This is a genomic window from Streptomyces sp. NPDC001604, assembly GCF_042893475.1.
Lineage (GTDB): Bacteria > Actinomycetota > Actinomycetes > Streptomycetales > Streptomycetaceae > Streptomyces.
This window is the reverse complement of the sequence record NZ_JBIAUY010000001.1, coordinates 731,834-788,556: the sequence shown is the minus strand read 5'-3', so window position 1 is coordinate 788,556 and position 56,723 is coordinate 731,834. Positions and strand designations below refer to the sequence as shown.

Below are 56,723 nucleotides of genomic sequence, written 5' to 3'. Positions count from 1 at the left end.
TAGCTGCACCTCCCGCCGCACACCTTCGACGACGAACCCGACTTTCTCGTAGACGTGCAGGGCGCGTCGGTTGTGGCTGTAGGCCTCCAACTGGACCCGGTGGAGGCCCAGTTGCTCGAAGCCGTACCCGACGATGAGCCTGGTGGCCTCGGTGCCGATGCCGCGGCCACGACCCCGGGGCCCGATGAGGGTGCGGAACGTGCAACTGCGCGCCACCGGATCCCAGTCGTACAGGACGACCTCGCCGAGGAGTTCACCGCTGTCCGGGTCGGTGACGGCGAGGTCGAGCCGGTCGGGGGCGGTGGCCCGGGAGCCGTACCAGGACCGCAGGCGCTCCGGAGTGAGCTCGGTCGACGGCTCATAGGTGAAGCGGATGACCTCGGGGTCCTCGATGATCTCCCCCATCACCTCGGCGTCGGCCGCGGTGAAGGGCCGCAGGACGGTCCTCTCGCCGGTCAGTACGGGTTTCACCGAGAAGTCGCTCATGGGACGACTGTGCCCCACTGGTCAGGTGGGGCACAGGTCGTTTTTCGGCAGGTCAGGGGGTCAGGAGAACGGCTGGTCGGGGGCCTCGTCGTCTCTGCGGCCGCGGTTTCCGGGCCGGGAGGCGACCCAGGCCCGGACGGTGTCCGCGTACCAGAAGGGCTTGCCGCCCTCGACGTGGTCGGGCGGCGGCAGCAGCCCGTGTTTGCGGTAGGACCGCACGGTGTCCGGCTGCACCCTGATGTGCGCCGCGATCTCCTTGTACGACCAGAGCCTTCGGTCGGTCATGGGTAGCACCTCCCCGCGCGCACCGCGGGGGCGGCCGGGGGCGGCCGTCGGGGGAACCGGGCGCTGCGCTGGCGATCACAGATCTGTGCCCGGTCAACGACGGAGCGTGAGGGGAGGGCAGGGCCTGTGGGGCGGGTGTGACACAAGCCTCGCTCACATGCGACACCCGTGACAGGAAAGGGGTGTTTGTGACACGGGCGCAGCAAACGCACCGGCGGGCTCAGGGGCGCGGGGCGTTGACATCGGCGAGGTGGCCCGGACCCACTGCCGGGTCCGGCCCACCGGGCACCCGCACCGAACCCGGCGCTTCAGCAGGCGACCGCTACGCCCCGCACGACCGCAGAAACGCCCGAGTCCGCTGAGCGATCGGCAACGGCTTGTCCGGCTCACACGGATACATGTCCTGCTCGACGATGGCGAAGAGATCCACGTCCAGCTTCTGCGCAGCCTCCAGCACCGGCCCCAACGCCGGAACCCCCGCCGGCGGCTCACACATCACACCCCGCGCCACCGCAGGCCCGAACGGCACCTGGTTGGCCCGGACGTCGGCAAGGATCTCCGGGTCCACCTGCTTGAGGTGCAGATACCCGATCCGCTCCCCATACGTCTCGATCAGCTTGACGCTGTCCCCGCCGCAGTACGCGTAGTGCCCCGTGTCCAGGCACAGCGACACCAGAGAGGAGTCCGTCCCGTCCAGGAACCGGACGACGTTCTCCTCACTGTCGATATGCGTGTCGGCATGCGGATGGACGACGATCTGCAGCCCGTACCGCTCCCGCACCTCCCGCCCGAGCCGTTCGGTCAGCGAGGTCAGATTCCGCCACTGCTCGGCCGTCAGCGTGTCCGGCTCCAGCACCTCACCGGTCTTGTCGTCCCGCCAGAAGGACGGGATGACCACCAGGTGGGAGGCGCCCATGGCCTGCGCGAGCACCGCGTTGTCCGCGACATGCGCCCAGGTCTTCTCCCACACCGCCTCACCGTGGTGCAGGCCCGTGAACACGGTCCCCGCCGACACCTTCAGGCCACGCCGGGAGGTCTCCTCGGTGAGAACGGCCGGATCGGTCGGCAGGTAGCCGTACGGGCCCAGCTCGATCCACTCGTAGCCGGACTGCGCGACCTCGTCGAGGAAGCGCTGCCAGGGGACCTGCTGCGGGTCGTCGGGGAACCACACACCCCAGGAGTCGGGAGCCGACCCGATCCGGATGCGGGACAGTGAGGAGGAAGAGGGTGACAACGACGTCATGCCGGTCAGCTTCGGTGCGACGGTAAGCGCTGTCAAGGTCTCGTCCGAATGTCTGGACAAAACATTGACAGGGCTCCGCGTGCGGGGCTAGAAACGCGGGGAGAGCCGTAACGAAGGGAAGCCGATGGCGTACGACCTGATCACCATGGGGCGGATCGGAGTGGACCTGTATCCGCTCCAGACCGGTGTCCCGCTGCCGCAGGTGACGAGCTTCGGCAAGTTCCTCGGCGGCTCGGCGACGAACGTCGCGGTCGCCGCGGCCCGCCTCGGACGCCGTACGGCGGTGATCACGCGCACTGGCGACGACCCCTTCGGCACCTATCTGCACGAGGCCCTGCAGGGCTTCGGTGTCGACGACCGCTGGGTCACCCCGGTCCCCGGCCTGCCCACCCCGGTCACCTTCTGCGAGATCTTCCCGCCGGACGACTTCCCGCTGTACTTCTACCGGCAGCCCAAGGCCCCCGACCTGGAGATAGACGCCCACGAGCTCGACCTCGACGCCATCCGCGACGCCCGGATCTTCTGGGTCACCGGCACCGGTCTGAGCGAGGAGCCCAGCCGTACGGCGACCCTGGCGGCCCTCGCCCACCGGGCCAAGGCCGGGACGACGGTGTTCGACCTCGACTGGCGCCCCATGTTCTGGCGGGACCCCGAAGCAGCCCGCCCCTTCTACAAGGAGGCCCTGCGCCACACCACCGTCGCGGTGGGCAACCTCGACGAGGTGGAGGTCGCCACCGGGGTGCGTGAACCGCAGGCCGCCGCCCAGGCGTTGCTGGACGCGGGCGTCGAACTCGCCGTCGTCAAGCAGGGCCCCAAGGGTGTCCTCGCCGTCAACAGCAAGGGCGAGTCCGCCGAGGTCCCGCCGCTCCCGGTGAACGTCCTCAACGGCCTCGGTGCCGGCGACGCGTTCGGCGGTTCCCTCTGTCACGGTCTGCTGGAGGGCCGGGACCTGGAGACGATCATGCGGCACGCCAACGCGGCCGGCGCGATCGTCGCCTCCCGCCTGGAGTGCTCCTCCGCCATGCCGACCACCGACGAGATCGAGGCCGCCCTCAAGGCAGGGGCGGTGCTGTGAGTACCCGCAAGCGCCGCAAGGGCGTGGACGAGACGGACGACACCGGCTGCCTGGGCATGACGGTGGTTCCGAGGAGCGAGCCCGCTCCCGCACCCCCGACCGTGGACGTCGGCGAACTCGTCCGCATCCGTGCCCACCGCCCCGAGGCGATAGCGGAGGCCGCCGCGCGCCGCACCCGCAGGCCGCTGCTCGGTGACTCCGGCCGGCTGATGATCGTCGCCGCCGACCACCCGGCCCGTGGCGCGCTCGGGGTCGGTGACCGCAGGTTCGCCATGGCCAACCGCGCCGACCTGCTGGAACGCCTCTGCCTCGCGCTCTCCCGGCCCGGCGTCGACGGCGTCCTCGCCACCGCCGACATCCTCGACGACCTGCTGCTCCTCGGCGCCCTCGACGGCAAGGTCGTCATGGGCTCGATGAACCGCGGCGGCCTCCAGGGCGCCAGCTTCGAGCTCGACGACCGTTTCACCGGCCACCGCGCCGAGGACATCGAGCGCCTCGGCTTCGACGCCGGCAAGCTGCTCCTGCGCATCGACTACGACGACCCGGGCTCCCTCACCACCCTGGAGTCCACCGCTCGCGCCATCGACGACATGGCCGCGCGCGGACTGCCCGTCTTCGTCGAGCCGTTCCTCAGCCGCCGCACTGACGAGGGCCGGCTGAAGAACGACCTGTCCGCCGAGGCCGTCACCAAGTCCATCGCCATCGCCTCGGGCCTGGGCGGCACCTCGGCCTACACCTGGCTGAAGCTGCCGGTCACCGAGAACCCGGACGACATGGCCGAGGTCATGGAGACTTCCACGCTGCCCGCCGTGCTGCTGGGCGGCGAGGTGGGGGACGACCAGGACGGCGCGTACGAGAAGTGGCGCGGCGCCCTCCAGCTCCCCACCGTGCGCGGCCTGGTGGTCGGCCGTTCGCTGCTGTACCCGGCGGACGGCGATGTGGCCGCCGCCGTGGACACCGCCGTAGGACTGCTGTGAGGGCCGCATGAGCAGCGAGGAACTGTACGTCGCGCGGGGCACCACCGCGGACGCCGATCACGCGCTCGACATCGACCCGAAGCGGGCCGGCTGGGCGTACTGCAGCCTGCGGATCGTCGAGCTGGAGCCGGGTGGTGCACACACCTTCACCACCGGCGACAGTGAGTGGATCGTGCTTCCGCTGCAGGGCGGATGTACCGTGCGCACAGCCGACGGCACAACGGACGAAGAGTTCCAACTCCTGGGCAGGGAAAGCGTGTTCGCGTCGGTCTCCGACTTCGCGTACGCACCCCGTGACGCCCGGGTCCAGATCGCCTCCGGCGCGGGAGGCCGCTTCGCCCTGGCAGGAGCGAAGTGCGAGCGACAACTCCCCGCCCGCTACGGCCCCGCGCCGGAGGTCCCCGTCGAAGAGCGCGGCAGCGGCAACCGGCTGCGGCACGTCCGCAACTTCGCCTCCGCCGACGCCTTCGACTGCGACAAGCTCATCGCCGTCGAGGTCGTCACCCCCGGCGGCAACTGGTCCTCGTACCCGCCGCACAAGCACGACGAGCACCGGCCGGGCGTGGAGGCGGAGCTGGAGGAGATCTACTACTTCGAGATCGACGGCCCGAACGGTTTCGGCTATCAGCGCGTATCTCCCTCCCGTGAGGGCGGATCGGACGTCCTCGCGGAGGTCCGCTCCGGTGACGCCGTCCTCGTCCCCGACGGCTGGCACGGCCCGTCCATCGCCCAGCCCGGCCACGACATGTACTACCTCAATGTCATGGCGGGCCCGGGCGAGACCCGGGAGTGGCGGATCTGCTTCCATCCGGAACATACGGAGGGTTACCGATGACGTCCTCAACGACGAGGCTCACGGTCGCGCAGGCACTCGTCCGCTTCCTGTCGGCCCAGTACACCGAGCGCGACGGCGTCCGGCAGCGGCTGATCGGCGCCACCTGGGGCATCTTCGGCCACGGCAACGTGGCGGGGATCGGACAGGCGCTCGTCGAGTACGCCGACGACATGCCGTTCCACCAGGGCCGCAACGAACAGGCCATGGTGCACGCGGCGGTCGGTTACGCGAGGCAGTCGGGCCGCCTGTCCACCCACGCGGTGACGACCTCCATCGGCCCGGGCGCCACCAACCTCGTCACGGGCGCCGCCCTCGCGACCGTCAACCACCTCCCGGTGCTGCTCCTGCCCGGCGACGTCTTCGCCACCCGCCCCGCCGACCCGGTCCTGCAGCAGCTCGAAGTCCCGTACGCCGGTGATGTGTCGGTCAACGACAGCCTGCGCCCGGTGTCGAGGTACTTCGACCGCATCACCCGGCCGGAAGCCCTGATCCCCTCGGCCCTGAACGCCATGCGTGTGCTGACCGACCCCGTCGAGACCGGCGCCGTGACCCTGGCCCTCCCGCAGGACGTCCAGGCGGAGGCCTACGACTGGCCGGAGGAGTTCTTCGCCGAGCGCACCTGGGTCGTACGGCGTCCGGGCGCCGACCCGGCCGAACTCGCCGAGGCCGTACGGGCGATCAGGTCCGCGCGCAGGCCGCTCGTCATCGCGGGCGGCGGTGTCCACCACAGCCGCGCGGAGGAGGCCCTCGCCGAGTTCGCCGAGGCCACCGGCATCCCGGTCGCCTCCACCCAGGCCGGTAAGGGCTCCCTGCGCCACGACCACCCGCAGGACGTCGGCGGCATCGGCCACACCGGCACGGCGACCGCGAACGAGCTCGCCCGCACCGCCGACCTGGTGATCGGCGTGGGGACCAGGTACACCGACTTCACCACGGCCTCCGGCACCCTCTTCACCGGCGAGGGCGTGCGCTTCCTCAACCTCAACATCGCGCCCTTCGACGGCCACAAGCTGGCCGGTCTGCCCCTGATCGCGGACGCCCGCAGCGGCCTCCAGGAGCTGACCGCGGCCCTCGACCTGCATGCGTACGAGGTCCCGGCCTCCTATGTCACCGAGTACACGGAGGACAAGGAGCGCTGGGAACAGCGCGTCGACGCCTGCTACGAGGCCGACGAGCCGGACGTACGCCCGACGCAGCCGCAGGTCCTCGGCGCCCTGGACGCGCTGGTGGACGAGTCGGACGTGATCATCAACGCGGCCGGCTCCCTCCCCGGCGACCTGCACAAACTGTGGCGGGCGCGCTCACGGGACCAGTACCACCTGGAGTACGGCTACTCCTGCATGGGCTACGAGATACCCGCCGCGATCGGTGTGAAGCTGGCCGCCCCGGAGCGGCCCGTGTGGGCGCTGGTCGGCGACGGAACGTATCTGATGATGCCGACGGAGATCGTGACCGCCGTCCAGGAGGGCATCGCGATCAAGGTCCTGCTGATCCAGAACCACGGGTACGCGTCCATCGGCGGCCTGTCCGAGTCGGTGGGCGGCGAGCGGTTCGGCACCGCCTACCGCTTCCCGTCCGACGACGGTACGTACACGGGGGCGCCGCTGCCCGTGGATCTCGCCGCCAACGCCGCCAGCCTGGGCATGCGCGTGCTGCGCGCGAAGACCGTGGCGGACCTGCGGACGGCGCTCGCGGAGGCGCGCGCCGCCGACACACCCACATGTGTCTACGTCGAGACCGAAACGGCCGACACTGTGTCGGGCCCGCCGCCGGCGCAGGCCTGGTGGGATGTACCTGTGGCCGAGACCGCGACCCGACCGTCGGCGGTGAAGGCCCGCGAGCTGTACGAACGGCACGTCTCGACCCGACGCCGCCATCTGTGAAGGAGAAACCGGTCATGACGAAGATCGTCAACCACTGGATCGGCGGCAAGACCGTCGAGGGCGCGTCGGGCACGTACGGGCCGGTCACCGACCCGGCGACCGGCGCGGTCACCACGAAGGTCGCGTTCGCCTCGGTCGACGAGGTGGACGCGGCGGTCGCCGCCGCGAAGGACGCCTTCGCCACCTGGGGCACCTCTTCGCTCGCGAAGCGGACCTCGATCCTGTTCAGGTTCCGGGCGCTGCTGGAGGCGAACCGCGACGCGATCGCCGAGCTGATCACCGCCGAGCACGGCAAGGTGCACTCCGACGCGCTGGGCGAGGTCGCGCGCGGCCTGGAGATCGTGGACCTGGCGTGCGGGATCACCGTGCAGCTGAAGGGCGAGCTGTCCACCGAGGTGGCCAGCCGGGTGGACGTCTCGTCCATCCGCCAGCCGCTGGGTGTGGTCGCGGGCATCACGCCGTTCAACTTCCCGGCGATGGTCCCGATGTGGATGTTCCCGATCGCCATCGCGACCGGCAACACCTTCGTCCTCAAGCCCTCCGAGAAGGACCCGTCGGCGTCCATCAAGCTCGCCGAGCTGCTCGCGGAGGCCGGTCTGCCGGACGGCGTCTTCAACGTGGTGCACGGCGACAAGGTGGCCGTCGACCGCCTCCTGGAGCACCCGGACGTCAAGGCGGTGTCGTTCGTCGGCTCCACCCCCATCGCCCGCTACATCCACACCACCGCCGCCGCGAACCACAAGCGGGTGCAGGCGCTGGGCGGCGCCAAGAACCACATGCTGGTCCTGCCGGACGCCGACCTGGACGCGGCCGCCGACGCCGCCGTGTCGGCCGCCTACGGCTCCGCGGGCGAGCGCTGCATGGCCATCTCCGCGGTCGTCGCGGTCGGCTCCATCGGCGACGAGCTGGTGGAGAAGATCCGCGAGCGCGCCGAGAAGATCAAGATCGGCCCCGGCAACGACCCGACCTCCGAGATGGGCCCGCTGATCACCAAGGTCCACCGGGACAAGGTGGCGTCGTATGTCTCGGGCGCGGCGGCCGAGGGCGCCGAGGTTGTGCTCGACGGCACCGGCTACACGGTCGAGGGCTTCGAGGACGGCCACTGGATCGGCATCTCGCTCCTCGACAAGGTGCCCACGTCGGCGAAGGCCTACCAGGACGAGATCTTCGGCCCGGTCCTCTGTGTCCTCCGCGTCGACACGTACGAGGAGGGCGTGGCCCTCATCAACGCCTCGCCGTTCGGCAACGGCACCGCGATCTTCACCCGGGACGGCGGCGCGGCCCGCCGCTTCCAGCTGGAGATCGAGGCCGGCATGGTCGGCGTGAACGTCCCGATCCCGGTCCCCGTGGGCTACCACAGCTTCGGCGGCTGGAAGGACTCCCTCTTCGGCGACCACCACATCTACGGCAACGACGGCACGCACTTCTACACCCGCGGCAAGGTCGTCACCACCCGCTGGCCCGACCCCGCCGACGCCCCTGCCGGCGTCGACCTGGGCTTCCCGCGCAACCACTGACGAAGGCGTCAGGGGCCGTCCGCCATGCGGACGGCCCCATTTTTTTGCGGGCGCATGCTGCGATTCCCGTAGCGGGACAAGCGCCCACACCGACCGACCCGTTGTGTCGTAATCAACATCCGTAAGGGTGTCTGGCTACGGATTCCGTAGACAGTGAACCATTGACGCGACGGTTTCCGTCGAGGTTCCATGCAGCCACCCAGCCGCCGGAGGCATCCGCACGAGTCGATCGGAATCCGCCGTATGACCGACACGCTCCGCCCTGTCGACACCGCCGTCCCGGAGACGGCGGCAGGCAGCCCCAAGGCCCTCAAACGCTCCATAGGGGTGGTCGGCGGCACTCTCCTCACCCTCTCCTGCGTGACCCCGGCCTCCACGCTCTTCGTGGTCGTCCCGGACCTGTTCGGCTCGCTCGGCACCGCCACCGCCCTGACGATCGCCATCGGCTCCCTGCTCTGTATCGCCGTGGCGTTCTGCTACTCGGAGCTGGGCACCCTGATCCCCAGCGCGGGCGGCGAGTACGCGATGGTCTCGACGATGGCCGGACGGCTCGCGGGCTGGCTCGTCTTCGTCCTCTCGCTGCTGGTCGTCATGATCGTCCCGCCGGTGATCGCGATGGGCACGGCGGACTACCTGGCACCGGTCGTGCACCTTGACCCGGCGATCGCGGGCGCCGGCGTCATGCTCCTGGCGACGCTCGCCGGTCTGCTCGACCTGCGGGCCAACGCCTGGATCACCGGCATCTTCCTGGTCCTGGAGGTCATCGCGGCGGCCGTGGTGGCGGTCCTGGGCTTCGCACACAGCGAGCGGGGCGCCGGGAGCCTGGTCTCCATGCAGGTGGCGGGTTCCGGCCGTCACACGGACACGGTGACGGCGATGATGGTGGTGTCAGGCCTCGCGATCGCCCTGTTCGTCACCCAGGGCTTCTCGACCGCCGTCTACCTCTCCGAGGAACTGGAGCACCCGCGCCGCAACGTCGCCCGTACGGTCCTGGCCACCCTCGCCATCTCGACGGTGATCATCCTGGTCCCGGTGGTGGCGATCACCATGGGTGCCTCGGACCTCTCCACGCTGACCGGCGGCGACATCAGCTCCATGGTCACCGCCTGGTCCAACTCCGCGGTCGGCACCTTCGTCAGCCTCTGCGTGGCCCTCGCGATCATCAACGCGGGCATCGTCATGGTCATCCAGAACTCCCGTGTCCTGTTCGCCTCGGCCCGCGACAAGGCCTGGCCGGAGCCGGTCAACAACGTCTTCGCCAAGCTCGGCCGCTTCGGCTCCCCCTGGGTCGCCACCCTCGCCGTCGGAGTCCCCGGCGCCCTGCTCTGCTTCGTGAACCTGGACACCCTGTACGGCGTCACGGGCGTCTCGGTGACGGGCATGTACCTCCTGGTCGCAGTGGCCGCCCTCCTCTCCCGCCGCGGCTCCCACAAACACACCCCCGCCTGGCGCATGCCCCTGTGGCCCGCCATGCCGATCCTCCTGATCGCGGTCCTCGCCTACATCCTGAGCCAGCAGGAGACGAGCTACCTGCTGTGGACGGGCGGCATCACGGCGGCGGCCACTCTCTACTGGGCCTTCTACCTGCGACCGCGCCGCGAATCCCGGTGGCTTGTCTCGCTTCCGGAGGACCAGCGCCCTTAAGGGGCGCGGGGCTGTATCGATATGCGGCTCCGCCGCGTGGGCGCGACAAGCCACGACGCACCCGCACTCGGCAAACGACAGAAGCAACCGAGCCAGTAGCCGTACAGCACCTGCGGTACAAGCAGATCACCCCGTACTCCCACGGGCTACCCCCGGCTCACCCCCCGGTCTGCCCCAACTGTCAGAGACGCCCCGTACCGTTGAGACATGGATCTTCGACTGCCCCGCCTGGGAGGGCTGCTTCGGAGGCCCCGGCGCCTGCTGGCCGCCGGGGCCGCCGTCGTCGTGCTCGCCGGTGTCGGGACATGGACGGCCGTCGCCTCCGACGATGCGCCCCCGGTGCACCGAGCCGACCGGATGATGTCGATGAACGGCGTCCGCATCGACACGTCGTACTTCACCCCCGGCGGGGCCGGCGGGCGCCACCCCGCCGTCCTGCTCGCCCACGGCTTCGGCGGCAGCAAGCAGGACGTCCGGCAGCAGGCGGAGGACCTGGCGAGAGACGGTTACGCGGTGCTCACCTGGTCGGCCCGCGGCTTCGGGAAGTCCACCGGCAAGATCGGACTGAACGACCCGAAGGGCGAGGTCGCCGACGTCTCCAAGCTGATCGACTGGCTGGCGAAGCAGCCGCAGGTCCAGCTCGACAAGCCCGGCGACCCGCGCGTGGGCGTCGCGGGTGCCTCGTACGGCGGCGCGATCTCCCTGCTGGCAGCGGGGTACGACCCCCGGGTGGACGCCACAGCCCCGGCGATCACCTACTGGAACCTGGCGGACGCCCTGTTCCCGAACGGCGTCTTCAAGAAGCTGTGGGCGGGCATCTTCATCAACTCCGGCGGCGGCTGCGGCAGGTTCCAGCCCGAGCTGTGCCGGATGTACGAGCGGGTCGCGGAGTCCGGCAAGCCGGACGCACAGGCGCGTGAGCTGCTGGCCGCCCGCTCCCCGTCCGCCGTGGCCGACCGCATCAAGGTGCCGACGCTCCTGGTGCAGGGCCAGACGGACTCCCTCTTCCCGCTCGGCCAGGCGGACGCGGCGGCGAAGGCCATCCGAGACAATGGCGCCCCGGTCGACGTCGACTGGATCGCCGGCGGACACGACGGCGGCGACATGGAGACGAGCCGCGTCCAGACACGCGTGCGTGCCTGGTTCGACCAGTACCTCAAGGACGAGAAGGACACGGACACGGGCCCGGCCTTCCGCATCACCCGCACCGGAGGAGTCGACTCCACGGACGGCGCGGCCGTGCTGCGGGGAGCGACCGACGCCACCTACCCGGGCCTGGAGAGCGGACAGCGCTCCGTACGGCTCCGGGGCGCGCAGCAGAGCTTCGCCAACCCTGCGGGTGCCAGCCCGCCCGCCGTCTCCGCCCTGCCGGGCCTCGGCGGCTCCGGCGGCCTCGCCCAGCTGTCCTCGCTCGGCGTCGGGGTGTCGCTGGACTTCCCCGGCCAGTACGCGCAATTCGAGTCGGTACCGGTCAGCAGCGGCCTGCGGATCACCGGATCGCCCACGGTCACCGTCCACGTCAGGTCGACGAGCGACGACGCCGTGCTGTTCGGAAAGGTGTACGACGTCGGTCCCGGCGGCGGCGCACCCGTGCTGCCCTCGCAGCTGGTGGCGCCCGTCCGCGTCGAGGGCGCCAAGTCCGGCAAGGACGTCACGATCACGCTCCCGGCCGTCGATCATGAGGTCGAACAGGGCCACCGGCTGCGCCTGGTCCTCGCCTCCACCGACCTCGGCTACGCCTCCCCTGCCGCCCCGGCGACGTACACCGTCTCCCTCAAGGGCGACCTGAAGGTGCCGACGGCACCCGGCGTGACGACCGCGGCCGCCCCGCTGCCGTCCTGGGTGTGGTGGCTCCCGCTGGCCGGCGCGGTGCTCGCCCTGGCCCTGCTGCTGACGGGCCGCCGCCGCACGATCGCCCCGGCCCCGGCTCCCGAACTGGCGGACGTCCCGCTGCAGATCACGGACCTGAGCAAGCGGTACGCCAAGTCGGCGGACCGTTACGCGGTACGGGACCTGTCCTTCCGCGTGGAGAAGGGCCAGGTGCTCGGCCTCCTCGGTCCCAACGGCGCGGGCAAGACCACGACCCTGCGCATGCTGATGGGCCTGATCAGGCCGGACGGCGGCGAGATCCGCGTCTTCGGCCAGGCGATCCGCCCCGGCGCCCCGGTCCTGTCCCGGGTCGGCGCGTTCGTGGAGGGCGCGGGCTTCCTCCCGCACCTGTCCGGCCGCGAGAACCTGGAGCTGTACTGGCAGGCGACGGGTCGCCCGCCGGAGGACGCCCACCTGGACGAGGCCCTGGAGATCGCGGGTCTCGGCGACGCCCTGGCCCGCGCGGTCCGCACCTACTCCCAGGGCATGCGCCAGCGCCTGGCCATCGCCCAGGCCATGCTCGGCCTCCCGGACCTGCTCATCCTCGACGAACCGACCAACGGCCTCGACCCGCCCCAGATCCGCGAGATGCGCGAGGTGCTGATCCGCTACGCTGCGGCCGGCCGCACGGTGATCGTCTCCAGCCACCTCCTGGCAGAGGTCGAACAGTCCTGCACCCACCTGGTCGTCATGGACCGCGGCCGCCTGATCCAGGCAGGCCCGGTGTCCGACATCATCGGCTCCGGCGACACCCTCCTGGTGGGCCTGGCATCCGACATCCCGGACCCGCTGCTGGAGAAGGTCGCGGCCCTACCGGGCGTCGAGTCGGCGGTACGGACGGACGGGGGCCTCCTGGTCCGGCTCGCTCCCGGCAATGGGTCCCGCCCGACCGGGGTCGGCGAAGTCACCTCCGGCGCGGCAACTCCCCCAAGGGGCGCGGGGAACTGCGCGACCAGCCACGACGGCGCCGCAGACGAACGACGCCAAATCGCGGCACTCACCGAACCGTCCCCAGCAGCCCGCACGGGCACAGCCGCCAACCTCCTCGTAGAGCTGGTGCGCCTGGAAGTCCCGGTGGCTTCACTCGGCCCCCACCGCCGCCTGGAGGACGCCTTCCTCACCTTGATCGGAGGTTCCGCATGAGCACGCTGGCCGAGCACACCGAGCCCCTCCACGCCGCCTCCGGTTACCGGGCCGCCCGCACCCTGCCCCTACGGGTCGAACTGGCCCGGCAGCTGAAGCGGCGCCGGACGCTGATCATGGCGGGGATCCTCGCCGCGCTGCCGTTCGTGCTGCTCATCGCGTTCGCGATCGGCGGCGACCCGAGCGGCCGCAACGGCCAGGTGACCCTGATGGACACGGCCACCGCGTCGGGGGCCAACTTCGCCGCCGTCAACCTCTTCGTCTCCGCGGGCTTCCTGCTCGTCATCCCGGTCGCCCTGTTCTGCGGGGACACGGTGGCGTCCGAGGCGAGCTGGTCCTCCCTGCGCTACCTGCTGGCCGCACCCGTCCCACGCGCCCGCCTCCTCTGGTCCAAGCTGGTCGTCGGACTCGGCCTCAGCCTGGCCGCGATGATCCTTCTCCCGGTGGTGGCACTGGCCGTGGGCACGGCCGCCTACGGCTGGGGCCCGCTCCAGATCCCCACCGGCGGTGCGCTGGACTCGGGGACGGCGGCCCAGCGCCTGCTGGTGGTCGTGGCGTTCATCTTCGTCTCCCAACTGGTCACCGCAGGGCTGGCGTTCTGGCTCTCGACGAAGACGGACGCGCCCCTCGGGGCGGTCGGCGGCGCGGTCGGACTCACCATCGTCGGCAATGTCCTGGACGCCGTGACGGCCCTCGGCCACTGGCGTGACTTCCTGCCCGCGCACTGGCAGTTCGCCTGGGCTGACGCCGTCCAGCCGCACCCCGAGTGGTCCGGCATGATCCAGGGCACGGCGATTTCCATAACGTACGCGCTCGTGCTGTTCGCCCTGGCCTTCCGGGGTTTCGCCCGCAAGGACGTGGTGTCCTAGGTCAACGGAGGATCACCCACCGGTCTCGACCGGCCATGATCGTGGCCGTCTTGAGATTCATCCGCAACACCCCGTGCCGCACATTCCGACCCCCCGCGCCGTCACAGTCACAGAAGTCGGCGTCAACACACCAAGGGGGCACGGAAGATGGAGCGGTACCGAACACCACGCCCGGACACGCCACACGGCCGTACCCGACGGCTGCGCGCGGCTCTTCTCGCCCTCACGGCGACGAGCGGCCTGCTGCTCACGGCCTGCAGTGCGGGCGGCTCCGACAGCAGCAACAAGGCCTCGGACGGCTCGCACGGGGGCTTTCCGGCCCCCGCCGCCCCGACGGCCGGAGGACAGCAGGGCGAGGACAGGTTCGCCGGCCCGTCCCCGACCCCGGACGACCACCTCTCCACCTTCGCCCTGGACGTCGACACGGCCTCCTACGGCTACGCCCGCCGCACCCTCGCCGCGGGACAGCGCCCCGACCCCTCGACCATCCGCCCCGAGGAGTTCGTCAACAGCTTCCGCCAGGACTACCGACGCCCCGACGGCAACGGCTTCACGGTCACCGTCGACGGCGCCCGTACCGACGAGAAGAACTGGTCCCTGGTCCGTGTCGGCCTCGCCACCCGCCCGGCCGCTGACGGCGGCGAACGCCCGCCCGCAGCCCTCACCTTCGTCATCGACATCTCCGGCTCCATGTCCGAGCCCGGCCGGCTCGACCTCGCGCAGAAGTCCCTCGACACGATGACGGACCGGCTGCGCGACGACGACTCGGTCGCCATCGTCACCTTCAGCGAGAAGGCCGAGCAGGTCCTGCCGATGACCCGCCTCGGCGGCCACCGCGGCGAGATCCACCACGCGATCGACGGCCTGGAGCCGACCTACTCCACCAACCTCGGCGCAGGCGTCGAGACCGGCTACGCCACCGCCGTCGAAGGCCGCCGCAAGAACGCCACCAACCGCGTCGTCCTCGTCTCCGACGGCCTCGCCAACGACGGCGACACCGACCCGGACTCGATCCTGAACCGCATCTCCTCGGCCCGCCGCGAGTACGGCATCACCCTCTTCGGCGTCGGCGTCGGCAGCGACTACGGCGACGCCCTCATGGAACGCCTCGCGGACAAGGGCGACGGCCACACCGTGTACGTGTCGGGCCAGGACGAGGCCCGCAAGGTGTTCTGCAATCAGCTCCCGCAGAACATCGACCTGACCGCCCGCGACGCCAAGGCCCAGGTCGCCTTCGACCCCGCCACGGTCACCGAGTTCCGCCTCGTCGGTTACGACGACCGCCGGGTCGCCGACGACGACTTCCGCAACGACCGCGTCGACGGCGGCGAGGTCGGCCCCGGCCACACCGTCACCGCCCTCTACGCCGTCCGCACCAGGCCGGGCGCCGACGGCCACCTCGCCACGGCGACCGTCCGCTGGCTCGACCCCGACACCCGCGACCCGCACGAGCAGTCCGGAGAACTGGAGACCGGCGCCCTGAGCGACTCCCTCGGGGAGGCGAGCCCGCGCTTCCAGGTCACGGCCGTCGCCGCCTACTTCGCCGACGCCCTCCGCCAGGGCGACGACCGCTGGCGCTCCCTCCCCGGCGACCCCGGCCTCAGCGAACTCCACGACCGCGCCGAGCGGTTGGCGAAGAAGACCGAGGACAGGGACGTCCAGCAGCTCGCCGACGCGATAGACCAGGCCGACCGCAACCAGGGCTAGAACGTCAGTCCACTCACCGCCGCACCATTGACCTTTCCTTACTTGTGAGTAAGTTGACCTCCCAGTCAGAGCCGACCGGGAGCCGTCATGGGCGTACGCAAGGACCTGAAAAGGGCAGAACGGCGCACCGACCTCGCGTCCCGCACCAGGGTCGAGGTCGTGAGGGACGAGGACGGAGTCGTGCGCGAGGCCCGCACCCCCGCCCTCGCCCCGCGCCCGACCACCGGCAGCACCGCCGACCTCCCGTTCACCAACGCGGCCGAGGCCCCCGACGCCGTGGTCCTTCGCCGAAAGGGCGACAACGGCGCCTGGCAGCCGGTGACCGCGGCCGCCTTCGCCCGCGAAGTCACCGCCGTGGCCAAGGGGTTGATCGCAGCGGGCCTGGAACCGGGCGGCCGGGTCGCCGTCATGTCCCGCACCCGCTACGAGTGGACGGTCCTGGACTTCGCGATCTGGGCGGCGGGCGGCCAGACCGTCCCGATCTACGCCACCTCCTCGGCCGAGCAGGTGGAGTGGATCGTCCGTGACTCGCAGGCCCGCTTCGTCGTCACCGAGACCGCCGAGAACGCCGCCACGGTGACGACGGGCACGGCCCGCCATGAACGGCAGCCACAGATCTGGCAGTTGACGCCGACATCGGCTGCTGCCGCAGCGGGGAACGCCATGACCGACCTCGCCGCCCTCGGCCGCCACCTTCCCGACGAGGAGATCACCGAGCGCCGCGCCGCCCTCACCCCGGACACGACCGCGACGATCTGCTACACCTCCGGCACCACCGGCAAACCGAAGGGCTGCGTCCTCACCCACGCCAACCTGCACGCCGAGGCGGCCAACACGGTCGAACTGCTCCACCCGATCTTCAAGGAGGTCACCCGCCAGGTCGCCTCCACCCTCCTCTTCCTCCCGCTCGCCCACATCCTCGGCCGCACCCTCCAGATCGCCTGTCTGATGGCCCGCATCGAGATCGGCCACTGCCCGAGCATCAAGCCCGACGAACTGCGCCCGGCCCTCAAGGAGTTCCGCCCGACCTTCCTCGTCGGCGTCCCCTACCTCTTCGAGAAGATCCACGACACGGGCCGGGCGACCGCCGAGAAGATCGGCCGCGGTGCCTCCTTCGACCGCGCAGACCGCATCGGCGTCCGATTCGGCCAGGCGTACCTGGACAAGTTCCTGGGGACGGGCAAGGGCCCGAGCCTCGCCCTCTACGCCGCCTGGGCCCTGTACGACCTGCTGGTCTACCGCCGCATCCGCAAGGAACTCGGCGGCCGTATGCGCTACGCGATCAGCGGCGGCTCCCCGCTCGACCGCAACCTCAACCTGTTCTTCTACGCCGCCGGAATCATCGTCTACGAGGGCTACGGCCTGACGGAGACGAGCGCGGCCGCCACCATCGTCCCGCCCCTGCGGCCCCGCCCGGGCACGGTCGGCGTCCCGGTCCCCGGCACCGCGGTGCGCATCGCCGACGACGGGGAGGTGCTCATCAAGGGCGGCGTCGTCTTCGGCGCCTACTGGAACAACCCGGCCGCCACCGACGCCGTACTGAAGGACGAGTGGTTCGCGACCGGTGATCTCGGCTCCCTCGACGAGGACGGCTACCTCACCATCACCGGCCGCAAGAAGGACATCCTCGTCACCTCCGGCGGCAAGAACGTCTCCCCGGCCGTCCTGGAGGACCGGCTGCGCAGCCGCCCGCCGATCGGCCAGTGCATCGTCGTCGGCGACAACCGTCCCTTCGTGGCCGCCCTGATCACCCTCGACCCAGAGTCGGTCGCCCACTGGCTGACGGTCCGCAAGCTGCCGGCGGACACGCCGATGTCGGAGGTCGTCCGGGATCCGCGGATGCGCGCCGAGGTCCAGAAGGCCGTGGACTACGCCAACGAGGCCGTCTCCCGTGCCGAGTCGGTCCGTGCCTTCACCCTGGTCGAGGGTGAGTTCACGGAGGACAACGGATTGCTCACCCCGTCGTTGAAGATCAAGCGGCACGCCGTGACGGCGGCGTACGCGAAGCAGATCGAGGCGCTGTACGGCGGCTGAGGGTCTGCCCTGATCACTCGTGCGGGTGATCAGCGGGCCAGCCGTCTGACTCAAGTGCCGCAATTAAGTTATATATGACTATGTTTCATTAACGTGCGGAATTGCGGCAAAGGAGGATGAATGAGCCCTCGTCGCCGCCGGTCCGCCCACAGGCGGCTGGCGATTCTCACCGTCGCAGCGCTCGTGTCAGCCGCGCTCGCCTGGGGCCCGGCCTCCCCGGCCGACGCCGCACGGCATCCCGGCCGGCCAGGCCCGCCCCCGAACGATGCGCGCGCCTACTCGGTGGCGGACGTACGGCGCGCCGCATTCGGCGCCTTTCTCGACTCCGAGCCCGAAGGGCTGGTCCGGCTGAGGGAGTTCAGCGGCTGGCTGGGCGGCACCGAACTGCGCGTGGGACACACCTATCTGCCGGGCGACGTGTGGGAGAACATCGAGGGCGGCTACAACTTCCTCGACAGCTGGGCCAAGTGGCGCCTCGCCAAGCCCGACCGGCTGCTCGTGCTCAACGTCCCGCTGATGGAGCACAACGAGGCGCAGGTCTCCGACATCGCCGTCGCCCGGCTGCTGCGGCGCGCCGCGGCCGGAGAGTTCGACGAGCACTTCCGGCTGCTGGCGAAACGCCTGGTCGACCTGGGCGCGACGGACACGGTCCTGGTGCTCGGCTGGGAGATGAACGGCGTCACCTACACCCATCGCTGCGGCCCCGACCCGGAGGACTGGATCCGCTACTGGCGGCGCATCGTCACCGTCATGCGCTCGGTTCCCGGCCAGAAGTTCAGGTTCGACTTCGCCCCGAACCGGGGTGCGGACTCGATTCCGTGGCCGAAGTGCTATCCCGGCGACGACTTCGTCGACATCGTCGGCATGGACTCCTACGACCAGCCGCGTGGCATGTCCTTCGACGAGGAGGTGTCGGAGCCCTACGGCCTGCAGTTCCACGTGGACTTCGCGCGCCGGCACCACAAGCCGATCTCGTACCCGGAGTGGGGCCTGTACCGCAACGGCGACAACATCACGTACATGCTGCGCATGCTCGCCTGGATGGACGAGCACAAGCCGCTGTACAACACGATCACCGACTACTGCCCGCACGGCGTGTGGCTGTGCACCGAGAATCCCCGGGCCGCCGCCACCTACCGTGCGGTGCTGGCCAGCTCCCTGCTGCCGGAGCCGACGCCGTTGCCCGTCGTGCCCGTCCCGCCCGTGCCCGTGGTCCCCGTGCCACCCGTGCCACCGGAGCCGACACCGGTGCCGTTGCCGACGCCGGTGCCCACGCCCCCGGCACCGGCCGTTCCGGAGCCCCCGGCGCCGGCCGCGCCGACCCCGCCGGCGCCCGCCGTGCCCACGCCGCCCGTCACCCCGCAGGTCCCGCCCGCCCCCTCGCCCTGAGGCGGTGCTACCAGTGGTCCTTGGAGTCGGGGACCATGCGCCGGACCGACTTGGCCCCGTACCGGGCGGCGGCCGCGCAGAGGGTGGCCGCCAGCAGCGGCGCCGTGCGCCGCCCGGCCAGCAGGAAACGCTGGTTGTAGACCGTCTCGGGGCACCAGCGGTACTTGTGCGGCTCGTCGCCACGCATCAGGCTCAGCACCCTGCCCTCCTCGGCGGGCGCGACATGCTCGGTGGACGCGCGCAGCAGCATCGTCGCCACGTCCACCTTGCGCTCCCGCAGCCCCGGGTGGAAGCCGTACATGTAGTCGCCCAGCAGCCTCCCCGACAGCAGATGCAGGTTGACGGCCACCACCGCGCCCTCGAGGAGGAACTCCGTCACCGCGGCCTGCCCGGAGCGGGCCATCGGGACCACCGACCGCACCAGGTGCTCCAGGAACTGCGGCCGGGTGTGCTCCGGTGTCATCTTCTTGCCCTGCCACTGCAGTCGGTGCAGCTCCAGCAGCCGCCGCAGCGCGGTCTCCGTCTCGTCGTGGCCGACGACCCGCCACTCGACACCGAGCCGCCCGAGCTTGTTCACCTTGTTGCGCACCCGCTGGGCGCGCGTCGGCGGCAGCCGCTTGACCAGCTCGTTCATCGGTACGGCGGGCAGTTCCAGGCACGTGGAGTCGCGCAGCCGGCGGCGCGGACCGCGCCAGCGGCCGTAGACCTGCTCCACCGCGCTGCCCGGCCGCACCTCCCGGAAGTCGATCAGCGCGGTGCGGGCCGCCTCGGTCAGGGCGTCGGCCAGCGCCCGGCTGCCGGGCTCGGCCTCCTTCTCGTCGAGCAGTACGTCGCAGAAGTCGGAGATGGCGCCGCCGATGGGCACCAGCTTCGGCAGTGGATGCCGTACCCGCATCAGCGGTGCGGCGGCCACCAGTTCACCGCCCCGGCGCACCAGGAACAGCCGCAGCCCGTCGGGTGTGCCGTACGAGAGCCACCAGGAGTGCAGCCAGGCGTGGCTCTGGAACGGTGTCGCCGACGGGCAGGCGTCGTGCAGCCGTCCCCATTCCCCGGCCAGTGCGGCGAACGTGCGCTCGTCGGTGCACAGTTCCACCGAGAGCGTATGGCCGGACGCGGTCATCCGAGGGTCCCGCGGGCGTCCGCGGCATGGGTCGGGGCGGGCACCGTCGGCTGGCCGGGGCTGTCGCCGTCCGCCTGGCGCCGCGGCCGTGCCAGCAGGGCGAGTCCGCCCAGCAGACCTCCGGCGCACGCTCCCACCAGCGAGGTCAGCTTCCAGGACGCGGACGACGGTTCGGCGGGCCGCATCGCACGGGCGAGCGGCTCCAGCCGGATGCCGGTGCCGGCCTTGGTGTGGCCGGCCTGCCTGACCAGCGCACCGGACACGGCGTTGGCGACGTCCGCGGCCTGGGCGGGGCTCGACGAGGTCGCCGAGACCGAGACCATCGGCGCGTCCGGCGAGGTCGCCACCTGCACGCTCTTGCGCAGGAACGCGGCCGGAACACCCGCCTCGACCTGCGCGTCCCCGAGCACCGCGAGCTGCGGGGCCACCCGGCCGTACGCCTGTGCGAAGCCGAGCGCGTCGGCGCAGTCGACGTCGGAGCGGCCGCCGGCCGCCACAGCGACGACGGAGCTCGTCGCCGTGTACTGCGGCGGCTTCACCAGTCCGTACGTGCCGCCGGCCACGGCACCGAGCAGCGCGCCGGCCGGCAGCAGCCACCACGCGGGCAGCCGCTGCACACGGGCGCGCTCACGGCGCGGCTGGCGGGCACGCTGAACGGGGTTGTCGGTCATGGAGCACTCACTTCCAGGGTCGAGCCGGCCAGGGCGGCCGTGTAGACATCCATCAACTGCCGGGCGCTGCACGCGATGTCGTAGCGGTGCACGGCGTCCGGGACGCATCGCTCGCCCGGCCCCGCCGCCCGCAGCCGCAGCAGCTCCCGTACGTACGCCCCGGTGGAGCCGGTGACGCGCCGCGCGCCGGGTGCCGCGTCCGGGGGCAGGTCCTCGACGGCGGGGCAGCTCGCGTAGAGCACGGGCAGGCCGGCCGCCAGTGCCTCCACCACCGCCAGCCCGAAGGCCTCCTGCGTCGACGGTGAGACGAGCACGTCCATCGCCGACAGCAGGTCGACCAGGCCGGGCGCGTCGTCGCGGGGGCCGGGCAGATACGGCCGCTCGCCCGTCAGCACCACCCGGTCCGCGACCCCCAGCGCCCGCGCGGTGCGCCGCAGCACCGTCTCCTCGGGGCCGCCGCCCACCAGCAGCAGCCGTACGTCACCGGGCAGCCGGGACAGGGCGCGCAGCAGCAGGTCGAAGCGTTTGGCCGGGGCGAGGCGGCCCACCCCGCCGACGACATAGGCGTCCTCGGGCAGCCCGTAGTGCATCCGGGCCTCCTTGCGGGCGACCTCGTCGAAGCGGAACCGGGCCGCGTCGATGCCGTTCGGGATGACGTGGATGCGTGCCCCGGGTACGCCCCAGTGGCGCAGCCGCTCGGCCACCGTCGGCGAGACGGCGACCGTGGCGCGGCCCAGGCGCTCGCCGGCCAGGTACAGCCCGCGGACACCAGCGGTCAGCGGCCGTCCCTCCAGCGCGGTGTCGCCGATCGAGTGCTCCGTGGCGACGACCGCCCGGACACCCGCGAGCCGCGCGGCGATCCGGCCGTACAGACAGGCCCGGTACAGATGGGTGTGGACGAGGTCGTAGCCGCCGCCGCGGATCAGCCGGGTCAGTCGGGGCAGTGCGCCGAGGTCGCGGTTGCCGCCCATGCCGAGGTGGACGACGCGTACGCCGTCGGCGGCCAGGCCCGCGGCGACCGGGCCGGGGTTGGTCAGGGTCACCACGTCGCACTGCATGGGAAGGTGCCGCAGCAACAGCCGCAGCTGCTGTTCCGCTCCGCCGACGCCGAGGCCGGTGATGACATGCAGGGCCCTCACACGGCCTCCACGGAGCGGCCGAAGAACCGGGCCAGGCGTCGCTTCAGCTCCAGCCGTACGGCGGTGTCGATCTCCCCGACATGGATCCGGGGCAGCGCGAAGTCGCCGCAGCCGTCCGGGCCGGGGGTGATCGCGCAGGCGTAGCGGTAGCCGGCCAGGCGCACCGCGGCGGCGACGCGCTCGTCGAGATACCCGTACGGGTAGCAGAAGCCCTCCACGTCGGTGCCGGTGATCCCGGCGAGCAGACGGCGGCTGTCGCTGACCTCGGAGTGCAGCACCTGGTCGGTGACCTTGGTCAGGTCGAGGTGGGTCAGGCCGTGCGAGGCGACCTCCATGCCCGCGGCCACGGCACGGTGGATGCCGTCCACGTCGAGCAGCGGCTTGCGGGGGCCGAGCGGCTCCCAGGCGTTCTCGCCGCCGAGCCGCCCGGGCAGCACGAACACGGTCGCCGTGAAGCCCCAGCGGCGCAGCACGGGCAGCGCGTCGCCGGTGAAGTCGGCGTATCCGTCGTCGAAGGTGAGCCCCACCAGGCCGCGCTCGGTGCCGCGGGCGCGCGCCGCGAGCAGTTCGCGCATGCTCACCCCGCGCAGACCGCGGCTCGACATCCAGGCGAACTGGCGGTCGAGGCGGGCGGGGGTGACGGTGACGTTGTACGGGTCGTCCGGGCAGTCCGAGACGGAGTGGTACATGGCCACCCAGACGGCGGGACCCCGCTTGGACCGTCTTCTCGCGGACGATCTGGGATCCGGTTCGGCCTTGCGCGGTGCAGCGGAGACGTCAGCGACCATGACCCAGCTTTCGTGTGACGGAATGACGGAGTGACTGCGCGACGGGAAGCAGAAGAGACCGGGCGTCCGCCGCGTCGAGGACCCAGGCCAGCAGCAGGAAGACGACGGTGACGCAGATGCAGCAGGCGGCGACGGCCGCGGCGGGCGAGGTGAACAGCCCGGCGACCACCAGTCCGGTCCCGGTGGCGCACGCGGCCGCGCACACCGGACGGACCAGTTCGGCGACGACCCGGCGCACCCGCACCGGCACATTGCGCGGGCCCAGGCCGTGCAGCATGAGCAGCGCGGTGAGGGTGATGCCGGTCGCGTTGGCCGCGGCGATGCCGCAGGCACCCCAGGGCCGTACGGCCCAGGCGCCGATGACGACGGTCGCGAGCGCGCCCACGCCCATCGCGCCCAGCGGGAACCAGGTGGTGCGGCCGGCCGCGAAGTACGACCGCACGAGCGCCCCGACCAGCGTCTGCCCGAGCAGCCCGGCCGCGTACACCCGCATCACTGCGGCGGTCGCGGCGGTGTCCTGCGCGGTGAACGCGCCGCGCTGGAAGAGGAGTTGGACGATCTGCGGGGCGCAGGCCACGACCACCGCGGCACCGAGCAGGACGAGACAGGCCATCAGCAGCAGGTCCCGCTCGACCCGGTCCCGGGCCCGCCGTGTGTCGCCCTCGGCGATGGCCTGCGCCACCACCGGGAAGGTGACGATGCACACCATCATCGACAGCGACATCGGCAACTGGGCGACCTTCTGGGCGTAGTTGAGGTGCGAGATGGCGCCTGCGGGCAGCGCGGACGCGAAGTGCCGCTCGATGAGGACCTGCGACTGCCGGCACAGCGCGAACAGCAGAACCGCACAGACGAGGCCCGGCGCGAGCGGCCGCCCGCCGTCGTCCTCGTACCCGCAGTCGCCCAGGCCGGAGCGCCCGGCGAGCCGCCGCACCAGCGACGGAGTCTGTACGGCGACCATCAGGCACCCGCCGAGCGCGACCCCGAGGGCGGCGGACCGCACGCCCCAGTGCACACCGAGGACGAACATCGTGGAGATGATCGCGACGTTGTACGCGATGTAGATCGCACCGGGCGCGAGATACGAACGGTGGGCGCGCAGCGCCGCACTGCAGTACCCGGCGAGACCGAAGCTCAGCACACAGGTCGCGGTCAGCCGCGTGCAGGCGATCGCGAGCGACGGGTCGGGCAGACCGGGCGCGAGGGCGTCCACCAGCAGTGGCGCCCCGGCCACGAGCGCGGCGGCCGTGGCGGCGAAGGCGAGGCACAGCCGCGGCAGCGAGGCGGCGACCAGGGCGCGCACCGGATCGGGGGTGCTGTTCCCGAGCGCCCGCCGGGCCAGCGCCACGCTGAACGCGGGCACCAGCACGAACGCCATGCCCTCCTCGATCAGCAGGGTCGCCGCCAGTTCGGGCACCGTCCAGGCCACCAGGAACGCGTCGGTCTCCGCACCGGCACCGAAGAGATGCGCGAGCGCCTGGTCCCGCGCCAGCCCGAGGACCGCCCCGGCCATGGACAGCGCGGCGGACAGCAACGTCGCCCGGGCCAGGAAGCGGCCTGAGGGGGTGTCCGCCTGCCGGGCGGTGACCGTGCCGGGACGGCCGTCGACGTCGGCCACTTCGGGGGCACCCGCGGTCTTCGCGGTTCCGGGATTCACCGGGGGTCCGATTCATCGGCAGGCGGTACGGCAGCGCCCCAAAGGGGCACGGGGCTGTGTCCATCTGCGGCTCCGCCGCGATGGGGGTCCCCCCGCTCGAGCGAATTCGAGAGTGGGGGAGCGACCAGCCACGACGGCGCTGCAGACGGCTGATGGCACGACCACCACGCGGCGACCCCGAAGCACAGGCCCGTCAGGGTGGTGGACGGACCCCCGATGTCGGAGTACAGGAAGTTCACCAACTGCCACACCAGCAGCCCGCAGGCCGCAAGCGCACAGTCCCGGGCATGAGGCGCCCCCCGCAACCGCCGCAGCGCGCACACCAGCAGGGCCAGCCAGCTGCCCGCGACGGTGACCAGGCCCAGCAGGCCCTGCTCGCTCAGCAGCAGCATGTACATGTTGTGCGGGGAGAGCAGCGGCTGGCGCCGGAAGGCCTGGCCGTCGCCCTCCGTGTCGCTGCCCGACGACAGCGCGAGCGAGGCGTGCGAGTCCCGGTAGGCGGGAAAGGCCTTCAGGCCGACGCCCCGCACCGGGTGCTCGTCCCACATGTCGATGGAGGCCGCCCACATGGTGTAGCGGTCCACGACCGACTGGTCGGGTGCGCCGGCGACCTGGGTGATGCTGGTCAGCCGCTCCTGCAGCGCCGAGCCGCCCACGCCGAACCCGCCCACCAGCACCACCGAGGCCGCGGCCACCGCCGCGAACACCTTCACCGCCCGCCGTACCCCGGCCAGCAGCAACTGCGCCCCGCAGGTCACGGCCGTGGCGATCCAGGAACCCCGGCTGAAGGACAGCGCGAGCGGCACGAGCAGCGCCGCCGCACAGACGGCGGCCGCGACCCGCTGCCGCCGCGCGCCCGTCCCGAGCGCCAGACCGGTCAGCGACACCACTCCGGCCGCGACGACCGACGCCATCCCCATCACGTCGTGCGGCCCGAACGTGCCCACGGCCCGGATGTAGGCCCCCTGGTACGAGGCCCCGGTGCCGGTCAGGTACTGGTGCACCCCGACCGCCCCCTGCCACAGCGCGAGACCGGCCAGCCCCCAGAGCACCAGCCGGGCATCGCGCAGGCCGCGCAACAGCAGCACCATCGCGAGCGGGACGAGCACGAACACCTGGAGGTAGCGCGCGAGGCCGGTGACCGCGTCGCCGGGCGTCACCGCCCCGGTCGCGGAGACCGCGATCCCCACCACGGGCAGCCCGAGCACGACCGCCGCCGTCCGCGTCAGCGGGCGCTGCGCCTGTCGCAGGGTGCGTACCGCGGCCCACAGCAGGACCAGTCCGCAGGTCAGGTCGGCGGGCGTGGCACCGCTGTCCGTCTCGGCCGGCAGCCCCAGGAGGGCGATCACCGCCAGGAGGGGCAGCACGGGCGCGGCCCGCTGCAGCGCCGGGACCGGCCACGCGAGCGGTACGGAGGCCGAGGGAGTGCTCACCCGCGCTCAGCTCCCCGTCGGCCGTACGAACAGGGCCGCCGTGCGCGCCAGGATGCAGATGTCCTGCCACAGCGACCAGTTGTCGATGTAGGCGTTGTCGAAGCGGCACCGGTCCTCGATGGAGGTGTCGCCGCGCAGCCCGTGGATCTGGGCGAGCCCGGTGATCCCGGTCGGCATCCGGTGGCGCTCCCGGTAACCCGGGTAGGTCTGGCTGAACTTGGCGACGAAGTAAGGCCGTTCGGGCCGCGGACCGACCAGGCTCATGTCTCCGCGGCAGACGTTCCACAGCTGCGGCAGCTCGTCCAGCGAGGTGCGGCGCAGGAACTGGCAGAAGCGGCTCATCTCCTGCTCGTTCGCCACGCTCCAGCGGGTCGCCGCCTCGTGCGCGCTGGCGGGCCGGTGGGTACGGAACTTCAGCAGGGTGAACGGCCGTCCGTCCTTGCCGATGCGCTCCTGCCGGAACAGCACACCGGGCCCGTCCATGATCCGCAGCACCGCCGCGCACACCAGCAGCACCGGGCAGGCGAGCAGCAGCAGCGAGCCCGACAGCACCGCATCCAGCACCCGCTTGCCGACGCCGACCCGCCGCCGTCCGCGCCCGGGGCACAGCAGCCTGCGCGGGAAACCCGCCAGATGCCCGCCCGATTCGCGGCGCCCGCCGAGGCCGTACGAGGGTGCGTCCGCGTCCAGCTCCCACACCACGCAGCCGTACGCGGCGAGGTCCCGCAGCAGAGCGGTCTTCTCCACCCGGGTGGCCGCGCCCACGACGAGCACCGTCTCCACACCGTTCTGGATGACCGCCCGACGCGCCGCCTGATCCGTGGTCAGCAGCGGCAGCTCGTGGCCTTCGCCGGGCCGGGCGAGGACGTCGAGGCCGTCGCCGACCACGCCCACCGGCCGCACCCCGCAGCCCGGCTGGCGCAGCAACGCGGCCGCCACCTTCCGGGCCACCGCGACCGGTCCGACCACCAGAGCGGGATCGGGCAGGCGCCGCCGCGCCCGCCGCCCGTGCACCGCAGCGCGGCCCGCACAGGCCGCCGCGCACTGCACCGCGAACGCGCAGGCCAGTACGGCCGGCGGGAGCGGCCGCAGCGGCGAGAGCGCCCCGACAGCCCCCCAGCCGACGGCGATCCGTCCGCAGACGGCGGGGAGTTCGTCGAGCACACCGCGCACCTGGGAGCTGTCGTACAGGCGGGCCCGCCGGTTCAGCCCGATCACCCCCAGCACCAGCAGGGCGACGACCAGCGGATACCTCGGGGCCCCGGGCACGACCAGGACCCCCAGCAGGGCGGCGCCGCCATCGACGAGCGGCAGGGTCCCCCTGAAGGCCCGCCGCGGCCGGCTCTCTCTGCGTCCGGCGGGCAGTCGACGTCCGGCTGCGGGGCCGCGCGGGGCGAGAACGGAGACAGCGTGCTCTGCCGCCCGCGGCTGCTGCCCCGTACGAGGGGGAACGGTACTTTCCGCAGTCATCTGGTGATGCACTTCCTGCTCTAGTTGGGTACGGCGACCGGCGCGACAACGACGCCGAACAGTTCGCCGAGCAATTCGCGGTACACGTCGGTCACGGCGTCCGCCGTCCGCCGCAGGTCGTGGGCGGCGAGCACATGCCGGCGGCCCTGCGCGCCCAGCACCGCGCGCAGCGGCTCGTCCCGCAGCAACGCCGTCAGCGCCCGCGCCAGCGCACCGGGGTCCTCGGGCGGCACCAGGCAGTACGGCGGCTGCTCGGGCGGCAGGCTCTCGCGCGCCCCGTCCACGTCCGTGACCACGACCGGGCGGGCGCACGCCATCGCTTCCAGCGGGGCGAGCGCCATGCCCTCCCAGCGGGACGGCAGGACCACCACGTCGGCGGCCCGGTACCAGGGGGCCGCATCGGGCGCGGCACCGGCGAACACCACCGAAGCGGGCGCACCGGAGCGCAGCCGGTCCGCGTCCGGCCCCTCGCCGACCAGCACCAACCGGGCCCCGGCCACCTGCCGTTCCACCTCGGGCCACGCCTGCAGAAGCACGTCCTGCCCCTTCTGGCGGCACAACCGGCCCACGCACACGACGAGCGGCCCGGGCCCGGACCGACAGACGTCCCCCTCCGGCCGGAACCTGAGCGTGTCGACGCCGTTGGGGACCACCCGCCAGCGGGCGCTGATCCCGCACCGCTCCCCGGTCCGCCGCTCCGCCTCGCTGACGCACACGATGCGCGTCGCCCACCGCGCCCCCGACCGCTCCCAGCCCAGCGCCAGCCGCGCGACGATTCCCTCGGCGGCCTCGAACGACCAGGCGTGCGGCTGGAAGACGGTCGGGACACTGCCGCGTACGGCCAGCCGGGCCGCGAGTCCGGCCTTCGCGCTGTGCGCGTGCACCAGGTGCGGCCGCACCTCGCGCAGGATCCGCGCCAACCGCCGTACCTCGCCCGGAAGTCGGTGCCCGGGGGAGCGGGTCGCGTCCCAGCGCAGCACCGTGCAGCCCGGCACGCGCAGAGCGTCCGTCAGCGTGCCACCCTCCGGACAGGCCACGGTCACCCGCAGCCCGGCGACGAGCTGAGCCGCCACCAGGTCCGCCACGACCCGCGCGACACCGCCCTCGACGGGCTGCGTGACATGCAGGATGTGCGGCACGCGTGGGGAAAAACGCATGGGAGAGGATGCCCTTCCGAACAAAAGAGTCCGAGCCGGGGCCAGGACGTGCGGCTCGTGCTTCTTGATATAAAAACCCGCACCCGTTCGAGAGCGTGAGGTTCGTTGTTCAACCGGCATCGCTGAAATCACGAGGTGAGCCACTCTAGCCGCTCACCGGTATTTATCTGCGGACCGGTCATCTGTGTCGGAATGGTGGCGTTTCAATGAGCTATTTGTCGCCCCGGATCACCCGTTTGGAGCCACGGCAACGGCAACAGGGTTTCCCGGAAGCCGCACTCTCGTTAGGCCGCTCGAAGACGACTTACGAAAGAAAGGCACACGATGAAGACTCTGAAGGCTGCCGCCGTCGTAGCCGGTTCCCTCGCCCTCGCCGGGGTGGCCGTGCCCGCCGGCGCGGCGGACATGCCGGCCGGGGGACTCGTGGACAGCGGGAAGACGGTCGCGAGCGGTGTCCCCACGGCAGCCAAGGTGTCGACGGGTTTCGTGGGCGACAACGTCGGTCAGGTGGCGCAGAGCGTGAAGGAAAGCGTGAAGGGCAGCATGAAGGAGGCGGGCATGAAGGGCCCCGTCGTCGGCGGCACCCTGCCGAACCCCGCCCTTCCCGCGACCGCCGCCGACGGCAAGCTGCTGGGCGGGCTTCCGGTCGGCAGGTAGCCGGGGGATCCACGATTCGGGTCGGCTCCGCATTCCTCGGAGTCGGCCCTTCGGCATATGCGTCCGCACTTCGCGCGCTGGGCCGAACGATGGATTCGTAGTGACCGCAGGCGGCAGGACGCGTTGTTCCCATTGGAATGACCAGCTGGAGCGCCTTTCCCTCCTTGTTGGCGCGCTCTTCGTCGGCCACCTCCTGATCGCGGGGCCTGTCTGCAGCAGATGCAGACAGGCCCCGCGGGCGTGTATGGATCCTGAAAAAGAAGCTCAAAAAAGAAGAGCGGAAAAACAGGGTACGGAAAAGCCGATGGCGGCCCACCGGAATTCCGGCGGACCGCCATCGAGTGAAGCGCGGCTCAGAAGATGATGCCGCCCGTGTACGGGGCGTTCTGCGACTGGTCGACAGCCGCCGTGTTGCACGCGGCGTAGTGCGAGTTCGGGGCCACGACGCCGCCGAGGACGGCACCGTTGGACCACGGAGCGATGCAGCGCCCGTCGATCAGTGAGCCGTTGATGACGGCGACGCCCTGCTGAGGGGCGTTCACGACGATCGGCGACTCCGAAAAGCCGCTGCCGCCGGTGACGGTGGTGTTGGAGTCGTTGGCCGAGGCGGCGCCACCGGCCGCGAGCACGAGGCCCGCGGCGAGGGCGGTGATGGCCGTAACCTTGTTACGCATGGGATGCGCCTTTCGGTGGGGCGATGGGGGTTTCCGTGCTTCGATTTGCTCGGAGCAGGTCAGAAGATCAGGCCGCCCGTGTAAGGGGCGTTCTGCGACTGGTCGATCTTCGCCGTGTTGCATGCGGCGTAGTGCGAGTTCGGGGCCGCGACGCCGCCGAGGACGGCACCGTTGGACCACGGCGCGACGCAACGGAGGTCGGCGACCGAGCCGTTGACGACGGCAATCCCCTGCTGGGGAGCGTTGACGACGACCGGGGACGACGAGAAGCCGCTGCCGCCCTTGACGTCGGTGCAGTCCTCGGCCGCGGCGGTGCCGGCCGCCGCGAGGACGAGGCCCGCGGCGAGGGCGGAAATGGCCGAAACCTTGTTACGCATGGGATGCGCCTTTCCGGGCTGTTTTGGGTGATGCGCTTGCTCCGATTTGCTCGGAGCAGGTCAGAAGATCAGGCCGCCCGAGTAGGGGGCGTTCTGCGACTGGTCGACGGCCGCCGTGTTGCACGCGGCGTAGTGCGAATTCGGGGCCACGATGCCGCCGAGGACGGATCCGTTGGACCACGGGGCGATGCAACGGCCGTCAACGAGCGTCCCGTTGACCACCAGAACGCCCTGCTGAGGGGCGTTCACGACGACCGGCGACTCCGCGAAGCCGCTGCCGCCCTTGACGGTGGTGTTGCTGTCGTTGGCCGAGGCGAGACCGACGCTGCTGACCATAGCGCCGAGGGTGAGGGCAGTGATGACCGCGAACTTCCTGGGCAACTTAGTTCCTTCCTCAATTCACGGTTGCGCACGCTTGCATACCAGGAAACCTTGATATGCGCGTATAAGTCACGGGACGGGCGCCTAAACAAGGTTTATTCCGTCGGATGGCGCAATGCCGCAGGTTCCTGGGGGTCGGACCGGATTGGATCCGGAATCCGTGTGGCGTAAATGAACGACAATCCGAAGAGGGAGCGGCCGTCGACATGTGTCCGGCCCACCGGAAGGGAGAGGGCCGGTGGGCCGGGCAAGTGCTTCATATGAGGGCTTTCGCCGGTACGGCCGGCTCCTACGGTCTCCGTCTTGTCACTTGCTGAGCAGGCTCCCCAGACCCGTGGAGGTCGGGGCCTGCAGCGGGTGGACCTGAACGACGCCGTTTCCGGCCGGGTTCTTGACCGGAATCGTGGGCTTCTTGGAGGCGTTCGGGTCCATGCCGTCCAGGTAGACGCCCGAGACGCCCGGAGTCTTCTGCTTGTCGAAGGCGCTACCGTTGGCGAGCTTGCCGTTGCGGGCCAGTCGCGAGACGACGTCGGCCGCCGGCACGACCGCCGGAGTCACCTTGGTCGGGGACATGAGACCGAGCAGGCCGCCCGACGCAGCCGGTGCGGCCGGCGGGGTGGCGGCCGACGCCGCTACGGCGGACCCACCCACGAGGCCCGCTCCGATGGCCAACGCCGCAGTGGTGAAAATTGCCTTCTTCATGATTCACCTCGGTTGAAAGTTACCTCTGATCCGACGGCTGGAGAACATAGCAGTCCAAGCCCTCCGTAAAAGCGATGCGTTACTCCATACGCATGAAAGTCAGAGGGGTGAACAATGCTTTGCTTACGGTGTCGTCAAAGGGATTCGGATGGTCGGTGAATCAATTGATCGTATGGTGGGTGCGGTTTCGGCCGGATGGGTAGTGTGAAAGAGGAATTCCAGTGGTGCGGCCGCTGCTTCGGCCGGGGCGTACGCTTCGCGGCCCTACCCTCACCGCCATGACCGCCGACAGCGCCCAGCCCACGCCGACCGCGTCCCCTGCCATCGCCGCCGGCAAGTCGCTCACCTGGTCGGAGGAGTTCGACGCCCCCATCGCCTGGGGGAGCAGATGGGTCGGCGACAGAACCAGCGCCTACCGCTACGGCAACCACAATCCGGACGACAACAAGCTGGACTGGCTCAGCCCCGGCTGTGTGACCGTCTCCGAAGGCGTGGCCACCTTCACCGCCTCCCCGGCGGGCCACACCCTCGAGAACGGCCGGCAGGCCTGGCACACCGGCCTGCTCACCACCGAGTACTCCGCCGAGGGCTTCCAGGTGCGCACCGGTGACTACGCCGAGACCCGGGTCAAACTGCCCTCCGGGACCGGCGCCTGGCCGGCGCTGTGGACCTGGAAGGACGGCGGGAACGAGATCGACACCTTCGAGTACCACCCCGACAACCCGCACCTGCTGGAGCTGTCCAACCACGTCAACCACGGCTGTGCGTATCACACGGATGCCGACACGATCGCCCCGGACGAGTGGGTGACCATCGGCAGTTGCTACGGAGAGCACTCCGTCGACTGGTACGTCAACGGCGAGCGGGTCTTCCGCGACCGCACCGGAGTGGGCGCCGACTGGTCGGCGTATCTGATCCTCAATCTGTCGCTGAGCGCCGGCCGGTACCACCCGGCCCCCTCCGGTCCGGACCCCCTCACCTTCGTCGTCGCCCACCTTCGCGTCTACCGCTGAGTGTTCTCGAAAGGAGCCCCCATGCGTGCACTGCCCGCACGGCGTATCGCGTCCGTCGCTCTGAGCGCCGCCCTCCTGGTCGGCATCGCCGCCCCGGCCGCCGTCGCGGCCGGCTCCGCACGGGAACGCGCCCGCGCCTCGTCCCTCGGGCCGGTCCCCGGCGCGGACGAACTGATCCCGCAGATCAAGAAGCTCGGCGACATCGGCGGTGTGCTCACTCCGGTCGCCAGACTGCTCAACGCCGTGCTGAAGGCCGACGGCGGGCAGCTGTCCGTCGTCGAGGCGCAGAAGCTCGGCGACGCCGTGAAGGACGCCATCGCCAAGGCCACCCCGCTGAGGACCAAGGCGGTCAAGGGGGACGCGCTGACCGCTCTGAAGAAGGCGGTCGACGCCCTGATCGTGGCCGCCACCTCCGGCGACGCCGAAAAGGTCCCCCCGGCCGTCAGCGGCATGGTGAGCGCCCTGGGCAAGGTCCTCGCCGCGGCGGCAACGGTCGGGTGAGCCTCGCCCGGACGGTCGGTCATTCGGGTGAGAAGGCAGCGGGCTGTTCGGTGGCCCGTCGACAAGGTCGCGCGATGACCTCGACCCCAACCGAGACGCGCCCCTTCCGCATGACCGACCTCGGCACCCTCGTCCTGCTGCCCTGGAGCGGCGCCGCCGCCGACGGGGGCGACCTGCCGTATCTGCTGGCCTCCTCCCCCGGGGACGCCGAGGGAGGTCCGCAGGCGACGTCCGCCGCGGTGGAGGGGCTGCTGGCCGGCAACGGGCTGCGGGTCGGCGGGGGCCTCGTCGACGGCACCACCGGGGCCCCGATCGCCGTCCGCCTGTTCCTGGAGGCCGGGCAGGCCTTCGTCACCATGCCGGAGCTGGGCGCCCGGTGCGCCGCTCCGCCCGAGTGGCTCGCGGCGGTCGCCGAACGCGGCTACGCCTGTCTCGTGTTCACCACCCGCCCCCTGGCCCGGGGGCAGGCCGGGCCGGCCGATCGAGCCTGCGGCGCCGGCCGCCATCGCCGGTGACGAGCAGACCCTGAGGGCCGCCGCGCATGTGCTCCTGCCCGCCCTCACCCCGCGCTGAGCGCTTCGTCGGCCTGCCGATCCTGACCCGTTTGTGGGATTTATGGACGAGCTGACGCACCGGCTCCGCCGACGTTCCGCGTGGGCGCAGCATCGTATGAACGTACTGGTGTTGACCCTACGAGGGAGCGAGCCATGGTCGTCAGTGCCGGTGGAGTACCGAGGGGCGCCGAGCCGCCGGGGTGGCAGGCGATAAGGCGCCGGGTGCTCGCCTGCCTCGCCGCGCTCGCGCTCACCCCCGTCCTCGCCGCCTCGCGCGCCCCGCGGCCCGCCGAAGGCGCCGGGGAGGCGGCCGAGTCGGCCTTCGACGAGGTCTACCGTGGCCGCCGCATCCGGGGTGTCCTGCTCCCCGCCCCGGGATGCGGCGCCGACGGCCGTGCGTGGCAGGTGACCGTGGACGGCCGCCCGCTGCATCTGATGCGCCGCTCCGACGGCAGCTGGCTGAGCATGGTCAACCACTACTGCTCGTACCGGACCCTGCTGGAGGCCACCCGGGCGGCCGTCGACGAGCTCGGCCCCGGGCAGCGGCTGCGCGACCTGGCGCCGGGCCTGCTCGGCGGAAGCCATCTGCACATGGGGGAACGCCATGGTGTACGTGCGTAAGGACGTGAGCACGCTGACGCGCGACGAGCGGCGGCGGCTCGTCAACGCACTCCTCCAGATCAAATGGCGGGGGGAGTACGACGAGTTCGTGCGGGTGCACATCGCGTACTACCAGGCCGACGGCGAGACCGGACTGCGTCCCGCCCACATGGGGCCCTCCTTCCTGCCCTGGCACCGCCGCTTCCTGCTGGACCTGGAGCGGGCGCTGCAAAGGGTCGACCCGTCGGTGACGGTGCCGTACTGGGACTGGACGCGGGACCGTTCGACGACGTCCGTGCCCTGGACCGACGACCTCCTCGGCGGCAACGGGCGCAGCTCCGACCACCAGGTCGTCAGCGGGCCGTTCGCCTATGCGCAGGGGTACTGGCGCATCCGGGAGGGCATCATCGACGTCGACTTCCTCACCCGGGACCTGGGCCGGGCCGACGACCCCATCGAGCTGCCGACCCAGGAGGAACTCCAGGAGGCGCTCGCCGACCCGGTCTACGACACCTCGCCCTGGGACTCCACCTGCGACGAGGGGTTCCGCAACAAGCTGGAGGGCTGGGGGACCGGACAGGACGGCGTCGCCTGGCGCAATCACAACCGCGTCCACCGCTGGGTCGGCGGAGCCATGCTCGGCGGCGCCTCCGTCAACGACCCCGTGTTCTGGCTGCACCACGCCTTCGTCGACCTGCAGTGGACCCGCTGGCAGCGGCTGCACAGGAACGGTGCCCCGCGCTATCTGCCGGCCCAGCAGCCCGGCCCTCGCAGCGGGCAGCGCGGGCGCATCGTCGCGCGGCACGAGCCGATGCCGCCGTGGGGGGTGACACCGGACGAGATGGAGGACGTGAGCCGGATCTACCGGTACGCCTGACCGATCCCTCGTGTCAGCTCAGCCGGCGTACCGGTGCCCCGTCCAGGAAGGCCCGGATGTCCTCCACCGCCTCCCGGTAGTACGTCTCGTAGTTCGCCCGCGACACATAGCCGAGGTGCGGTGTGGCGAGCAGACGGGGCGCCGTGCGCATCGGGTGGTCGGCTGGGAGGGGCTCGATGTCGAAGACGTCGATGCCCGCGCCCGCGATCCGGCCCTCGTGCAGGGCGGCGAGCAGGGCGTCCTGGTCGACGATCGCGGCGCGGGAGGTGTTGATCAGATACGCGGTGGGCTTGAGGAGGGCGAGTTCCGCGGGGCCGAGCAGGCCGCGGGTGCGCTCGCTCAGGGCCAGGTGGACGGAGACGTAGTCGCTGCTGGACAGCAACTCCTCCTTGGAGGCGGCCAGTTCGACGCCCACCTCGTCGGCGTACTCCTTGGTGAGGTTCTGGCTCCAGGCGCTGACGTGCATGCCGAAGGCGGTGCCGACCCGGGCGACCCGGCTGCCGATCTTGCCGAGGCCGAGCAGTCCCAGGCGGCGGCCGTGCAGGTCGGCGCCCACCGTCTGCTGCCAAGGGCCGCCGGTACGCAGGGACTTGCTCTCCTCTACGATGCCGCGGGCGAGGCCGAGGAGCAGCGCCCAGGTCAGTTCGACGGGCGGGGTCGAGGTGCTCGCCGTGCCGCACACGGTGACGCCGTGCGCCTCGGCGGCGGCGTAGTCGATGACGCTGTTGCGCATGCCGGAGGCGACGAGCAGCTTCAGCCGGGGCAGACGGGCGAGCAGTGAGGCCGGGAAGGCGACGCGCTCGCGCAGGGTGACGACGATGTCGACGTCATGCAGAGCGGAGGCGAGTGCGTCCTCGGTGTCGAAGTGTTCGGCGAAGCTGACGGCATCCACCCGGTCCGCCACGGGTGACCAGTCGGCGAGCTCCGTCGCCACCTGCTGGAAGTCGTCGAGCACAGCGCAGCGCAGCCGCACGGCGGGTCCCTTTCGTCGGCGGGGTCGGGTGGCAGGGCGTGATCAGCAATGGTCGCGCATGAGCGGATCCGCGAGCCACTCGAGCACGCGTTGATCGAGTACGCGTAGATCAAGAAGCCTTTAAAGATTGCGCAAGCCGAGAACCATTACACTCGCCACTCCATGCCGCAGGCGTCCATCCATCGGGGGAGATACATGCGGTTCGTGTGCGTACGGGCGATGCTCGTGACCGGTGTGCCGGCCGTTGCCGCGGCCGTGTTCCTGTTCCTCGGGTTCGGAGCGGGCGCGTTCGCCGGGCGGCCCTACGTCGGACAGGGCCTGATCACGGCGGGCCTGGTCGCCGGGGCGGTGGCTGCCGGGACGGCCGTCGGTGACGTCGCCTGGTTCCTGATGGCGGCCCGCGGCCGGTCCGATCCGGACGACGCGGCGGCAGGGGGCGGCGAGACGGAGGTCCGCGCACAGCCGGACACCTAGACTGGACCGAGCGTGACGACCAGGGCGGGACGGGAGAGGACTGTGGCGGCAGACATCGGGGGCTTCGAGGATCCGTCCGCCGAGGTACTGGCCGAGGCGGCCGCCGCCTTCGGACTGCTGGCCTCCTCGGCCCGGCTGCACCTCGTGTGGGCGCTGGCCCAGGGCGAGAGCGATGTCACCCACCTCGCCGACCGGGTGGGCGGGGCCCTGCCCGCGGTCAGCCAGCACCTGGCGAAGCTGAAGCTCGCGGGACTCGTGCGGTCCCGCCGGGAGGGCCGGCGGCAGATCTACTACGTCGACGATCCCGACGTCGTGACCGTGGTCCGGGTGATGGTGGGGCAGCTGGCCGCGCGTGCCGACCGGTCGTCCGTGCCCGTGCACGCGCTGCGCGGGGCCGGTGGCTGACAGCAGCGCGGCCCCGGAACCCGACCCCGGGGCGTTCGATCCCGCGGGAGGGCCCGGACCGGTCGCCGATGCGGGGCAGGGCCCTTCGACCCTGCTGCAGACGCTGCGGCGCCTGGACAGCGGGCCGCGCGGGCTGACGGAGGCGCAGGCCGAGGAGCGGCAGGCCCGCTTCGGGGCCAATACGCTGCCGACGCACCGGGAAGCCTCCTGGCCGAGGGCGCTGCTGCGCAGTCTGCGCGATCCGTTCACCGTCGTGCTGCTGTGCCTCGGGCTGGTGTCGGCGGCCGTCGCCTCCTGGGGCACCGCCTGTGTGATCCTCCTGCTGGTCGCCGTGAGCTGTGTGCTGCGCGCGTCGGGGGAGCACCGGGCCGGCCGGTCGATGGCCGCACTGCGCGGCCTGGTCGCCACCACCGCCACCGTCCTGCGCCGCGCCGGAGAGGATCTGCCTCCGGACGCCCGGGAGATCCCGGTGGACGAGCTGGTGCCGGGCGATGTGATCCGGCTGGGCCCCGGCGACCTGGTCCCCGCCGACGTACGACTGCTGCGGGCCCAGGGCCTGACCGTGCATCAGGCCGTGCTCACGGGCGAGTCGGCCCCCGTGGCGAAGGACGCCGCCGACGGGGCGGGCGTGCCGGGCGGTGGGCTGTTCGACCGGCCCGAGCTGTGCTTCCAGGGCAGCAGTGTCGCGTCCGGCAGTGCCACCGCGGTCGTCGTGGCGACCGGCGCGCGGACCCGGTTCGCCGCGGCGCACGGCCGTGGCGACGCCCGGCCCGAGGCCAGCGCCTTCGACCGCTCCGTGCACGGCATCTCCTGGATCCTCATCCGGTTCATGCTGCTGACCCCGCCGCTGGTCCTGATGGCCAATGCCGCGCTGCGCGACCGTGGTCTGGAGACGCTGCCGTACGCGGTGGCGGTGGCGGTCGGGCTGACGCCGGAGATGCTGCCGGTCATCGTCACCATGTGCCTGGCCCGCGGCGCCTCGCTGCTGGCCCGCAATCACGGTGTGATCGTCAAGCGGCTGCCCGCGCTGCACGACCTCGGCGCCGTCGACGTGCTCTGCCTCGACAAGACCGGCACGCTCACCCAGGACCGGCCGGTCCTTCACCAGGCCCTCGGCCCGGACGGCCGGGACGACCCCGAGGTGCTGCACTGGGCCGCGGTGAACGCCTGGTGGACCCTGCAGCTCGCCGACCTGCCCGCCCCGGACGCCCTCGACGACGCCGTCCTGGACGCGGCCGACGAGGACGACGTCATGGCGTACGACGGGGTGGCGGCCCTTCCCTTCGATCCGCTGCGGCGCCTTGCGACCGCCGTCGTCCGCACGCCGGGACGGCTGGGCACGCACACCCTGGTCGTCAAGGGGGCCGCCGAGGCCGTCCTGGAGCGTTGCGTACTGGAGGACGGCCGGCGCGGGGAACTGCTCGCGCTCGCGGCGCGGCACGCGGACGACGGGCTGCGGGTGCTGGCCGTCGCCACCGCCGACCGCCCCGCCCGCACCCGCGAGTACACGGCCGTCGACGAACGCGGCCTGGACTTCCGGGGCTTCGTCACCTTCAAGGACGCGCTCGCCGAGACCGCCGGCGAAGCGCTGAAGGTCCTCGCCGAACGGGGCGTCACCGTGCGGATCCTCACCGGCGACCACCCGGGCACCGCCGTCCGGGCCTGCCGCGACCTGGGGATCGCCGTACCGCCGGACGGTGTCCTCACCGCCGACGGCATCGACCACCTCACCGACGCCGAACTCGCCGCGGCCGCCGCCCGCACCGTCGTCCTCGCCCGCTGCACCCCCGCGCACAAAGCCCGCTTCGCCGCCGCCCTGCGGGCCGGCGGGCACACCGTCGGCTATCTCGGCGACGGGGTCAACGACCTGCCCGCCCTGCGCGCGGCCGACGTCGGCATCGCACCCCGGGACGCCGTGGCCGTCGCCCGGGAGAGCGCCGACGTGGTCCTGGCCGACAAGGACCTCACCGCGATCGACCACAGCATCGCGGCCGGACGGTACTCGGGCGGCAACATCGCCACGTATCTGCGCATCACCCTCTCCTCCAACCTCGGCAACGTCATCGCGATGCTCGCGGCGGGCCTCCTGCTGCCCTTCCTGCCGATGCTCCCGGCCCAGGTGCTGGCGCAGAACCTGTGCTTCGACGCCGCCCAGCTGGCCTTCGCACACGACCGGCCCCATCCGTCCGTGCTGCGCCGCCCCACGCTGCTGCGCCCGCGCGATCTGCTGCGCTTCATCATCGGCTTCGGCGTCCTCAACGCGGTCGCCGACCTGGCCACCTTCGGCGTGCTGGAGCTCGCCCTGCACGGACCCGAGGGGCTGGACGACCGGGCGGTGTTCCACTCCGGCTGGTTCACCGAGAACCTGCTCACCCAGGCCCTGGTGATGGTGCTGCTGCGCACGGGGCGCCTCGCGGCGGGTCGCGGACCCGGGCCGATCGGCTGGGCGGCGGGCGCGCTGGCCGCCGTAGGACTGCTACTGCCGGTATCCCCGCTCGGCTCGCTGCTCGGGCTGACCCCGCTGCCGCTCCTCTACTACCTTCTGCTGGCCGCCGTTCTCGCGCTGTACACCGTCGGACTGATGGCTGTCAGAAGGGCACCATGGTTGTACAGTTGCGCAACGTAGCAACCATGCGAGAAGTGAGAAGGGGTGGGCGGGATGCTCCGCAACGGACTGGAACCCTGGCACCTGCTGGTCCTGGCGATCGTCATCATCGTGCTGTTCGGCTCCAAGAAGCTGCCTGAGGCCGCCCGCGGTCTCGGCAAGTCCATGCGCATCCTCAAGAGCGAGGCGAAGGCGATGAAGGAGGACGGCGCCGCCCCGGCTCCCGCCGCCCAGCCGCAGTCCGAGCCCGCGTCCGACGCGACGGCCGCCCGCGTCATCCAGTCCTCCCCGGGAGATGCCGCATCGGCCCGTCCGGTCTCCGAGGACAGCACGGTTCGCTGAGCCGGAGAGGCGTGCCGGTACGGCGTACCGGCCCGGCGCGGGTGGGAGGTGTGACACAGCCCACCTGCGAACGGGATAACGCTTGCTATATTGCGCAATCAACCAACCCGAGGGGTGCGCCGTGGCGCCGTCGGTTGGCGTCGGCCACAGCGTAGGGAGTGGGAGTTGAGCGACCCCTGGGGCGGAAATCGTGGCCATGCGGCCACCCGAGATCGTTCAGCAAGCGTTCCTCGTCAGCGGGAGTCCGATGACGGCACGTCCCGTCCACCGCAGGGCGGCCGGGCCGCGGCCCGGCAGGCGGCACGCTCCCGGGGGCGCGGCGCGGGCCGCCGGGCCAAGCCCGTCGCCCGGCGCAGAAGGATCGCCCGCATAGCCCTGTTCACGGTGGCGGTGCTGATCCTGGTCACGGCCGGAGCCGGTGCCTGGCTGTACGAGCATCTGAACGGCAACATCAAGAGCGTCGCGATCGACGACGGCGCCGGCGGGCAGGAGAAGGCCGACGCCTTCGGGCGGACCCCCATCAACATCCTGGTGATCGGCTCCGACGGCCGGAACAACGCGGCCGACTGCAAACTGGGCGGCGGCTGCGGCTCGGCGAGTGCGACCGTCGGTCACAACGCGGACGTGGAGATGGTGGTGCACGTCTCCGCCGACCGCTCCAACGCCACCGTGATGAGCGTCCCGCGCGACACCATGACCCACGTCCCCGCGTGCAAGGACCCGGACAGCAGCCAGGCGACGTCCGGCTACTACGGCCAGATCAACAGCGCGCTGCAGTACGGCCCCGCGTGCCAGGTCAAAACCATTCACCAGCTCACCGGCATCACCATCGACCACTTCGTGATGCTCGACTTCGCCGGAGTGGTGAAGATGTCCGACGCGGTCGGCGGCGTCGACGTCTGCGTCAGCGACAACGTCTACGACACCTACTCCCATCTGAAGCTCGTCAAGGGCACCCACACCCTCCAGGGCGATGCGGCGCTGGAGTTCGTCCGCTCCCGGCACGGCTTCGGCGACGGCAGCGACCTGGGCCGTACCGTCTCCCAGCACCTCTTCCTCAGCGCCATGATCCGCAAGTTCAAGAGCGCGGGGACCCTCACGGACCCGGCGAAGGTCTACTCCCTGGCGGACGCCGCCACCAAGGCGCTGACCGTGGACACCGGCCTGGGCAGCGTCACCAAACTCGTGAACCTGGCGACGGATCTGAACAAGGTCCCGTCCAAGCGGATGACGTTCACCACGATGCAGACCGCGGCCGACCCGACCAACGCCAACCGGGTCGTCCCCGCCGCCTCCGCCGACTCGCTGTTCGCGACCATCGCGAACGACCAGTCCCTGACCTCGGACAGCGGCAAGAAGAAGACGCCCTCCGCGTCCCAGTCCCCGTCGACGTCGGCCACCGTGCCGGCCTCCGAGGTCGCCGTACAGGTCGAGAACGGCACCACCACCGGCGGACGCGCCTCCGTGGTCGCGCAGGCCCTCCTCTCCAAGGGCTTCAGCTCGAACACCACCACGGGCAACGCCCCCGCGCAGTCGTCGCGGACGACGATCACCTACGGCCCCGGGCAGAAGGCCCAGGCCCAGACGGCGGCCTCCGCCCTCGGACTGCCCGCCTCGCACCTCACCCAGGGCAGCAGCAGCGGCGTGGTCCTCGTCATCGGCAGCGACTGGCCGAGCGGCACGGCGTACGGCTCCTCGGGCGGCTCCTCGGCCGCCCCCGCCGACACGCACGCCGCGGTCGCCGACGCGCACGCCCAGACCGCAGACAAGGCCAAGACCTGCGCGAAGGTCAGCCCCTACAAGACGGTGCAGATCAACGGGGTGCCGATGACGCCGTCCCAGGCGTACGCGGCGGCCAGGGGCAAGGAGGACTCGGCGCCCTGATCGAGCGCCGCGCTGCCTTGGACGCGTCCGGAGCGAAGGCAGCTCTGCGCTGACGAAAGGGTGGCGGTTCAGTCGGCGCCGGGGCTCTGCCCCGCCGCGGTGTCGTAGGCGGCGCGGGCCTCGGCGATGGCGGACCGGTGCCGCTCGGCCCAGCCCACCAGCCCGGTCAGTGAGGCGTGGAGCTCCTGGGCCATGGGGGTGAGGCTGTACTCGACCTTGGGCGGCACCGTCGGATACACGGTGCGCACGAGGAGCCCGTCGCGCTCCAGCCGGCGCAGGTTGAGCGTGAGCATCCGGCGGCTGATGCCTTTGATGGCCCGTTCGAGCTCGGTGAAGCGAACCGGGCCGTGGGCGGCGGCGATCAGGATCCCGATGCTCCACTTGCCCGCCACGCGGTCGAGCACCTCGGTGACCGGGCAGGCTTCGTCTCTCAGCGCTTCGGTGACACGGGTGTGACTGCGTGACATGAAAGTGCCTCCTTCCGGCGACCAGCAAGGTTATCGATGATGACTGCTGTTACAAGTCGTGAACCAAGGGGGAAGACATGCCCGTTCGTGCTCTCGTCGTCGATCCGTCCGCATCCGCGGCCGTCCGCCTCGCCGAGGTGTCCGACCCCGTGCCCGCGCCGGGCCAGGTCCTGGTGGACGTCTCCCACGCCTCGTTGAACTACGGCGACCTCAACGACGCCCGCTCCGGGCGCATCCCCGTGGGCGCGGTGCTCGGTTCGGACGCCGCCGGAGTGGTCGTTCGGGCCATGGCCGACGGAACGGGCCCGGCGGTGGGCACCCGGGTGGTGGCGCTGACCGCGGGAGCGTTCGCCGAGCGCGTGGCGATCGACGTGGGTGCCCTCGCCGAGGTGCCGAAGGGCCTGCAGCCGGCGCAGGCCGCGGCTCTGCCGGTCGCCGGAGTGGCGGCACTGCGCTCGCTGCGGGCAGCGGGGCTCGGACCGGACAAAAGGGTGCTGGTCACCGGGGCCTCCGGCGGGGTCGGCCGGTTCGCGGTGCAGCTGGCGGCGCGGGCCGGTGCCCATGTGATCGCCTCGGTGGGCTCGGCGGCCCGCGCAGAGGGGCTGAGCGAGGCCGGTGCCGACGAGGTGCTGATCGGACTGGAGTGTCTCCACCGACCGGTCGACGTGGTCATCGACAGCGTCGGCGGCTCCCAGCTGGTCGCGGCATGGAACCTGCTCGCTCCCGGCGGCAGCGTGCAGAGCGTCGGCTGGACTTCCGGCGAACCGGCGGTCTTTGCGCCGTACGCGACCGTCGGCCCGGCCAAGTCGCTGAACTCCTTCGTCATCGAAGGCGAGGCCGGCGCGGACCTGGCCGTTCTCACCCGGTTGGCTGCCGAGGGGCTCCTCAGGGTCGAGGTCGGCTGGCAGGGCTCCTGGGACCGCTTCGAGGAGGCCGCCGAGGCCCTGCGCGGACGCCGCGTCGTCGGGAAAGCGGTCATGGCCCTGGGAAGCCCGCTCTGACAGCAAAAACGCCCTCCCGAAGGAGGGCGGAGACTGGGCGCCCCCGGCAGGACTCGAACCTGCGGCCAAGCGCTTAGAAGGCGCCTGCTCTATCCACTGAGCTACGGGGGCCGGTGTGTGGCCGCTGTCGTGGGTGCCCGGGTGTGGGCCGTTCCGTGACGTGCCGGGGACAAGGATAGGGCTCCCGTGTCCTTGTCCCTGTTGCTTCGCCTCCGTGGCTCGATGTGGAGGTTCGGTGAAGCGGTCCTGATAATCGCAGGCAGGTACGAATCGTGCATCGCTTTTGGGTCCTCGCGCACCGGGTGTTGTGCACTCGTTATGCCTGGAGTGTGCCTGCGTCCCAGTCATCCCTTCCGTCCCTTGTGTCCTGTCGGCGCGCAGACATGCTCATATGCTTCAGAATTCCCCTAAAATCGGGCATTCTCCGCATGTGGTGACCTTGGACGTACGGCCTCAGCTGCTCGACGCACTCTCCGCCCTGCGGGACAGTGTCGCCGCCGCACGCTTCCCGCTGCCCCTGGCCGGGGCTCCACGCGCGCGTGCCAACCGCGACGAACTGCTCGCACAGCTCGACGACTACTTGGTGCCCCGGTTGCGGGAGCCCGAAGCGCCCTTGCTGGCCGTCGTGGGCGGCTCGACGGGAGCCGGCAAGTCGACCCTCGTCAACTCCCTCGTGGGGCGCCGGGTCAGCGAGGCGGGCGTGCTGCGGCCGACCACGCGCACACCGGTGCTCGTGTGCCACCCGGAGGACCATCACTGGTTCAGCGGGATGAGGGTGCTGCCCGACCTCACGCGCGTGTGGGTGCCCCATCAGGACGCCGGGGAGGACCTGTTGCTCCCCGGGGAGGACCCCGCGCGCGTGCTGCGCGTCGAGACCGCCGACACGATGCCGCGCGGGCTCGCCCTCCTCGACGCCCCCGACATCGACTCCCTGATCGCCGACAACCGTGTCCTGGCCGCCGAACTCGTCTGCGCGGCCGACATCTGGGTCATGGTCACCACGGCCGCCCGCTACGCCGACGCCGTCCCCTGGCATCTGCTGCGCACCGCGAAGGAGTACGACGCCACCCTCGTGACGGTGCTCGACCGCGTGCCGCACCAGGTCGTCTCCGAGGTGTCCCGGCAGTACGGCGCGCTGCTCACCAAGGCCGGACTCGGCGACATCCCGCGCTTCACCGTGCCCGAACTGCCCGAGTCCGCCTGGGGAAGCGGGCTGCTGCCGGCCACCGCCGTGGCCTCGCTGCGGACCTGGCTCGTACACCTGGCGCAGGACCCGGCCGCCCGGCAGCAGGCCATGGCCCGTACCGCCAACGGGATGCTCGACTCCCTCAGGATCCGGCTGCCCGAACTGGCCAATGCCGCCGCCGCCCAGTACGCGGCGGCCCTGCGGCTCACCAATGCCGTCGAAGGCGCGTACGACGGCGAGCACGCGCGCGTGCGCGGCCGGCTGCAGGCAGGCGCCGTACTCGCCGGGGACGCCCTCAAGCGGTGGCGGGCGTTCCCCCTGGACTGCTCCGCCGGAGAGCTCCTGGACGCGCTCGTGGAGAGCCTTGCCACGCTCCTGCTGTGCGCCGTCACCGCCGCCGACGAGCGCATCCGGGAGGCCTGGCGGCGCGAACCCGCCGCGAGCGCCCCGGAGCTGACGGAACAGGAACCGTCGGCGGAGAGCGCGGAGGACCGCATCGGGCTGGCCGTACGGCGATGGCGGCGCGAGCTCGAGGAGTACGCCGAGGAAGAGGTCCGCGACCTCGACCGCAATGTCGCGCCGGACCCCGAGGTCGTCGCGGCCCTCGTCGCCACCGCGCTGCTGGGCGGCCGCCGGGCGCGTCCGGCCGGCGAAGGGCTCGCCGAGCGGATCGGCGCGCACGGGGCGCTGCGGCTGCGCGACCGGGGCGGGCGGCTGCTCACCGAGCACCTCGACCGGGTCATGCACACCGAACGCGAGCGCCGTCTCGCACCCCTCGACGCCCTCGAGATCCACCCCGAGCCCCAGGCCGAACTCATCGCCGCGCTGTCCGTACTGCAGAAGGAGAGGTGACCGGTGACTGCCGTCACAGACGAGGACCACACTGGCCGGGCCGAGCACCCCGAAGAGAGCGCCAAGAGCCTGACGGGAGGGGACCGAACGGTGAAGCAGGGGTCCGGCGAGCGTGAGTCCGGCGTACGTGACAAAGGCGGCCACGCGCGCGTGGTGGACGTCGCCACCGCCCGTCGTACGGAGTCCACGAGCGCCTGGGACGACGGGTTGATCGCGCGGCGCGCCACCGAGGAGAACACCGGGTCCGAGCACGTCCCGGTGGTGGAGACACGGGCGCTGAGCGTCCAGCCGGCGGTCCCGCTCACCTACGACCGCCCCCTGCGGTCGCGGCTCGACGCGCTGCGGGAACTCGTGGGGCTCTCCCGCACCCGGCTGGACGGCCAGACGCTCGCCGAGGCCGGACGGGTGCTCGACGAAGCGGCGGCGCGGCGCAGGCTCTCCGGGCAGCACACCGTCGTCGCCATCGCGGGCGCCACCGGCAGCGGCAAGTCACAGCTGTTCAACGCCCTGGCCGGGGTACCGATTTCGGAGACCGGCGTACGGCGGCCCACCACCGCGATGCCCATCGCCTGCAGTTGGAGTGACGGCGCGGCGAGCCTCATCGAGCGGCTCGGCATCCCGCCCCGGCTGCGGCGGCGCCCGCTGCAGAGCCCCGAGACGGAGGCGCAACTGCGCGGGCTGGTCCTGGTCGACCTGCCCGACCACGACTCGGCGGCCGTACAGCACCGCGAACAGGTGGACCGGGTCCTGGCCCTCGTCGACGCCGTCATCTGGGTCGTCGACCCCGAGAAGTACGCCGACGCCGTCCTGCACGAGCGCTATCTGCGGCCCATGGCGGGGCATGCGGAGGTCATGTTCGTCGTCCTCAACCAGACCGACCGGCTGCCCGGCGAGGCCACCCACCAGGTCCTCGACGACCTGCGGCGGCTGCTCGACGAGGACGGGATCGCCCTGGGCGAGTACGGCGATCCCGGCGCCACCGTGCTCGCGCTGTCCGCACTCACCGGCGACGGCGTCGGTGAACTGCGCGAGGCACTCGGGCAGTTTGTGGCGGAACGCGGAGCCCCGGCACGGCGAATTTCGGCCGATCTCGACGCGGCCGCGGAGGAACTGCGGCCCCTCTACGCGGCGCGGCGGCGGACCGGCCTGAGCGAGGAGGCGCGGGACGAGTTCTCCGCCCGGCTCGCGGACGCGGTGGGTGCGTCCGCCGCCGGCGAGGCGGCCGAGCGCGCCTGGCTGCGCAACGCCAACCGCGCCTGTGGAACGCCCTGGCTGCGGCTGTGGCGCTGGTACCGGGACCGGTCCGAAGCGACCACCGGGCGGGTGCCGTTGCCGCCTCAGACGGACGAGGAGGCCACGGCGCGCCAGCGCGTCGAGCAGGCGGTGCGCACGCTCGCCGACCGGGCCTCGACCGGGCTGCCCGCGCCCTGGGCCCAGGCGGTGCGCGAGGCGGCCGTACGCGGCTCCCACGGGCTGCCCGAGGCGCTCGATGAACTGGCGGTACGGGCGGGTCTGCCGCCGGGCCGGCCACCGCGGCCCGGCTGGTGGCCGCTGGCCGTCATGGCCCAGGTCTCCATGACGCTCCTTCAAGTCGTGGGCGGGCTGTGGCTGCTGGGGCAGATCATCGGGTTCATGGCGCCGAACCTCGGGGTGCCGGTGCTGCTGATGGCGGCCGGCATCATCGGCGGCCCGATCGTCGAGTGGAGCTGCCGGATGGCGGCGCGCGGACCGGCTCGGCGCTACGGCACCGACGCGGAACGGCGATTGCGGGAGGCGGCCGCCGGGTGCGGCCGGGCCCGGGTGCTGGATCCGGTGGCGGCGGAGCTGCTGCGCTACCGGGAGGTGCGGGAGCAGTACGGGCGGGTGAAGGGAGTGGGGACCGGGCCCCGGTGACACCCGGACGGGGCGGCGGGTTCCGGAGGGTGACGGTGAGCCTTTCTGCAGATGATCACTCATCGGAGTGCTCCTGGACTCACCCGTCCGGGTGATGGAGTTTTCCACGCGTGGGGGGCGGTCCACAGGGCTCAGCGGGCTCGGCCCGACGGAGGCAGTCTGGCGGTGCGGCGATCGCGAGGGACGCGGTCGCCGCGGCAGACGCAGCCGTACGGGACGGGCCCGTAGGCATGTCCGCCCGGCCCCGGCGGCCGGGCGAGGGAGGGGGTCGTGATGAACGAGACGATCATCTGCGCCGTGGGGAACGTGGCGACGAAGCCGGCGTTCCGGGATCTGGCGTCGGGGCCGTCGGCGCGCTTCCGGCTCGCGGTGACCACGCGCTATCTGGACCGTGAGAAGAACGAGTGGACCGACGGCCACACCAACTTCTTCACGGTGTGGGCCAGGCGGCAGTTGGCCACGAACGTGACGGCCTCGCTGGACGTGGGTGACCCCGTCATCGTGCAGGGCAGGCTCAAGGTGCGTGAGGATGCGCGCGAGGGACAGAACTGGGTCTCGGCGGACCTCGAGGCGGTGGCGATCGGCCATGACCTCACGCGGGGGACCTCGGCGTTCCGGCGGCCGGGCAGGCCGGATCCGGAGGCTGCCGCTGCAGCACCCCGGCAGCCCGAGCCCAACTGGGAGACCCCGCCCGGCGGTTCGGAGACCGACTCGACCCAACGGGAGCCGGAGCCCGCTGCGGTGACGTGATGTCAGTCGGTGCCCCGAGCTGACCGTACTGCGGCTTATCGGCGAATGCGTTCCGAACGGTCCGGTGGATTTGTCGATAAGCCCTGCTCATGGGCCCTCTTGGCGATAACGATTCCGAGTCGGATCGCTTGTCCGACGGTATGACCGGCAAGCGCGGTGCGCCGCGTCCATAGGATGCCCGGCATAGCTCTTGGGGCTTCTGATTCTGCTGGTGGGACCACACCCCCCACGTCAATGGTCCTGCTCGAAGGGGAATTTGGTGTTTTCTTCTTTCTCTGCGCCGTCCGCACGCAGGCGAGGGGCCGTGCGCCTCGCCGCCGCGACGCTGGTGTCCGGTCTTGTGGCCGTCGGGGTGCTCTCCGGAGCCGGTACGGCCACCGCGGAGGAGACGACACAGGGCCAGGGCGGGGCGACCGCCACCATAGGCGGCCTCAAGACGTACGGCACCGCCGTGATCCATGAGAAGACCGGGGACCAGCAGGTCTCGGCGGGCCTGTTCGAGATGTCCGTCGACGGCGGCGGCACCCTGCAGACGTACTGCGTCGACATCCACAACCCCACCCAGCGGGACGCCAAGTACCACGAGACCGCGTGGAGCGGCACCTCGCTGGGCGCCAACAAGAACGCCGGCCGGATCCGCTGGATCCTGCAGCACTCCTACCCGCAGGTCAATGACCTGGCGACGCTCGCGGCGAAGGCGGGCGTCCAGGGCGGCCTGACCGAGCAGGACGCGGCGGCGGGCACCCAGGTGGCCATCTGGCGCTACTCGGACCACGCCGACGTGGACGCCGTCGACCCGCAGGCCGAGAAGCTCGCGGACTACCTGCAGAAGAGCGCGGTCGACCTGGCGGAGCCCGCGGCGTCGCTGACGCTGGACCCGCCCGCGGTCTCCGGCCACCCCGGCGGGCTGCTCGGCCCGGTGACCGTGCACACCAACGCGGCCGGCGTGACCGTGACGCCGCCGATGGGTGCGGCGACCAGCGGGGTACGGATCGTCGGCAAGGACGGCAAGCCCCTCACCTCCGCGGCCGACGGCAGCCAGGTCTTCTTCGAGGTGCCCGAGCACGCCGCCGACGGCTCGGCCGAGCTCACCGTGCAGGCCTCGACCACCGTGCCGGTGGGCCGCGCCTTCGCCTCCGACACCCGCAGCCAGACGCAGATCCTGGCCGGCTCCAGCGAGTCGACGGTCTCGGCGACGGCCGGCGCGAGCTGGGCGAAGAAGGGCGCGATACCGGCCCTGTCGGCCGCGAGGGACTGCACCAAGGAGGGCGTGGACATCATCGCCGCCAATCAGGGCGACGAGGCGTTCACCTTCGAGCTGATGGGGATCGAGCACAGCATCCCGGCGGGCGGGGCCCGCACGGTGACGATCCCCCTGCAGGAGGACCAGCCCTACGACTTCACGATCACGGGACCCGCCGGCCTCAAGGAACGCTTCACCGGCATCCTCGACTGCAGGACCCAGACCTCCCAGACCGGCAACGCGACCCAGATCCTCAGCGAACCGAGCCCCGCGACGGTGGGCGGCATCGCAGACGACACCAACCTCGCCGCCACCGGCGGCTCCAGCACGACCCCGCTGATCGCGGGCATCGCCATCGCCTTCGTGGTGATCGGCGGCGCGGCCCTGGTCCTCGTAGGAAAGAAGGACGCACCGACACAGGACTGAGCCGTCGGAGGAAGTCCCTACACCTACGAGAAGGAACGCCTCCCCAACACCCGCCCCTCCAGGACGTGTTCGGCCACATGCATGGAGCTCGGTGAGATGGATGGGCAGGATGGCCTCATGACGAAGTCATCCGTGTCGCCGGCGTCGTGCGCCTCCTCGGGCTCGGTGCTGTCCCTGTGGTCGCAGGATTCGGTGCTGTCGATCGGCTCGGTGGGGTCGGTGCTGTCCATCGGGTCCGTCGGGTCGGCCCTGTCCGTCGGGTCGGTCGGGAGCGTGCTCTCCGGCGGGTCGATCGGTTCGGCGCTGTCGCTGATCTCGGCCGGGTCATGGCTGAGCACGGGATCACTGCTGTCCGCGCAGTCCCGGTGGTCGGTGCTGTCCTGGCGTTCCTCCCGTGCCTTCCGGTCGGCGGGGGTGGTCGGGGCGACGGCCGTGGCTGCCCTGCTGCTGGCTCAGCGGCTGTCCAAGGTGAACGGCGACCACTGAAAGTGACCATGGCGCCGAGGGGGTGAATCTGCGAGAGGATCTCGGTCAGCGTCTTCCACCCGGCGGCGGACACCGACCCGAGAAGGGCCGATCTCGTGATCATCTTTGGCACCAAGGGATACCTGTACCAGCTCGCGATACTCACGCTGGTGTGCGGAGGCTGCGGCAACCCTGCCGCGCACACGCTCAGGAAGCGCGTCACGAAGTTCACGCTGTTCTTCGTGCCGCTGTTCCCCATCTCGACGAGGTACGCCACGCAGTGCACCTTCTGCGGCGCGGAACAGAAGGTCACCAAGGAACAGGCCGAACAGCTCCAGGCCCAGTCCACAGGCACCCCCGACGGCCGGCCCTACGGGCAGCCGCAGCAGCCCCACCAGCACCCCGGAGCCTGAGCACCCACCGTCGCGGGCAGGAAACACATACAAAGGTCATGTACGCGACTGCCGCCACCGTTCCCACCGTCCCGAGTGCCAAGCCGATCAAGGGCTGGGCATGGCCCGCTGTGACCTGAGATGATCCGGCCCGAATCATGATCACGAGAGAGTCCAGGCATGCAACCTTCGAGACCGGGCAGGGCCGGCACTGTGTCCTGCCGGCGCGTGAAGCGGCCGCGTATTTCGCTGCTGGTCGCCGCGCTGGGCATCGTTGCCGTCTCCGTTACGGGGTGCGGCAGTTCCGATGATGAAGAACTGCCGGTGCGAGTGGTCAACGAGTCGGCCTGGGATGCCCGCGTGTTCGGTTGTCCGCAGTGCGGAAAGCACGGCCTCGTGGTCGTAGGGGATCCTGACCGAAAGCCTGGCGAGGGCGGTGCCTTCTTCGGGTGGACCGAGGGACGCGCGTGGCCGAAGACGTACGAGGTCGTCGTCCGAGGAGTGGAGTCGGCCTGCCCCTTCATCGACCCCGAGCCTGGTAAGGAGAAGGGCGCAGTGGGGACCCGTGACGTCATCTACATAGTGGACGAGAGCGGGAAATGCGTCGCAGGGCCGGCGAGCATGGACGACATCCACACCAGCGGTTGACACCACCAAGATGTCGGGCTGAGCCGTCCCTGGGCCGTGCCAGGGTGCCCGAGGCCGACCAGTGGCGACCGACAGTGACAGTCGAGCGGCCCCCGCCGACAACGAAACCGCAGGTCAGAGCCGCCCCGCCATACGCGTTTCCCCCCAGGGGTGGCGGTCAGGCAAGATGGGGTGCTACTTGCCGCCGGAGGGCATGAAATAGCCCCTCACCAGCGGGTTTCCCACCGATGAGGGGCCGTGTCAGGCGGCTTGGGCCGTCTGTGGGCCGTCGTGAGCGTGACCGGCGGCCCGGTACATCGCGGAGATGGCTTTCCGGGTCCGGGTCTCGCTGGACGGCATCAGGTGTGTGTAGACGCGGAGCGTGAACCCTGGGTCGCTGTGGCCGAGGTAGAGGCTCAGGGCCTTGATGTTCTCTCCGGCGTCCAGGAGGACCGAGGCGTAGAAGTGCCGGAGCGCGTGCATGCCGTGCTCGCGAGCCGCCGCGTAGCGCTGTCCCTTCTCGGGGACGGGGATTATCCCGGCGGAGGCCAACGCGGGCTTCCAGGACTGGTCGTTGAACCCCTGGCTCCAGATGGCGGAGCCGACGCCGTTCGTGAAGACCAACCGGTGCTTGACCTTCGGGCCGTCCGGCCGGAGCCACGGCAAGGTGACGTCGACAGGCGGAAACAGCTTCATGTTCTCTTCGAGCGCGGCCGACACCTCGGGGTCGAGTGGGACGTTACGGAGCTTGCCGGGCTTGGGCGGGGCGAAGACGAGCGTCCCGCGGACCTTCTTGACCTGCTGGCGGACGTAGAGCCAGCCGAGGTCACCGATGTTGTCGACGGCCAGCCCGAAGATCTCACCCTGTCGCAGGCCGCACCCGGCGCCAACGTCGACCGTGGCCCGGTAGCGGTCGGGCAGTCCAGCCCGGACGCCGAATACCTGCTCAGCGGACCACGGATGGACGCGTGTCGGCAGGAGACGGGGTGCCTTAACCGATCGCGCCCGGCAGGGGTTCGAGGCCAGCAGACGGTCATCTACGGCCGCGTTGAGCACCGAGGAGACCGCGTCGAAGATCAGGCGTCGGTACTGGGCTGACGACACCGCCCCTTCGAGCTGGCGGCTCCACTCGCGGATGTGCTCCGGCTGGAAGGAGCCCACAGGGCGCGTACCGAGGTAGGGCAGCGCGTGAAGCCTCAACCGGCCTTCCACGGCGGCCCGGCTCGTGAGGTCAGTCGTAAGCGCGGCCAGCCACTTTTCCGCGTACTCCCGGAAGGTGATCCGGGCGGCCCGTGGGTCGATGTACTGCCCGCGCGCCATGTCCGCTTCGATGTTGGTCAACCAGGCGTCGGCCAACCGCTTTTGCTTGTCGGGGAAGCCCTTCGACTTCTCCGTCCCGTCCGGGGCGACGTAGCGGGCGCGGTAGCGCAGGCCCGTGCCATGAGGCTCGGTCTTGACCTTGCGGGTCTTGCCATCCGGGCCGGTCTCGGTCTTGTACCAGCGGTCTTGGATGTGTCCGGCCATCAGGCAGCGACCCCCTCACGCTGGGAGTCGACCCAGGCCCGTACGTCTTCCGGGTCGAAGCGGAGGTGCCGGCCAACGCGGAAGCAGCGGGGACCGGTGCGCTTGCGACGCCATTGGTAGACCGTCTCGACGCTGGGGAGCTTGAACATCACGACCAGGTCGTCAGGAGTCAGGAAGCCGTCCGGCAGCTCCGATGCCATGGTCACCCCTCCCTCTCGTCGACGAGCGTGCGCAGCTCTTCACGGGCGGTTTCGCGATTGAGTTGGAGGTCGCGGGCGATGGAGGCGGCGAGGGCGGACTCGCCGGGGGTGTGGCCGTGTCCGGCGTATTGCCAGTCGGCGAGCACGAGGACGGTGTCCGGCTCGCGGTCGTCCAGGCCGAGCACGTCACGTTCTTGGGCGGCGCGATAGTCGGCGCGGGCCTGGCGGAGGGCGCCGAGGGTGGTCGTTCACTGCGCCTGTCAGCTGCTCTCAAGATTTCAATATCCAGCAATAGCGGATTCGACGTCCAAGAGAAGTTCCCTAAACTCGGATGTCACCTCTTCAGCCCTCATATTGTTTGAGATGCCACGCACGTTAACCGCTTTATATCCCTGCGCTGTCAATTTCTTATTTAGGGACGAAAGAGTCTTCTTTGGGGGCACCATACCCGATCTCGCCTCAGGATCGTTCCACCACGTCTCGAATTCAGGAATAGCGGCGCGCGTAACTTCCATGGCGTGATTTTTCGCGCTCACAAGGTCCGTTGTGCGACGATAAAGGAACTGCGCCTGTGCATCGACCTTCTGTTCCTCAATAGCTTCATCCAGAAGCTCATGAACCACCTGCACTTCAGCTCCCGAAAGCCGAGCAATAACACTCGGAATCAGAAAATAACTCTCAAGCTCCTTCTTCTTCCAGACATGGCAGTGGACCCCCGAATGCGACAGCGCATTGGTTACATCGAAAACTTGATTTTCCGTCCGATTGTCTCGGTCCAAGATGACGTACACCTTTACCGAATCGCCGAGCAAGCTGTCGCTGAGCGTGGCAAATGATCCAGCCTGGGCCCACTTGTCGAAGCCTCCGAGCGGGATCACCGCCACTCCCTTTTCCCCAGCAAGCCTCTTAGCCCCAACCTTGCGCGCTACGTTTCTTATGACCTTCATGTCTTGCCCCTCCACAAAGAGGGCCACCTTTGATCTCAAAGCTCGCGCAAGGCCCAGGTTGAAGCCTGTCCCTAGCGACTGGCTGGCATGTTCCAGAGATTTTGAGTCGCGGAGGTGTCTAGCGCGGCTGCGGGTCCTGTCTACGAGGATTACCGAGTCTCGCGGAGCTTCAGCGAGGATCTCAGGCGCGTGCGTGGCTAGAATCCACTGCTGATTTCTTTCCTCTAGAACATTTACTAGTCTGCGCTGCAGATCTGGATGCAAGAAGACGTCCGGCTCATCCAGGACGAGAGTCTTTGCCGTCCTATGCCGGTAGAGGTGAAGCAAAACCTGAAGCCAAATTTGCAGGCCATCGCCAGCCCAAAACAGTTCTTTGACAGATCTTGTAGCAGTCTCGGTGAAGTACAGGTCAAGCTCAGCAGTGTCGCCCGCCGAGCTAGCTTCAATGCTGAGATCCTGGATCTCTGGCGTATTATCCAGAATGAAGGATGTCAAATCAAAATACGCGTCCGCATCTTCCCTCTTGAGATAATACAATTGGTTCCTGAAGTGACTACTCGACAGGCGCGTGGTCTGACTTTCCTTTACATATCTCTCGGTAAGAATAGGCTCCCGGTGCTGGAGGGGGGTCAATGTAGGAACCACGCCGATTGACGGTGTCACGGATCGGGCACCAGCGGTAGTACTTACAATCGACCCATCACCATTGGCCAGGCAGAAAAATGGAAACTCGTGCACAGGCCAAATTGATTTAAGTGAAGCACCAGAACTGAACGTCAGCTCCAGTCGCGTTTCCGACTCCCGGAACTCATGCCGGATGTTTTCCCCCACAAATCCGGAGGGATTACCGATTCCACTTGAGAGCTGATGTCCGAGAGCCCACCTGTTTCCATCTAGATTGAAACGATCTCGACAATTCCTGCGTCGCGCGAAAGAAACTTCTTCGGCCGCAAGGCGAAGTGCCGAAATGATGGTGCTCTTGCCAGCATTATTTGGACCAACGAGCACCGCTTGTTGACCAAAGTGAATTTCGAAATCAGCGAAGCCTTTGAAGTGATGCAGGCGAAGTTTCTTAAGCACTCATCCACTGTAGTTTCCTGCACCGGCCAGGGCAGCGGTTTGGACGAATCTGCGGCATGACGGCTATGGCGCCGCCCTGCCCCCACTCGACTCAGGGGGAGACGTTAGACGGGCGTTGCTCCGGTGAGCCGTGATCAGTAGATCGGCTGCTGAGGGCGGCCCTCAGATCTCACGAGGCCGAGTCGAATGCGTGTCAAAGTCGGCAGGCAAGCGGTCGCCGAGTCGAGCGACTGCCCAGGTCAGAGCCCGGTTGCGTGGAATCGCGCGAAGCCCCTGCTAAGCCCTCAATCCAAGCTTGTCCAGTGCACCCGCAGGCCCCTTCGCGCCGCATGGCCGGATCCGCGCCCTTGTTGATGCTTCATGTACGTGTCACACAGTTAGGACGGGATGTCTCGGGGAGGGGGACTCTGCATGCCGGTGCTGGGTAGTAACAGCGGCGGGCCGTCGGACTGGGCCGTAGAGCGGTTCGGGCGGCATGCCGGCAGGCTCGTCGAAGCGATCCCGGAACAACTCGCCAGGGCTCACGCGCGGGCTCATGCCGTTCACCTCACCGCGAGGCTGAAGAAGCGCAGCCCTTACGGCGTCACCCTAGCCGAGGCAGTGCGCGAGAACCTCGCGGATACGGCTCGTGAGCTAGACGAAGCCGTGCGAGACGTGCGCGGGTACGAGTACGCCGTCATCAACGACCACGCGCTCTTCCCCTTCAAGTACGCTGACCGGCCCAAGCCTCTCGAACGTGCTCGGTTGGCAGCCAACGCTTCCCCCACTCGCCGTCGGATGCTTCTCAGCCACGGGCCGGAGCCGCAAGACGGGCTCTTCCCTCTCGACGACGAGCTCACGACAGAGGAGTACGAGGAACTGCACGAGACCTTCGAGGCGTTGGGCGCTTCTACGAAGCTCGTCTGTCTGTTCTTCACGGCCGACCCAGAGAACGGCATCCACGTCATCCACTGGGGAGACGCCCACCTCGAACCTGACCGCACCTTCACGTGGCTCCACAGTGAACAGCTGCGGGTGGCGGCCCAACGGCTTGAGTGAGCAGTCCCAGCGCTGGGCCGTCTCTGGGCCGTGCGAGGCCACCCGACGCCGACCGACAACGACAGAAGCCCACGGCATCCGAACTGGTCAGAGCCGTGGGCTTCTTCAGTCTCGCTGGTCGGCGAGAGCGGTGATCAGTAGACCGGCTACTGATCGCCCGGTGGCGGCACTTGACTCGCACGTTGAGACTCCACCGCTCGCGTGCCCATGCATCCGAGGTGCGTGGTCGGCGCTGTCAGGTCTCACTCTTGGCCATCAACAGAGCCCGCGTCGCCGGTTAGGTCCACGGGCCGGATACCCCCGGGTGCCGACCACGCGCCGCTGAGAGTACGCGTCCGCACTGACAATCGAGACCAGACCTTGGCGGTACAGCAGAGAAGTACAGCAACCACGCCGACCACTACCGACCGTAGTAGCCCGTGAACGGCTACCTGAGCACGTGCGGAGACCTCAGCGACCGCCCCGCCCGTAGTTCGCATCGAGCACGGGCCGAGCGGGACGGTGTCGAGGGTGGCCACGGCCCGGATTCGAACCGGGGTTTCCGCGTCGGGGCGAACCCGAGCGCGACGTCTTGGGCCGCTAAACGACTCATGGCCAGGCGGATCGTACCGACTCAGAGGCCGGCGAGCCCATCTCTTTTTCGAGGGAGTGACGCCGCAGGGCACCAGCTCGGATCGATCTCATACCGGATCCCGTCGCCCCACCCCCCACCCCGGGGCTTGACTGAGTCATTGATGCTCCGCCGACCTAGGTTGCCCAAAAACCGCCCGCGCATCCTCAGGCCCGGGGCAAGCTACTAGGCATGCTTGCGAACCTCCTGCCAGGAATCCGGGAAATTCGCGCCCCGTTGGCGGCCGGATACATTTGGATGATCACCTTTTGGATTGGCTTCTCTGATCATATCCCCAAGAGAAGTAATGCGCAGGGGATATGGAAAAGCGCGTACCAGCTCAGCACGGCGGTGGGAGCCACAGCCACACTCGCAGCCGCCAGTTTCGCCGCATATCTAATTGGTTGTCTTCTCGAAATTCGCGCGCGCTCTATCGTCCACTGGTTTCGATTCTCTGAATGGCGATGGAGTCTGTACCAGAAAATTCTGGGTAACCCTTTGTCTGGCCAGCTTGACGACCCACGCATGTTGAGGTGGACCGAGATGCCAGAAACGAGCCGGGGCACCGCAGAACTAGATTCCATCATTCAACCAAATGAATCCATGACTGCA

51 protein-coding genes, 2 tRNA genes and 2 pseudogenes (2 of these 55 running past the window's edge) are annotated in these 56,723 nt (G+C 70.5%); 32 read left to right on the top strand and 23 right to left on the bottom strand.

What is annotated here, in order from left to right; genetic code table 11:
• The 3 genes from ACFY1E_RS03630 to ACFY1E_RS03620 all read right to left on the bottom strand — a co-directional run.
• Window positions 1-486, bottom strand: partial view of a GNAT family N-acetyltransferase gene (locus tag ACFY1E_RS03630; protein WP_389070922.1) — the 5' portion only. It extends 87 nt beyond the left edge of the window; only the first 486 of its 573 coding nucleotides appear in the window; it begins with the start codon at window positions 484-486; its stop codon lies off the left edge, out of view.
• Window positions 487-546: 60 nt separating this feature from the next.
• Window positions 547-771 (bottom strand): helix-turn-helix transcriptional regulator, encoded by a 225-nt coding sequence (locus ACFY1E_RS03625; protein ID WP_389070920.1) that lies wholly within the window; start codon window positions 769-771, stop codon window positions 547-549.
• A gap of 322 nt (window positions 772-1,093) precedes the next feature.
• Window positions 1,094-2,014 carry a sugar phosphate isomerase/epimerase family protein gene (locus tag ACFY1E_RS03620; protein WP_389070917.1) on the bottom strand — a complete coding sequence of 307 codons (921 nt, stop codon included), beginning with the start codon at window positions 2,012-2,014 and terminating at the stop codon, window positions 1,094-1,096.
• Window positions 2,015-2,138: 124 nt separating this feature from the next.
• Here ACFY1E_RS03620 and iolC point away from each other — a divergent pair, with 124 nt between their 5' ends.
• The 11 genes from iolC (at window position 2,139) to ACFY1E_RS03565 (ending at window position 18,956) form a co-directional block, all read left to right on the top strand.
• Window positions 2,139-3,089 (top strand): 5-dehydro-2-deoxygluconokinase, encoded by a 951-nt coding sequence (gene iolC / locus ACFY1E_RS03615; RefSeq protein WP_389070914.1) that lies wholly within the window; start codon window positions 2,139-2,141, stop codon window positions 3,087-3,089.
• A gap of 56 nt (window positions 3,090-3,145) precedes the next feature.
• A complete protein-coding gene (locus ACFY1E_RS03610) occupies window positions 3,146-4,066 on the top strand; it encodes a deoxyribose-phosphate aldolase (RefSeq protein WP_389071615.1) in 921 nt (306 codons plus the stop codon).
• Window positions 4,067-4,073: 7 nt separating this feature from the next.
• Entirely contained in the window at window positions 4,074-4,901 is an 828-nt protein-coding gene (gene iolB, locus ACFY1E_RS03605) for a 5-deoxy-glucuronate isomerase (RefSeq protein WP_389070912.1), read from the top strand.
• Entirely contained in the window at window positions 4,898-6,784 is a 1,887-nt protein-coding gene (gene iolD, locus ACFY1E_RS03600; RefSeq protein ID WP_389070910.1) for a 3D-(3,5/4)-trihydroxycyclohexane-1,2-dione acylhydrolase (decyclizing), read from the top strand. Before iolB ends, iolD begins: the two co-directional genes overlap by 4 nt.
• A 14-nt stretch (window positions 6,785-6,798) precedes the next feature.
• Window positions 6,799-8,301, top strand: a complete 1,503-nt coding sequence (mmsA, locus tag ACFY1E_RS03595) for a CoA-acylating methylmalonate-semialdehyde dehydrogenase (protein ID WP_389070909.1) — start codon at window positions 6,799-6,801, stop codon at window positions 8,299-8,301.
• 243 nt (window positions 8,302-8,544) lie between these two features.
• Complete coding sequence (locus ACFY1E_RS03590; RefSeq protein WP_389070906.1) at window positions 8,545-9,945, top strand: APC family permease; 1,401 nt, start codon at window positions 8,545-8,547, stop codon at window positions 9,943-9,945.
• A gap of 207 nt (window positions 9,946-10,152) precedes the next feature.
• Entirely contained in the window at window positions 10,153-12,957 is a 2,805-nt protein-coding gene (locus ACFY1E_RS03585; RefSeq protein ID WP_389070904.1) for an alpha/beta fold hydrolase, read from the top strand.
• On the top strand, window positions 12,954-13,826 hold the full coding sequence (locus tag ACFY1E_RS03580) for an ABC transporter permease (RefSeq protein ID WP_389070901.1): 873 nt from the start codon (window positions 12,954-12,956) through the stop codon (window positions 13,824-13,826). The genes ACFY1E_RS03585 and ACFY1E_RS03580 overlap by 4 nt, the downstream gene beginning before the upstream one ends.
• Before the next feature lie 147 nt (window positions 13,827-13,973).
• Window positions 13,974-15,533 (top strand): von Willebrand factor type A domain-containing protein, encoded by a 1,560-nt coding sequence (locus ACFY1E_RS03575; protein WP_389070898.1) that lies wholly within the window; start codon window positions 13,974-13,976, stop codon window positions 15,531-15,533.
• 87 nt (window positions 15,534-15,620) lie between these two features.
• A complete protein-coding gene (locus ACFY1E_RS03570; protein ID WP_389070896.1) occupies window positions 15,621-17,567 on the top strand; it encodes an AMP-dependent synthetase/ligase in 1,947 nt (648 codons plus the stop codon).
• Between the two features lie 120 nt (window positions 17,568-17,687).
• On the top strand, window positions 17,688-18,956 hold the full coding sequence (locus ACFY1E_RS03565) for a glycoside hydrolase family 26 protein (RefSeq protein ID WP_389070894.1): 1,269 nt from the start codon (window positions 17,688-17,690) through the stop codon (window positions 18,954-18,956).
• A gap of 7 nt (window positions 18,957-18,963) precedes the next feature.
• Here ACFY1E_RS03565 and ACFY1E_RS03560 read toward each other — a convergent pair whose 3' ends face one another.
• From ACFY1E_RS03560 to ACFY1E_RS03525, 8 genes are read right to left on the bottom strand one after another with little or no spacing between them, the layout of a single operon-like run.
• On the bottom strand, window positions 18,964-20,076 hold the full coding sequence (locus tag ACFY1E_RS03560) for a GNAT family N-acetyltransferase (RefSeq protein ID WP_389070891.1): 1,113 nt from the start codon (window positions 20,074-20,076) through the stop codon (window positions 18,964-18,966).
• Entirely contained in the window at window positions 20,073-20,747 is a 675-nt protein-coding gene (locus ACFY1E_RS03555; protein WP_389070888.1) for a lipopolysaccharide biosynthesis protein, read from the bottom strand. The genes ACFY1E_RS03560 and ACFY1E_RS03555 overlap by 4 nt, the downstream gene beginning before the upstream one ends.
• On the bottom strand, window positions 20,744-21,886 hold the full coding sequence (locus tag ACFY1E_RS03550) for a glycosyltransferase (protein WP_389070886.1): 1,143 nt from the start codon (window positions 21,884-21,886) through the stop codon (window positions 20,744-20,746). Before ACFY1E_RS03550 ends, ACFY1E_RS03555 begins: the two co-directional genes overlap by 4 nt.
• Window positions 21,883-22,674 (bottom strand): polysaccharide deacetylase family protein, encoded by a 792-nt coding sequence (locus tag ACFY1E_RS03545; RefSeq protein ID WP_389070883.1) that lies wholly within the window; start codon window positions 22,672-22,674, stop codon window positions 21,883-21,885. The genes ACFY1E_RS03550 and ACFY1E_RS03545 overlap by 4 nt, the downstream gene beginning before the upstream one ends.
• Window positions 22,664-24,331 (bottom strand): lipid II flippase MurJ, encoded by a 1,668-nt coding sequence (locus ACFY1E_RS03540; RefSeq protein ID WP_389070881.1) that lies wholly within the window; start codon window positions 24,329-24,331, stop codon window positions 22,664-22,666. Before ACFY1E_RS03540 ends, ACFY1E_RS03545 begins: the two co-directional genes overlap by 11 nt.
• A complete protein-coding gene (locus ACFY1E_RS03535) occupies window positions 24,328-25,764 on the bottom strand; it encodes an O-antigen ligase family protein (RefSeq protein ID WP_389070879.1) in 1,437 nt (478 codons plus the stop codon). The genes ACFY1E_RS03540 and ACFY1E_RS03535 overlap by 4 nt, the downstream gene beginning before the upstream one ends.
• Before the next feature lie 6 nt (window positions 25,765-25,770).
• Window positions 25,771-27,234 (bottom strand): exopolysaccharide biosynthesis polyprenyl glycosylphosphotransferase, encoded by a 1,464-nt coding sequence (locus ACFY1E_RS03530; protein WP_389070877.1) that lies wholly within the window; start codon window positions 27,232-27,234, stop codon window positions 25,771-25,773.
• A 20-nt stretch (window positions 27,235-27,254) separates the two neighbouring features.
• Window positions 27,255-28,391, bottom strand: coding sequence for a glycosyltransferase (locus ACFY1E_RS03525; protein ID WP_389070875.1), 1,137 nt, complete (start codon window positions 28,389-28,391; stop codon window positions 27,255-27,257).
• A gap of 324 nt (window positions 28,392-28,715) precedes the next feature.
• On the opposite strand from ACFY1E_RS03525, the gene ACFY1E_RS03520 reads away from it, so the two are divergent.
• Window positions 28,716-29,048: a hypothetical protein gene (locus ACFY1E_RS03520; protein ID WP_389070873.1), complete on the top strand. Its 333-nt coding sequence runs from the start codon at window positions 28,716-28,718 to the stop codon at window positions 29,046-29,048.
• 353 nt (window positions 29,049-29,401) lie between these two features.
• Here ACFY1E_RS03520 and ACFY1E_RS03515 read toward each other — a convergent pair whose 3' ends face one another.
• The 4 genes from ACFY1E_RS03515 to ACFY1E_RS03500 form a co-directional block, all read right to left on the bottom strand.
• Window positions 29,402-29,722 (bottom strand): hypothetical protein, encoded by a 321-nt coding sequence (locus tag ACFY1E_RS03515; protein WP_389070871.1) that lies wholly within the window; start codon window positions 29,720-29,722, stop codon window positions 29,402-29,404.
• Between the two features lie 59 nt (window positions 29,723-29,781).
• On the bottom strand, window positions 29,782-30,099 hold the full coding sequence (locus ACFY1E_RS03510; protein ID WP_389070868.1) for a hypothetical protein: 318 nt from the start codon (window positions 30,097-30,099) through the stop codon (window positions 29,782-29,784).
• Window positions 30,100-30,159: 60 nt separating this feature from the next.
• The gene (locus ACFY1E_RS03505) at window positions 30,160-30,480 is read right to left on the bottom strand and encodes a hypothetical protein (protein ID WP_389070865.1); all 321 of its coding nucleotides are present in this window, start codon (window positions 30,478-30,480) and stop codon (window positions 30,160-30,162) included.
• A 306-nt stretch (window positions 30,481-30,786) separates the two neighbouring features.
• Window positions 30,787-31,182 (bottom strand): hypothetical protein, encoded by a 396-nt coding sequence (locus ACFY1E_RS03500; protein WP_389070863.1) that lies wholly within the window; start codon window positions 31,180-31,182, stop codon window positions 30,787-30,789.
• Window positions 31,183-31,460: 278 nt separating this feature from the next.
• Between ACFY1E_RS03500 and ACFY1E_RS03495 the strand changes: the two genes are divergently transcribed.
• From ACFY1E_RS03495 to ACFY1E_RS03475, 5 genes and pseudogenes are all read left to right on the top strand, one after another.
• Window positions 31,461-32,195, top strand: coding sequence for a beta-glucanase (locus ACFY1E_RS03495; RefSeq protein WP_389070860.1), 735 nt, complete (start codon window positions 31,461-31,463; stop codon window positions 32,193-32,195).
• Between the two features lie 21 nt (window positions 32,196-32,216).
• Window positions 32,217-32,696, top strand: coding sequence for a hypothetical protein (locus ACFY1E_RS03490; RefSeq protein ID WP_389070858.1), 480 nt, complete (start codon window positions 32,217-32,219; stop codon window positions 32,694-32,696).
• Between the two features lie 74 nt (window positions 32,697-32,770).
• Window positions 32,771-33,269: pseudogene (locus ACFY1E_RS03485) on the top strand (DUF5949 family protein).
• A 134-nt stretch (window positions 33,270-33,403) separates the two neighbouring features.
• Complete coding sequence (locus ACFY1E_RS03480) at window positions 33,404-33,871, top strand: tyrosinase cofactor (RefSeq protein WP_389070855.1); 468 nt, start codon at window positions 33,404-33,406, stop codon at window positions 33,869-33,871.
• Window positions 33,855-34,727 carry a tyrosinase family protein gene (locus ACFY1E_RS03475; protein ID WP_389070853.1) on the top strand — a complete coding sequence of 291 codons (873 nt, stop codon included), beginning with the start codon at window positions 33,855-33,857 and terminating at the stop codon, window positions 34,725-34,727. The genes ACFY1E_RS03480 and ACFY1E_RS03475 overlap by 17 nt, the downstream gene beginning before the upstream one ends.
• A 13-nt stretch (window positions 34,728-34,740) precedes the next feature.
• Here ACFY1E_RS03475 and ACFY1E_RS03470 read toward each other — a convergent pair whose 3' ends face one another.
• Entirely contained in the window at window positions 34,741-35,700 is a 960-nt protein-coding gene (locus ACFY1E_RS03470; RefSeq protein WP_389070850.1) for a D-2-hydroxyacid dehydrogenase family protein, read from the bottom strand.
• Between the two features lie 195 nt (window positions 35,701-35,895).
• Here ACFY1E_RS03470 and ACFY1E_RS03465 point away from each other — a divergent pair, with 195 nt between their 5' ends.
• From ACFY1E_RS03465 to ACFY1E_RS03445, 5 genes are all read left to right on the top strand, one after another.
• Window positions 35,896-36,174 (top strand): hypothetical protein, encoded by a 279-nt coding sequence (locus ACFY1E_RS03465; protein WP_389070847.1) that lies wholly within the window; start codon window positions 35,896-35,898, stop codon window positions 36,172-36,174.
• Window positions 36,175-36,216: 42 nt separating this feature from the next.
• A complete protein-coding gene (locus ACFY1E_RS03460; protein WP_389070845.1) occupies window positions 36,217-36,579 on the top strand; it encodes an ArsR/SmtB family transcription factor in 363 nt (120 codons plus the stop codon).
• Window positions 36,572-39,205 (top strand): magnesium-translocating P-type ATPase, encoded by a 2,634-nt coding sequence (mgtA, locus tag ACFY1E_RS03455; RefSeq protein WP_389070842.1) that lies wholly within the window; start codon window positions 36,572-36,574, stop codon window positions 39,203-39,205. The genes ACFY1E_RS03460 and mgtA overlap by 8 nt, the downstream gene beginning before the upstream one ends.
• A gap of 33 nt (window positions 39,206-39,238) precedes the next feature.
• Window positions 39,239-39,526, top strand: coding sequence for a Sec-independent protein translocase subunit TatA (tatA, locus tag ACFY1E_RS03450; protein ID WP_115908097.1), 288 nt, complete (start codon window positions 39,239-39,241; stop codon window positions 39,524-39,526).
• Window positions 39,527-39,691: 165 nt separating this feature from the next.
• A complete protein-coding gene (locus tag ACFY1E_RS03445) occupies window positions 39,692-41,410 on the top strand; it encodes an LCP family protein (RefSeq protein WP_389070839.1) in 1,719 nt (572 codons plus the stop codon).
• Window positions 41,411-41,478: 68 nt separating this feature from the next.
• Here the strand turns inward: ACFY1E_RS03445 and ACFY1E_RS03440 are convergent, their stop codons facing one another.
• Window positions 41,479-41,877 carry a winged helix-turn-helix transcriptional regulator gene (locus tag ACFY1E_RS03440; RefSeq protein WP_389070838.1) on the bottom strand — a complete coding sequence of 133 codons (399 nt, stop codon included), beginning with the start codon at window positions 41,875-41,877 and terminating at the stop codon, window positions 41,479-41,481.
• A gap of 77 nt (window positions 41,878-41,954) precedes the next feature.
• Between ACFY1E_RS03440 and ACFY1E_RS03435 the strand changes: the two genes are divergently transcribed.
• On the top strand, window positions 41,955-42,878 hold the full coding sequence (locus ACFY1E_RS03435) for a zinc-binding dehydrogenase (RefSeq protein WP_389070836.1): 924 nt from the start codon (window positions 41,955-41,957) through the stop codon (window positions 42,876-42,878).
• Window positions 42,879-42,916: 38 nt separating this feature from the next.
• On the opposite strand, the gene ACFY1E_RS03430 is transcribed toward ACFY1E_RS03435, so the two are convergent.
• A tRNA-Arg gene (locus tag ACFY1E_RS03430) sits at window positions 42,917-42,989 on the bottom strand.
• Between the two features lie 319 nt (window positions 42,990-43,308).
• Between ACFY1E_RS03430 and ACFY1E_RS03425 the strand changes: the two genes are divergently transcribed.
• The 7 genes from ACFY1E_RS03425 to ACFY1E_RS03395 all read left to right on the top strand — a co-directional run bounded on the left by ACFY1E_RS03425 (window position 43,309) and on the right by ACFY1E_RS03395 (window position 50,733).
• Window positions 43,309-44,916, top strand: a complete 1,608-nt coding sequence (locus ACFY1E_RS03425; protein ID WP_389070833.1) for a dynamin family protein — start codon at window positions 43,309-43,311, stop codon at window positions 44,914-44,916.
• Between the two features lie 150 nt (window positions 44,917-45,066).
• Entirely contained in the window at window positions 45,067-46,809 is a 1,743-nt protein-coding gene (locus tag ACFY1E_RS03420) for a GTPase (RefSeq protein WP_389071612.1), read from the top strand.
• A gap of 273 nt (window positions 46,810-47,082) precedes the next feature.
• Window positions 47,083-47,559 (top strand): single-stranded DNA-binding protein, encoded by a 477-nt coding sequence (locus tag ACFY1E_RS03415; protein WP_389070830.1) that lies wholly within the window; start codon window positions 47,083-47,085, stop codon window positions 47,557-47,559.
• A gap of 304 nt (window positions 47,560-47,863) precedes the next feature.
• Complete coding sequence (locus ACFY1E_RS03410; protein WP_389070828.1) at window positions 47,864-49,228, top strand: Cys-Gln thioester bond-forming surface protein; 1,365 nt, start codon at window positions 47,864-47,866, stop codon at window positions 49,226-49,228.
• 117 nt (window positions 49,229-49,345) lie between these two features.
• Window positions 49,346-49,714, top strand: a complete 369-nt coding sequence (locus tag ACFY1E_RS03405; RefSeq protein WP_389070825.1) for a hypothetical protein — start codon at window positions 49,346-49,348, stop codon at window positions 49,712-49,714.
• Between the two features lie 95 nt (window positions 49,715-49,809).
• A complete protein-coding gene (locus ACFY1E_RS03400) occupies window positions 49,810-50,106 on the top strand; it encodes a zinc-ribbon domain-containing protein (protein ID WP_389070822.1) in 297 nt (98 codons plus the stop codon).
• Between the two features lie 207 nt (window positions 50,107-50,313).
• Window positions 50,314-50,733 (top strand): hypothetical protein, encoded by a 420-nt coding sequence (locus ACFY1E_RS03395; RefSeq protein ID WP_389070821.1) that lies wholly within the window; start codon window positions 50,314-50,316, stop codon window positions 50,731-50,733.
• A 240-nt stretch (window positions 50,734-50,973) separates the two neighbouring features.
• Here the strand turns inward: ACFY1E_RS03395 and ACFY1E_RS03390 are convergent, their stop codons facing one another.
• From ACFY1E_RS03390 to ACFY1E_RS03375, 4 genes and pseudogenes are all read right to left on the bottom strand, one after another.
• On the bottom strand, window positions 50,974-52,236 hold the full coding sequence (locus ACFY1E_RS03390; RefSeq protein WP_389070818.1) for a tyrosine-type recombinase/integrase: 1,263 nt from the start codon (window positions 52,234-52,236) through the stop codon (window positions 50,974-50,976).
• Complete coding sequence (locus ACFY1E_RS03385; RefSeq protein ID WP_389070816.1) at window positions 52,236-52,436, bottom strand: helix-turn-helix transcriptional regulator; 201 nt, start codon at window positions 52,434-52,436, stop codon at window positions 52,236-52,238. The genes ACFY1E_RS03390 and ACFY1E_RS03385 overlap by 1 nt, the downstream gene beginning before the upstream one ends.
• A 2-nt stretch (window positions 52,437-52,438) precedes the next feature.
• A pseudogene (locus ACFY1E_RS03380) lies at window positions 52,439-52,684 on the bottom strand (replication initiator); the annotation flags it as partial.
• A 30-nt stretch (window positions 52,685-52,714) separates the two neighbouring features.
• Complete coding sequence (locus ACFY1E_RS03375) at window positions 52,715-54,463, bottom strand: ATP-dependent endonuclease (protein WP_389070814.1); 1,749 nt, start codon at window positions 54,461-54,463, stop codon at window positions 52,715-52,717.
• Window positions 54,464-54,874: 411 nt separating this feature from the next.
• Here ACFY1E_RS03375 and ACFY1E_RS03370 point away from each other — a divergent pair, with 411 nt between their 5' ends.
• The gene (locus ACFY1E_RS03370) at window positions 54,875-55,501 is read left to right on the top strand and encodes a hypothetical protein (protein ID WP_389070811.1); all 627 of its coding nucleotides are present in this window, start codon (window positions 54,875-54,877) and stop codon (window positions 55,499-55,501) included.
• A gap of 511 nt (window positions 55,502-56,012) precedes the next feature.
• On the opposite strand, the gene ACFY1E_RS03365 is transcribed toward ACFY1E_RS03370, so the two are convergent.
• Window positions 56,013-56,097, bottom strand: a tRNA-OTHER gene (locus ACFY1E_RS03365).
• A gap of 206 nt (window positions 56,098-56,303) precedes the next feature.
• Between ACFY1E_RS03365 and ACFY1E_RS03360 the strand changes: the two genes are divergently transcribed.
• Window positions 56,304-56,723 carry the start of a hypothetical protein gene (locus ACFY1E_RS03360; protein ID WP_389070810.1) on the top strand. Its footprint extends 519 nt past the window's final position, so only the first 420 of its 939 coding nucleotides appear in the window; its start codon is at window positions 56,304-56,306; the stop codon falls past the right edge of the window.

Excerpts from the sequence above, each read along its gene's own strand:
- ACFY1E_RS03515 (WP_389070871.1), bottom strand. The coding sequence starts at position 29,722 with ATGCGTAACAAGGTTACGGCCATCACCGCCCTCGCCGCGGGCCTCGTG.
- ACFY1E_RS03525 (WP_389070875.1), bottom strand. The coding sequence starts at position 28,391 with ATGCGTTTTTCCCCACGCGTGCCGCACATCCTGCATGTCACGCAGCCC.
- ACFY1E_RS03585 (WP_389070904.1), top strand. The coding sequence starts at position 10,153 with ATGGATCTTCGACTGCCCCGCCTGGGAGGGCTGCTTCGGAGGCCCCGG.
- ACFY1E_RS03490 (WP_389070858.1), top strand. The coding sequence starts at position 32,217 with ATGCGTGCACTGCCCGCACGGCGTATCGCGTCCGTCGCTCTGAGCGCC.
- ACFY1E_RS03560 (WP_389070891.1), bottom strand. The coding sequence starts at position 20,076 with ATGACCGCGTCCGGCCATACGCTCTCGGTGGAACTGTGCACCGACGAG.
- ACFY1E_RS03565 (WP_389070894.1), top strand. The coding sequence starts at position 17,688 with ATGAGCCCTCGTCGCCGCCGGTCCGCCCACAGGCGGCTGGCGATTCTC.
- ACFY1E_RS03510 (WP_389070868.1), bottom strand. The coding sequence starts at position 30,099 with ATGCGTAACAAGGTTTCGGCCATTTCCGCCCTCGCCGCGGGCCTCGTC.
- mmsA (WP_389070909.1), top strand. The coding sequence starts at position 6,799 with ATGACGAAGATCGTCAACCACTGGATCGGCGGCAAGACCGTCGAGGGC.
- ACFY1E_RS03495 (WP_389070860.1), top strand. The coding sequence starts at position 31,461 with ATGACCGCCGACAGCGCCCAGCCCACGCCGACCGCGTCCCCTGCCATC.
- ACFY1E_RS03580 (WP_389070901.1), top strand. The coding sequence starts at position 12,954 with ATGAGCACGCTGGCCGAGCACACCGAGCCCCTCCACGCCGCCTCCGGT.
- ACFY1E_RS03570 (WP_389070896.1), top strand. The coding sequence starts at position 15,621 with ATGGGCGTACGCAAGGACCTGAAAAGGGCAGAACGGCGCACCGACCTC.
- ACFY1E_RS03590 (WP_389070906.1), top strand. The coding sequence starts at position 8,545 with ATGACCGACACGCTCCGCCCTGTCGACACCGCCGTCCCGGAGACGGCG.
- ACFY1E_RS03415 (WP_389070830.1), top strand. The coding sequence starts at position 47,083 with ATGAACGAGACGATCATCTGCGCCGTGGGGAACGTGGCGACGAAGCCG.
- iolB (WP_389070912.1), top strand. The coding sequence starts at position 4,074 with ATGAGCAGCGAGGAACTGTACGTCGCGCGGGGCACCACCGCGGACGCC.
- ACFY1E_RS03405 (WP_389070825.1), top strand. The coding sequence starts at position 49,346 with ATGACGAAGTCATCCGTGTCGCCGGCGTCGTGCGCCTCCTCGGGCTCG.
- ACFY1E_RS03390 (WP_389070818.1), bottom strand. The coding sequence starts at position 52,236 with ATGGCCGGACACATCCAAGACCGCTGGTACAAGACCGAGACCGGCCCG.
- tatA (WP_115908097.1), top strand. The coding sequence starts at position 39,239 with ATGCTCCGCAACGGACTGGAACCCTGGCACCTGCTGGTCCTGGCGATC.
- ACFY1E_RS03610 (WP_389071615.1), top strand. The coding sequence starts at position 3,146 with ATGACGGTGGTTCCGAGGAGCGAGCCCGCTCCCGCACCCCCGACCGTG.
- ACFY1E_RS03545 (WP_389070883.1), bottom strand. The coding sequence starts at position 22,674 with ATGGTCGCTGACGTCTCCGCTGCACCGCGCAAGGCCGAACCGGATCCC.
- ACFY1E_RS03500 (WP_389070863.1), bottom strand. The coding sequence starts at position 31,182 with ATGAAGAAGGCAATTTTCACCACTGCGGCGTTGGCCATCGGAGCGGGC.
- ACFY1E_RS03555 (WP_389070888.1), bottom strand. The coding sequence starts at position 20,747 with ATGACCGACAACCCCGTTCAGCGTGCCCGCCAGCCGCGCCGTGAGCGC.
- ACFY1E_RS03520 (WP_389070873.1), top strand. The coding sequence starts at position 28,716 with ATGAAGACTCTGAAGGCTGCCGCCGTCGTAGCCGGTTCCCTCGCCCTC.
- ACFY1E_RS03465 (WP_389070847.1), top strand. The coding sequence starts at position 35,896 with ATGCGGTTCGTGTGCGTACGGGCGATGCTCGTGACCGGTGTGCCGGCC.
- ACFY1E_RS03440 (WP_389070838.1), bottom strand. The coding sequence starts at position 41,877 with ATGTCACGCAGTCACACCCGTGTCACCGAAGCGCTGAGAGACGAAGCC.
- iolC (WP_389070914.1), top strand. The coding sequence starts at position 2,139 with ATGGCGTACGACCTGATCACCATGGGGCGGATCGGAGTGGACCTGTAT.
- ACFY1E_RS03475 (WP_389070853.1), top strand. The coding sequence starts at position 33,855 with ATGGTGTACGTGCGTAAGGACGTGAGCACGCTGACGCGCGACGAGCGG.
- ACFY1E_RS03480 (WP_389070855.1), top strand. The coding sequence starts at position 33,404 with ATGGTCGTCAGTGCCGGTGGAGTACCGAGGGGCGCCGAGCCGCCGGGG.
- ACFY1E_RS03370 (WP_389070811.1), top strand. The coding sequence starts at position 54,875 with ATGCCGGTGCTGGGTAGTAACAGCGGCGGGCCGTCGGACTGGGCCGTA.
- iolD (WP_389070910.1), top strand. The coding sequence starts at position 4,898 with ATGACGTCCTCAACGACGAGGCTCACGGTCGCGCAGGCACTCGTCCGC.
- ACFY1E_RS03575 (WP_389070898.1), top strand. The coding sequence starts at position 13,974 with ATGGAGCGGTACCGAACACCACGCCCGGACACGCCACACGGCCGTACC.
- ACFY1E_RS03435 (WP_389070836.1), top strand. The coding sequence starts at position 41,955 with ATGCCCGTTCGTGCTCTCGTCGTCGATCCGTCCGCATCCGCGGCCGTC.
- ACFY1E_RS03530 (WP_389070877.1), bottom strand. The coding sequence starts at position 27,234 with ATGACTGCGGAAAGTACCGTTCCCCCTCGTACGGGGCAGCAGCCGCGG.
- ACFY1E_RS03625 (WP_389070920.1), bottom strand. The coding sequence starts at position 771 with ATGACCGACCGAAGGCTCTGGTCGTACAAGGAGATCGCGGCGCACATC.
- ACFY1E_RS03620 (WP_389070917.1), bottom strand. The coding sequence starts at position 2,014 with ATGACGTCGTTGTCACCCTCTTCCTCCTCACTGTCCCGCATCCGGATC.
- ACFY1E_RS03385 (WP_389070816.1), bottom strand. The coding sequence starts at position 52,436 with ATGGCATCGGAGCTGCCGGACGGCTTCCTGACTCCTGACGACCTGGTC.